This is a genomic window from Microcoleus sp. B13-B6 (genome assembly GCF_036705405.1).
Lineage (GTDB): Bacteria > Cyanobacteriota > Cyanobacteriia > Cyanobacteriales > Microcoleaceae > Microcoleus.
This window is the reverse complement of record NZ_JAUBUJ010000031.1, coordinates 1-54594: the sequence shown is the minus strand read 5'-3', so window position 1 is coordinate 54594 and position 54594 is coordinate 1. Positions and strand designations below refer to the sequence as shown.

The window sequence follows — 54594 nt, the reverse complement described above, 5'->3', positions numbered from 1 at the left end:
TGACATTAATTAGCAACAAGGCTATAGTAATTTTTAGTGTTCTCCTCTCAAAGGATCGGCAGACGGGGGCAGTCGGCAATGGTAGACTGTTCCCGCATTTTTTTGGGAAGCAGGGGCATTGGGCGTTGGGCATCGGGCAAACAGGGCATCGGGCATTGGGCATCGGGCATTGGGCATTGGGCATCGGGCATTGGGCATCGGGCATTGGGCATCGGGCATTGGAAATAGTTTATTTTTCTTCCTTCTTCCTTCTTCCTTCTTCCTTCTGGAGCGATCGACTGTAAAATCATAGAAATATTAAGATTTTTAACCCAATGTCAGCTCCTACCCAATCCCAGTTATTTTCTCCCAACTCCCGCCCTACAGAGCAAGAGTTTGATGTAATTGTCATCGGTTCCGGCATTGGTGGACTCGTGACAGCCACCCAGCTAGCGGCTAAGAAAGCCAAAGTTTTAGTGCTCGAAAGCTATACAATTCCGGGGGGTAGTGCTGGATATTTCGATCGAGAAGGCTACAGATTCGATGTCGGCGCCTCCATGATATTTGGTTTCGGACAGCGTGGCACCACCAACCTCCTCACCCGCGCCCTGAAAGCAGTCAACGTCACCTTAGAAACCATTCCCGACCCCGTACAGCTTCACTATCACTTACCCAGCGGCTTGGAACTTGAAGTTCCCCAGGCTTATGAGAAATACTTGCAAGAATTAACAGACAGATTCCCTCACGAACGCGAAGGAATCCACAAATTTTACGGCGAATGCTGGAACGTCTTTAACTGCCTCAACGGCATGGAATTGCTATCCCTAGAAGAACCCGGATATCTCGTCCGAGTCTTTTTTCAGAATCCTTTAGCCTGTTTGGGATTAGTAAAATATCTGCCTCAAAATACTGGCGACATTGCGCGGCGCTACATAAAAGACCCTACTTTGCTGAAATTTATCGACATGGAATGCTACTACTGGTCTGTAGTACCCGCAGACTTGACGCCGATGATTAATGCCGGAATGGTATTTTCCGACAGACATTACGGTGGCATCAATTATCCCAAAGGCGGAGTCGGTCAAATCGCCCAAAAATTAGTAGAAGGATTAGAAAAATGCGGCGGAAAAATTCAATACAAAGCTAAGGCGAAAAAAATTATAACAGAAAACGGCCGCGCTGTCGGAGTCGAGCTAGCAACCGGCGAAGTTTACCGCGCCAAGCGCATAGTTTCTAACGCCACGCGGTGGGATACTTTTGAGAAATTGCTGCCCGCAGAAGAGATGCCCGCTAGCGAAAAGAAATGGCAGCAGCGCTATCAAAAAGCCCCCAGTTTCTTGAGTTTGCATTTGGGAGTGGAAGCAAGCGTAATCCCTGCCGGTAGTGCCTGCCACCACATTTTGTTAGAAGATTGGGACAAAATGGAAGCGCCAGAGGGAACTGTTTTGGTGTCCATTCCGACCGTGCTCGACCCGGATTTAGCTCCCGCAGGATATCACATCGTTCACGCTTTTACTTCGAGTTGGATGGAACAGTGGGAAGGACTTTCGCAGCAGGAATATGAGGATAAAAAGGAAGAGGCTGGAGGGAGAATTATTGAAAGATTAGAAAAGATTTTTCCCGGTTTAGATGCCGGTTTGGATTATATGGAAGTGGGGACAGCGCGTTCTCACCGCCGCTTTTTGGGGCGCGAAGATGGAACTTACGGGCCGATTCCGCGACAGAAGTTAATGGGTTTGCTGGGAATGCCGTTTAATCGAACTTCTATGCCTGGTTTGTATTGTGTGGGTGACAGTACGTTTCCCGGACAGGGTTTAAATGCGGTGGCGTTTTCTGGGTTTGCTTGCGCGCACCGAATTGCGGTTGATTTGGGTTTTTAGTGGTCGTGGTAGGGTAGGGTACGTCAGATTGTTCGCTTGAAATACGAGAGAAAATGTAAGACAAGGCTTCGAGGGTTCCTACAAAAAGACTAAAAACCCGGTTTCTGGATAGAAACCGGGTTTTTAAACTGAAAATTGGCGTTTTCCATTCTTTTAAGAAGTTTACTGGTCGTAGCTGCCGCCGACGCCGATTTGGGTATTGTAGATTTTGGCATTAGTGATGGTCATATCTTCCATTGATGCGCCGGATACGTCAGTGGTGTTAATGATGGCCGCGGTCAGATTTGCCCGATCGAGGTCTGCGTCATTTAAACTGGCATTAGTCAGAAAAACTTGGGTTAAGTTAGCACCCGTCAAGTTAGCACCCGTCAAGTCCGCGCCTTCGAGGTTGGCACTAGATAGGTTTGCGCCTCGTAAATTTGCTTCTCTCAAATCAGCACCAATTAAATGGGCTCCCATTAAATCTGCTCCTGACAAGTCGCACTTAAAACATTGCCCGGTTGACAATAACTGTTGGACGTGAGCGGGATTTTCAGCGCGAGCCGGGCCAGCCAACAGTAGGGGAGTAATTAAAAAAGTAGCGGCTAATAGATTGCGTTTCATAATCCCTTTTCCTCACAGACTCTGTATTCAAGTTCTTGTCTTGATATCTACAATCTTACCACGGTTGTTTTCGGAAGTTGCGATCTAATTCACACATTGGCTGTGATATCAATTGCACTCAACAACGCATACATGGTCTCGACCAGCTTGCAAAACATAATTTCGCAAAACTTAACACTGCCTAACTTAATTCAGTGCCTTTTTGTAGTAACATTTTCTAGGTTAACCCGGATAGCCAACCGATGCGTCTTTCTGAAGATGGAGATGATTCGCAATGCTATGGATGATTTTAGCTGCGATCTTATCGCAAAAAGTGGGAGCATCTCATATTTGTAAAAATACTTCTTCTGGCTCCTTCCTTCTTCTGGCTCCTTCCTTCTTCCTCTTTCCTTCTTCCTCTTTCCTTCTGCCTCCTGCCTTCTGCCTCCTGCCTCAAAACTCCAATTTCTAGCTTGGCTGCAAAGGTGAGATGCTCCCCAAAAAGTTGACAAAAAATACCTGGTTTTTAATAAAAGTGTCACGAGACAGAAAATTTAATTTAAAATAAAGATAAGCTTATAACTTTATAGGTAGAGGAAAAGCAGTCACAGCCCCGATCCCCGGCCCAAGCTCGGCTGCATTTTTAACAATAAATTTTAATTAGGTCTCAGCAGCGCCGTAAAAATCCACCTAGTGCTTGGAAATCAGCACTTTTTTGGAATGTCGCAGAGTCTACGCGATCGCAAAACTCAATTAAATATGCTCAAAAACGATTCCTCCAAGTATCTGCCAACCTTAGCTCAAGTAATAGACCGCTACCCCTTGACAGTTGCGCCCGATACCCCACTAGCAGAAGTAATTACCCTGATGGGCCAACGGCGCGGAATTTGCTCTCTAAACGCAGACATTCCACCAACCGATATCTATCAGCCACTAACAGAAATCGCAAATCCCCCCACCTCAAGCGCGTGCAGAGACGCGACAGGTATCTGCGTCTTTGTCGTGGAAAAATCACTCTTAAAATTATCCTCGCACTCGGCTCCACATTCTCACTTGCAAGGAATCTTTACAGAAAGGGATCTTGTCGATTTGATTGCCTCGGGCAAAAACTTAAAAGGTGTCACCATCGCAGAAGTAATGAGGCAGCCGGCAGCAACTCTGACAAAATCCGAGACTCAAGACATTTTCAGTGCCCTAATTCTCCTGGGGCAACGAAGAATTAAGCACTTGCCAATAGTGGATAGTGAAGGTCAACTCTTAGGAGTAATTACCCCGGAAAGCATTCGCCAAGCCATGCTGAAACCGGCAAATATCTTAAAAATGCGCCGCGTGAAAGAAGTAATGACCGCACAAGTCATTCAAGCACCTCGCTCCGCGTCAGTTATGAGTTTAGCCGAGTTGATGGCCGAGCACCGCGTTAGCTGCGTGGTAATTACCGAATCAACAGAATTATCGAGGGATTTACCGTTCCCGATTCCAGTAGGTATCGTCACAGAACGGGATATTGTGGAATTTCAAGCTTTAGATATAGATTTGTCGCAAACGATCGCCCAAACTGTGATGAGTACCCCCTTATTTAGCCTCAAGCAAGAAGACTCGCTGTGGGTAGCTCATCAGGAAATGCACCAGCGTTTAGTCCGCAGGTTGGTAGTAACGGGGGAACAGGGAGAACTTCTGGGAATAGTTACTCAAACCAACATACTGCGCGTACTTGACCCGATGGAAATGTCCGGGGCGATAGATGTTCTGCACGATTCAGTGGCAGAAAGGACTAGGGAATTGCAAAAAGCGATCGCATCCCTCAGCTTGACTAACGCCAGACTAGAAAGCGAAATTGCTACCCGCGTTAGGGCCGAGGCCAGACTCCACCTTTTAGAATCTGCTGTAGTGAACGCTAACGACGCGATCGTGATTATGGATGCCGGAGACAGCGATATCTCCGACCCCACCATCATCTATACCAACGAAGCTTTTACCCAAATGACGGGCTACCTACCCGAAGAAATCATCGGACAAACCCCCAGTTGCTTGCGCGGCCCAGAAAGCGACCCCACCCAAGTTGATAAAATTCGCCGTGCTTTCTCTCGCCGAGAACCCCTACGCCTAGAATTGATCAACTACCGCAAAGACGGTTCAACTTATTGGGTGGAACTCAACAGCGTACCTATTGCCGACACCTCCGGGAACGTTACCCACTGGGTGTCGGTGCAGCGGGATATTAGCGATCGCAAGCGCATGGAACAAGCATTTTTTGAAGAAAAAGAACTCGCTCATGTTACTCTACAATCGATCGGCGATGCCGTAATCGCGACAGACGCCGACGGCTGCATTTCCACCCTTAATCCAGTTGCCGAAACACTTACTGGTTGGTCTACATTGGAAGCTAAAGGTTTGCCCCTCGCCAGCGTGCTGAGAATAGTTGACGAAACTACCCGGCTGCCGATCGAAAATATCGCCGAAATCGCTTTGTGCGAAGGTCGGATTGTTGACCAAGGACACAACAGCTTGCTGATTGCCCGCAACCACACCGAATTTGCGATCGACCACTGCGTCGCCCCCATCCACGCCAGCAGCGGCAAAATTGTCGGGGCCGTCGTTGTGTTCCGAGATGTCACCCAAGTGCGAACTCAAGCGCGGCAACTCACCTGGCAGGCAACTCATGACCCTCTGACGCAATTAGTCAACCGCCGGGAATTTGAGTACCAGCTAGAGCACGCCCTACACGGCGCTCAAGGTTACGGGCAAGAACACGTGATGCTTTACCTGGATCTCGATCGCTTCAAAATAGTTAACGACACCTCCGGTCATGCTGCAGGGGACGAACTGCTGCGCCAAGTCAGCCAGCTATTTAAAAGCAATATCCACAAAACCGATATTTTGGCGCGTCTCGGCGGCGATGAATTTGCTGTACTCCTGTACAATCGTCCCGTCGAACGAGGATTGAACGTTGCTGAAACGCTGCTGCGAAGCATTCAGGGATTCCGCTTTGCGTGGCAGGACAAAACTTTTTCGATCGGCGTCAGTATCGGTTTGGTCGCAATCAATCCCAAAACAGCATCGACATCTGCGATTTTGAGCGCGGCCGATATGGCCTGCTACGCTGCTAAAAATAAAGGTCGCAACCGGGTACAGGTTTATCAAGCAGGCGATCGAGAATTAATCAAACAGCACGGCGAAACCGAGTGGGTGGTGCAAATTAATCAAGCATTAGAAGAGAATCGCTTTTGCTTGTACTCTCAGCCGATCGTACCTTTGCTCAATTCTCCAACCACCGGAACCCACTGCGAAATCCTCCTGCGCCTCCGGTTGGAAACTGGTGAGTTGGTGTCGCCGATGGCGTTTATTCCGGCGGCAGAACGCTACAACTTGATGCACGCGATCGACCGCTGGGTAATTCGTACTTTATTTAGCAATTTATCTAAAATTTTCACGGCCAATTTATTAGTCCAAGACCCTGGAGTAGGCAGCGATAAAATAGTTACCTTCCCTGCTTGCTCTCTTTTGTCTAATCCGCAATCCTTATTTGGCAAATATCCCAGCATTTATTCAATCAACCTTTCTGGGGACAGCCTCAACGAAGAAAAGTTTATCGAGTTTATTCAGGAACAGTTTTCCATCCATCAAATACCGCCGCAAATAATTTGTTTTGAAATTACCGAAACCGTGGCGATCGGTAATCTCAGCAAGGCAGCAAGCTTGATTTGGCAACTCAAGGAACTAGGCTGCCAGTTTGCCTTGGACGACTTCGGCAGCGGGATGTCTTCCTTTGCTTACCTGAAAAGCTTGCCGGTTGATTATCTCAAAATAGACGGCAATTTTATTAAGAATATTGTCGAGAATCCTATTGATGTTGCAATGGTGGAAGCTATTACCAAAATCGCTCACGTCATGGGAATTAAAACTATTGCGGAGTATGTTGAGAATCAAAAAATTATGGATAAACTCAATGAACTTGGGGTAGATTACGCTCAAGGTTATCATTTGGGCAAGCCTCAACCTTGTAACTTCACATCTCCGATTTTAGAGGAAGTTTTGGGGGAGTTTCCTGTTAATTCTTTGGCTTTTGAGGCGAAGCTGGCTTGTTGAAGAAGGAAGTTCGGCAACGAGCAAGCAATGGGATTTAACGGATTTAAGGGAGGGATGTTGAGGGAACAAGGAAAAGGAGATGTTAAGTTGTGATCTCAATTCCCCATTCCCCATTTTCCATTAGCCATTACCTTCTACAGTAGTTTCCGCCGCTTCAATGTACTGACTGTCTAACAGAAAAGCACCTTTTTCAAAGCGAATGCCCCAATAATTGCCGGGACGCCGATCGATCACAACGCCTTCAGCGCCGATCGCAATTAAATTCGCAGGCCGCAGCATCGGCATCGGTTCGGCAGTTTTGACGTAAGGTGGCATAGCCACAACTCGGACTTTTTGACCGATTGTAAATTCTTTTTCCATGAATTTTATTCCCTAAAAAACACGCTCATCAATGAATTTTAACAATAAATGTTTCTGTTTGATGGATTGATGAGGGATGATAATAAAATGGAGAAGTATGAAGCGTAATTAAGGGAATAATCGGCCAAATTATTGATATTTTAGGCTGCCATCTTCGTTATATTCAAGTTCATAATATTTTCCCCCTAACTCTAAGTCATAAACACATCGTTGGTAGTTTTTGGCTCCCATATCGAAAGGGTTAGTCCTGTTCAATCTTGCCCATTCAGCTATCTTTAGCTGGTTAGTTACCCCTGAAGCATCGGCTACTGTTTTGACAATCCAATCAAACATTTTTTTCCTCTAAGCTGTATCTCACTCTACCTCTCTATATTAGCTATATATTCACCTATAGGCAATCAAACATTTTTTTCCTCTAAGCTGTATCTCACCCCTAACTTGGACGATCGCCCGTAACACCCCTGACCGATCGCGCTACAATTGTCTATTGGGATGAAAACGGCCGATCTAAAAGTAGGGGATAGTTGTTATGGCTACAAGTCGTCGCATTGAGCGCGTAGCTTCAATGATTAAGCGGGAAGTCAGCCTGATGTTGCTCAACGGCATTAAGGACGATCGGGTAGGTGCCGGTATGGTTAGCGTTACCGATGTAATTGTTTCGGGAGACCTTCAGCATACAAAAATCTTTGTCAGCATTTACGGTACTGATGAGGCAAAGGCCGAGACTATGGAAGGTTTGAAATCGGCAACTAGCTATGTCCGCAACCAGTTAGGCCAACGGGTGCAACTGCGCCGGACACCGGAAGTAGTATTTCTCGAAGACCGTTCCCTGGAACGCGGCGATAAAATGTTGATACTGCTGAATCAGCTTTCTGCCGATCGCAAACCGGATATTTTAGATCCCGATGAAGAATTCGCTGAGGATGAAAGTCCCGATTGAGGCGAGAAGGAAGAAGGAAGAGGGGAAGAGAAGGAGATAGGGAAAATTCCCAATTCCCTGTTTTGCCGATTCCCGATTCCCTGTTTGCCCGATGCCCGATGCCCGATGCCCGATGCCCAAATCTAAAATCTAAAATCTAAAATCTAAAATCGAATGATTGACAATCTTTCCTTACCAGAACTGGTGGCCCAGATGTTCGTGGTGCGCGCTTCTGGCTGCTTGTTCGACCACCAAATTCGCTATCGGGAATGGGAACCAACTGCTAGCAAACTCCGCTATTATCTGGAAAATTTGGGCGTCGGTGGGGTGATTTTGGTCGGGGGAAGTGCTGCAGAGTTGGCACTTCGATCGCACCAATTGCAGTCTTGGGCTAAGTTTCCGCTGTTGCTGGCGGCTGATATTGAGGAAGGTGTCGGCCAGCGGTTCGCAGGGGCAACTTGGTTCGGGCCGCCGATGGCGATTGCCGAAGTGGCGCGGCACGATGCAGGTAAAGCCGATCGATATGCTGAACAAATGGGCGCTGTCACTGCGATCGAAGCTAGGGCGATCGGTCTAAATTGGATTCTCGCACCGGTGGTTGATGTTAACAACAATCCCGACAATCCTGTGATTAACGTCCGCGCTTTTGGCGAGACACCGGAAATTGTGGGGAAATTAGCCGCTGCTTTTATTCGCGGCGCAGGTGAGCACCCGGTTTTGACTACAGCTAAGCATTTTCCCGGCCACGGAGACACGGCGGTTGATTCTCACTTGGAATTGCCGGTTTTGCCGCATTCGCCAGCGAGATTGGCTGAGGTTGAGTTGCCTCCTTTTGTTGAGGCGATCGCCGCTGGGGCCGATGCTGTGATGAGTGCTCACTTGCTGATTCCGGCTTGGGATGCCGAGTTTCCTGCTACTCTTTCTCGCAAAATTTTGATCGGGAAGCTGCGAGAAGAGTTGGGATTTGAAGGTTTGATCGTGACGGATGCTTTGGTGATGGGTGCGATCGCCAATAAGTACGGCGCTAATGAAGCTGCTGTTTTGGCGGCCCAGGCTGGTGCTGATGTTTTGCTGATGCCGCTTGACCCGGAAGGGGCGATTCTGGCTGTCTGCGAAGCTGTCACTCAAGGGCGAATTCCAATATCACAAATCAAGGAATCTGTCAAGCGAATTTGGAAAGCGAAAATAAAGGTGGGTTTGCCGATTTCTGACCCCCCCCAACCCCCAGGGCTGTTTCATTCTCACCAAAAACATGAATTTTGTAGGGGTAGTGCCCCCGTGCCTACCCCCGACCTAGAGGATTCGATCGGCAGATCAGACCAAGAGGACCGGCACGGGGGCACGGCCCCTACCGAGAATGAAAAAGCCCTGCCCCAACCCCCCCTTACTAAAGGGGGGAGCAAGAATTTAGAATCCATTGAGTCGATCGACTTAAGTTTGCTGGCAAATCCTGATGCCAGGGCAACTGCTGCCGATATTTTGCGAGATTCTTTGAAATTTGGCGGCAATCTACCTTTGCAGGTTGCAAAACCAGCAGAAAACCAGCTTTTGCGGAATTTGATTGTTGTAGATGATGTTTTGGGGTGCGAGTTTTTGGGAAACCACACTCCGGCGATTGCCCTTCCCGAACAGTTTGGTTACGAATTGCAACTGATTGACGATCGCACAGGGGCGATCGCTGATAATACAGGTGCAGAGCATTTTTCTCCGACACTGCTGCAAATTTTCATTCGCGGCAATTGCTTCCGAGGCAGTGCTGGTTTGACCGAAGCAGCTCAAGATTGGTTTAAGAAATTATTAAAAACGGGAGAACTGCAAGCTGTGTTAATTTACGGCAGTCCCTACGTTTTAGAGCAATTTTTGCCACACTTGCCTCCGAGTATTCCTTATGTATTTTGTTTTGGGCAGATGCCGGCAGCGCAATCTCTCGTTCTAGAAGTGCTATTCGGCATTGACGCAAAGGGCAATGCTTGAGTTGCCGGACTTCTGAATCTTTCCTTTGTTGCTTGCTGCGTTAGGAGTTAAATTCATCAACCCGGTTTCTCGCGACAAATTCTGCCTTTGGTGGCGAAGTATCCAGAAACCGGGAATTGGACGCGGGTTCCTAAGTTCTCAATAGAACTTTCCAGCATATCCGCCTGCTAGTGGAGAAAATGTGCTGCTTCTCCACATCCTAAGACAGAGCCCATCACTTACCGATCGTTCCTATAATTTTTTTAAATTGACGGCAGTGAATTGTATAGCTGTATACGGACAAAATTTAACTTCCATATTCGTAAGTTTGGACTATATTATTACCAGGGCCATAAATTTTTTTAGTAAAACATTGAGGGCGCATTATGATTCAGTCCACTATTCCCCAAATCCAATACTCTTTAGATGTGATCCAAGATGAAGCGCGTCACCTCGTCCACGAGGGCGTGCTGAGCCGCCAACAGCCTATCTACACGCTGTGCCAATTCATTCCCCCCCGGGAATGGGCTTGTGTAGAGTGCGAATTAGAAAAATGCGACTTCTTGCTGCGCGATCGCATCGCCGACCTGATCGGTTCTGAAAAATGGGAAAATGACTAAAGTTTGGTTCTCTTAAATTAAGTTGGCAAGTAAACTCCGGCTGTGTTAAAGACTCTTGATTCTTTAATACTAGGAATTTTCGGCGCGCAAATTTTCCAACTCGGCTCTGAGCGCTGCCATGTGTGCTGTTAATTCTTGAATCTCTAGCTTTACGTTAGGCTGTACAACCGACTCGGGAGGAGCATCAGTCGCTGCATCTGATTGCTTGGACGAGACAGATTCGCTGTCTGCATTCTCCCGATCGCCCGGTTGAGAGAAAATAGTATCTACAAAATTCCGGGCTTCTCGCTCAGTCATTTCTCCTTTTTCCAGCAGATCATCGGCTAGCTGGCCAAAATCTGACTTCAGTTTGTCAAGATTTTCTTCTCGCTTCAGGGGATCTTGCAATGTCTCAATTAAAAAGGAAGTTGCACCTAAAGTTAGGTGAAATCCTGTTTGCAGCATTTGAGGCAGGTTGTCGGGATTCATCTAAAAATGCCGCTAGAACGTTTTTCTGAGTTTTGGGTTCGCCAGTTGCTCCCAAGTGAGGGCGTAAAGCCGCTTCTTAGCGCGAAGATGCTGGCGTTGTGGGTCGCGATCGCCCCGATTCAGGAAATATCAGCTTTTGGGGGGACGTTTTGTCGTTGTGCCAATACTAATCGTATCATTACTTGGTAAATTAATAAATGTCAAGTGTAAATTTTTGTAACTACGAATCGAGACTTTCCCACTGGAAGGCTCAGTCTATTTTAGATTTTAGATTTTAGATTTTAGATTGAAGAGGACTTAGGCACGGCGACTAAAAAAACCCCGGTGGCTGATTCAATACGGTTCAGATAAGACTGATCCCCCCTAGCCAAGAGGGCGGGCACTCTTGGCACCGCCCCTACGAAGGGGGGGACAAGAAGTTGTTCAAAGTCAACCCCTACTCCCCTTCTTAAGGGGGATTTAGGGGGATCTCGCCCGGAATTAACAGTGTTAACCCAAGCGTATTGCGGTGGCTGATTACCCGTGCGTAAGTCCTGTTCAAGCCCGTTAAGGATACAGCGCTTCACCGGTGGAAGGGTCAAATATAAATAGTCGATCGAAGTCAAGCTGTACCGTCAGCCGATCGCCCGATCGCAAGCGAACACTCGCAGGTACTTGCACCTGTACAGTAGTTTCAGCGCTCCCCGAAGGCAAACTCGCCCGAATTAAAGTTTCTCGCCCCAGAGGTTCCACTACTTTTACCTCTACATCGAGGGGAACTTTTTCTAAAGCCCAAACATCGGTTTTCAAATCATCATCATCTTCTACTGTTTGTGGCGTAAAGATTTCTATATTTTCTGGACGGATACCCAAATCAAATCCTTGTCCTTCTCTCGCCTGCAATTTTTTCTGAATCGAGGGCGGACAGGCTAAAGCTTGCTCTCCTATTTGAAAGGATTCGTTAGTATAAATGGCCGGCAAAATGTTCATGGCGGGATTGCCTAAAAATGTTGCAACCATGCGGTTAGCTGGTTTCGCATAAATGCTTTGCGGGTCTCCAATTTGTTGAATTTTTCCCCCATTTAAGACTACAATCTTATCCGCTAAAGTCATCGCTTCCACTTGGTCGTGGGTGACGTAAATTGTGGTAATTCCCAGCCGTTGATGCAGTTGTTTAAGCTCGGCTCTAGTGTCATCTCGCAGTTGAGCATCGAGGTTAGAAAGCGGTTCATCTAAAAGGAATACTTTCGGTTCGCGGGCGATCGCCCTTCCCAGTGCTACCCGCTGCTGCTGTCCGCCTGATAGCTGTTTGGGCTTACGTTTGAGGAGATGGTCGATCGAGAGCGATCGGGCTACTGTTTCGACTCGTTCTTGAATTTTAGTCGGGTCAACATTCCGCATCCGCAATCCAAATGCCAAGTTTTCTGCGACAGTCATGTGCGGATAAAGCGCGTAATTTTGAAACACCATTGCTACATCCCGCTGTCTCGCCGGAATGTTGTTAACTAAATTATCTCCGATGTAAAGATTGCCGGAAGTGGCGGTTTCTAAACCTGCAATTGTCCGCATAATTGTGGATTTCCCGCAGCCGGAGGGCCCGACTAATACCCAAAATTCCCCGTCCGGGATTTTGAAGCTGATGTTTTCGATCGCGGTGACGTTTTGGTAGCGTCGGGTAATATTTTCTAAGCGAACATTTGCCATTTTTTAATTGTAATTGGTAATTGATAATTAGTGCTTTTTACCTTCAGCCTTCAGCCTTCAGAAAACTGTTCCAATTCTAAAACTGTGCGGTCTAATTCTTCAACTATAGGCGTTAACTCAGCTTTGCGGAATGCTTCTACTAAAGAACGATAATACCAGAGAGAACCCTCTTTGCCGCCTTTGAAGCGTTCCCAAACAGTATCTCCTAATTGACGGGAATCTTTCAGGATCGATCGAGCATTATAAAGTTTATCAGCAGCCGAGACTAATCTGACCGAGGCAGAAGCCGTAGAAATGCGATCGATATAAGCTTGTTTTCGCTGACGCCAAGGGGGTTTCGGCGTCGCGTCACTGTCGGTACAGCCGTCTACAATCGCTGTAACCGAAAGCATCCAGGATACCCGCCACGTGATTCATCCGTCCAGAAATAAAAAACCTGTATCTGATGAAACTTGCCCCCCGAATTTATCGGTGGGGTCAATTCTTCAATCTAAAATCTAAAATCTAAAATCTAAAATCGATTGACGGTATCGCCAAAGCGGCGGCGGATGGCTTCGCGGGTGGTGGCGCCGCCTTGATCTTCGATCGCATCGTGAAGCAAAGCTGCGATCGCCTCATCTTCATTGGCCCCATATTCTAAAGCTATACTAGCAGTGCCCAACAAATGGGCAATGTAGGGAACGCCGGAACCTTTGCGAACTTGGGTAGCGTGCAATTCGGCGGCATAGGTGAGGGCTTCTGAAAAACGGTTTGAGAGAATCATGAAAGTCACCTTTCTGAATTGCTATGATATATAAATTGTCCGGCTAAGTTGAAAAGACAAAATCTACCAAGTTCAATCATGTCATCGAATGCGATCGAGAGCGATCGCTTGTAAATTTATAATCGTTAAACCGAGGTTGCGAGCATGACAGCTACTATAATTATACCAAAAAATCCCGACCAAAACTCCGAGCCAGAATTACCGCAAAAATTAGAAAACATACCAGAAATTCCGCCAGAATCTGAGCCTAAAAAAGTCATATCTCTGGCAGATTTTTTAGTCAGACCTGCTGATAGAATGGAATGGGTTGACGGCAACTTAGTGGAGAAAACAGGAATGACATTCAAGCACAGTCTAGCTCAATCTAAATTAGCCCGTTACTGGGGAAATTACAAAGACTCCAGCGGACAGGGAGGAGAAGTTCTCACCGAAATACTTTGCCGCACTAACAAACAGGGTCGCCGTCCCGATGTTGCTTACATTACTCCTGAACTGCTGCCAGAATCAGGCAATTTTACAGCATTTTCCCAAAGTTTTCCTTTGATAGCGGAAGTTGCTTCTCCGGAAGATAGCGGCGAAGAGTTATTTGCGAAAGCTCAGGAATATTTGGAATCGGGATGTTTAGAAGTTTGGTTGTTGTTTCCTGAAGCTAGATTAATATTTGTCAATGCAGGGCAACGCTGGCGGTTGTTTAATACGGATGAAGTTGTTAACACTCAAAGTGTGCTTGCAGGTTTTAGCGTAGCTGTGAGTGAATTGTTGGCTTGAGGTATTTGTTAAACTAATTTATTAAAATCCTAAAAAGAGAAACTCACGGTGAGAAACTTTAGCTTAAGACTGGGTTTAATGAGAATGTGGGAACGATCAAATCGAGTTTAAGATCGACCTACAGGTAACTTTGAAGTATTGATACAGTTAACATCTAATTAGGGGACTGCGGCATAGACTGAAAAGGACTGACCCTAAAGGGTAAGCAGATTCATCCCACGACTAAAAGCCCAGGGCTTTCTTTGGGATTTTCTGTAAACGGTAGTCTTCCATTGGAATGAGGTTGAGAGATTGTTGGTGGAGTGCGATCGCCTTTAAATTTGAGCCAGAACGATCGCCCGATTTACTAAAAAAACACTCGGCTAACAGATCGCCCGCTGATCGCAGTCTCCCAGCCACTCCAGCAACCAACGGCACATCAACCAACGAGGGCGATTGTTGCAGTTGCGTGAGAAAGAGAAAACCACTTGCAGCTTGCTAATGCGACTGCTGGTTGGAGGTACGACATTAATTGTTAGCGTCGGTGTCTAGGCAGGAATTTAAGCGCCTTGAAAGCTTTACCAAGGTGGATTGAATATCAAGCTAGCAATTCCTCAAAGTCTATTTTATAGAGAAGCTACTACCATGTCTCTGCCAAACTCATCCCTGAATCTATTTAAACTTAAGCGCAAACTTTCCCTGCGATCGCTCTTGATTGTCCCGTTTGTTGTACAAATCTTTGCAGCAGTTGGATTAACGGGATATATTTCTCTGAGAAATGGACAGAAGGCAGTCAATGAAGTTGCCAGTCAGTTACGACAAGAGATGAGCTATCGCCTCAACCTGCAAGTTCTAAACTATGTGGAAAAACCTTATATTGCCGGACAAGTGATCGTAGCTGCCGCCCAAGAGAGTCAGCTTGATTTAACAGATTTCACCAAACTGGAACGAACTTTGTGGCGGTTAGTCAGCCAAAATACCCTCGAAGACGTGCAAATTGGTTTAGAGGATGGAATGAATATTGCCCTAGAGACAACAATCAATGACGGCATCGTTTCTCGCCTCAGTGACAAAGCGCGTCTACCTCAACGCCAATTCTACAAACTTGACGATCGAGGTCAACGAGTCGCACTGCTCAAAACTCAGGCAGAGTTTGACCCTCGGACTCGACCCTGGTATCAAGTTGTACAGAAAGCTGGAAAATCAGCCTGGACATCTGTGCCCTACGTCAGCAGTTCGTATCAATCGGCTACGCTGGCTCTATCCCAGCCGATTTACAATCGCGATGGAACGTTACTAGGGGTGCAAAAAAGCACCTTTCGGCTGGACAAGATTCATCGTTTTCTGAGCGAGTTGAAGGTGGGTCAAACGGGACAAACGTTTATCGTAGATCGATCGGGCAATCTGATTGCCAGTTCCATGATCAAACAGCCTTACATTCTGGATCTTAAAAATGAGGAGTTGCAACAAATTCCTGCCGTCAAGTCTGAAAATCTTGTAATTCGTACCACCGCGCAAGCCATCCTCGATCGATTTGGCAACTTCAACGCTATTGCACAGAATCAACAGCTTGATTTTATGCTGGCCAACCAACGGCAGTTCGTGCAGGTTTCCGCCATTCGAGACGAACGAGGTATCGATTGGTTCAGCGTTGTTGTAGTGCCTGAATCAGATTTCATGGCACAAATCAATGCCAATACCCGCACCACAATTTTGCTGTGTCTAGGGGCTTTGGTGGTGACGACTATACTGGGTCTTTTTACTTCGCGTTGGATTACCAAACCGATTTTGCAGCTACAAAAAGCCAGTCAGGCAATTAGTTCGGGACAGTTGGATCAAACACTTCAGGTGCAAGGCATTAGTGAATTAGAATCGCTGGCAGATTCCTTTAATCAGATGGCGAGTCAACTCAAAGCCTCCTTTATCGAACTGGAAAGCCGTGTTGAGGAACGCACCGCAGAACTGAAAGAAGCAAAACTGGTAGCCGATGGCGCAAACCAAGCAAAAAGCGAATTTCTTGCCAACATGAGCCACGAACTCCGCACTCCCCTCAACGGTATTTTGGGCTATGCTCAAATCCTCAACCGCAGCAGCGCATTGCCAGCGAAAGAACGTCATGGGGTAGAAATCATTCACCAGTGTGGTTCTCATTTGCTGACGCTGATTAACGATGTGTTGGACTTGTCCAAAATTGAAGCCGGTAAATTAGAACTCGCACTTCAAGCGATTCACTTTCCCTCATTCCTCCAAGGTGTCGCTGAAATCTGCCGCATTCGTGCCGACCAAAAAAACATTGGCTTCGTTTACGAGCCCGATCCACATTTGCCTGAAGGGATTTTTGCCGATGAAAAACGGCTGCGTCAGGTGTTACTCAACTTGGTGGGAAATGCGATTAAATTCACCGACAAAGGTTCTGTCACGCTCAAGGTTGCCGTAGTTGAGAATCCTCCCAATCCATCCACTCCTGCTTTCAAATTTCAAGTTGAGGATACGGGTGTAGGAATTGCGCCCAATCATTTGGAGAAAATTTTTCAGGCTTTTGAACAAGTGGGCGATCGCCAGCGCCAAGCCGAGGGCACGGGTTTAGGATTGGCGATCAGCCAAAGAATTGTCCAACTTATGAACGGACAAATCCAAGTTAAGAGCCAACTGGGAGTCGGCAGTGAATTCTTTTTTGAGGTGGAACTGGCGATCGCCACCGATTGGGTACAGCAAAACTCCTTCACAACAGGAAAACAAATTATTGGTTACGAAGGACAACGACGCAGCATACTTGTAGTAGACGATCGTTGGGAAAACCGAGCCGTTCTGGTCAACTTGTTAGAGCCACTAGGATTCCAAGTTAGTGAGGCAGAAAATGGACAAGCAGGATTGGAAAAAATACGACAGTCTCAACCTGACTTAGTGATTACAGACTTGGCAATGCCAGTCATGGACGGCTTTGAGCTGCTCAAACAAATTCGGAGTGCAAAGGATTTGCAACACCAGAAGATCGTAGTCTCTTCTGCATCAGTATCACAAGCCTATCGACAGATGAGTTTAGATGCAGGGGGAAATGATTTCCTGGCAAAGCCAGTGGAAGTCAGTGAATTATTTAACCTCTTAGCCACTCATTTGGAATTAAAATGGAAATATGAAATGACAGGCTCCAACGAGTCTGAACCATCCACTCCAACCACTGCATTAGAGAACCCAGAAGGGATGATTATTCCTTCTGCGGTAGACTTAAAAAAGTTACTAGAATTGGCACAACAAGGCAACTTAAAACGGCTACGATCGCACACAGAGCATATTGCTCAATCTAACCCTCGCTACGCTAATTTTGCCTCAAAAATTCTTCAGTTGGCCAAGCAATTTAAAGCCGAAGAGATTGAAGAGTTGCTACAACAACATCTCACAGAGAAGAAAGCCGATGTCTAGTCCTGAATTAATTCTGGTGGTGGATGATACCCCTGCAAACTTAGAAGTAGTTTGTGAAACTTTAAGTGATGCGGGGTACGAAGTAGCAACCGCAATCAATGGCGATCGCGCTCTTAAGCGAGTCCAAGCTTATCCTCCGGATCTGATCTTACTCGATGTTCAAATGCCAGGAATTGACGGCTTTGAAACCTGCAAGCGTCTGAAGGCAGATCCGAAAACCGCAAGTATTCCCATCATTTTTATGACCGCTCTCTCCGATGCCGATAGTAAGGTGAAAGGATTTGTCCTGGGTGCTGTGGACTACATCACCAAACCCTTTCAAGAACAGGAGGTGCTAGCACGGGTAAAAACTCATTTGCAGCTACGGCAGTTAACTAAAAATCTCGAACAGCGTGTAGCTGAGAAAACCGCTGATTTAGAAGCAGCACTCACACAACTGCAACAGTCTCAGCTTCAGTTAGTCCACACCGAAAAAATGTCTGCTTTGGGCAATTTAGTGGCGGGTGTCGCGCACGAAATTAATAACCCGCTTGGCTTTATTGCTGGTAATCTGAAACCCGCTCAGGATTGTATAAAAGACCTCTTTCAAGTTATCGCTCTCTACCAAAAAGAACTCCCTTATCCAAGTGCCACGCTACAGGAGTTCCTGGAGGAAATAGACTTGGAATACTTACAAGAGGATTTACCCAAGTTAATTGATTCGATGCAAGAAGGAGTCGATCGCATTCACACAATCAGCACCAGTTTAAGAACCTTCTCGCGTTCGGATTGCGATCGCCCCATTCCTTACAATATCCACGACGGGCTTGACAGCACAATCTTGATTCTCAAGCATCGCCTCAAAGCCAACGAATGTCGCCCGGAAATTGCAGTCATCACAGACTATGGCGATCTGCCATCGGTAGAATGCTTTGCGGGACAGTTGAATCAGGTATTTATGAATGTGCTGGCAAATGCGATCGATGCCCTTGAGGAATCAAATAAAGGACGCAGTTTTGCTCATATCAAAGCCAACCCCAACCAGATTACTGTCAAAACCCACTTGTCGGAATCTCAGGCAGTGATCCGAATTCAGGATAATGGGATTGGCATGACGGATGCGGTGAAGCCAAAAATCTTTGAGCATCTGTTTACCACCAAAGGCGTGGGGCAAGGAACAGGGCTGGGATTGGCGATCGCTCGTCAAATCGTAGTCGAGAAACACTCTGGAACTCTAGAAGTTAACTCAACTTTAGGTGAAGGTACAGAGTTTGTGATTTCAATTCCGCTGAAGGCGATCGCTGTAAAAGACATTCAGGCAAGGATCTGCGTTGACGCAGTATAACAAATCGTTGCAGGGGCAGCAGAAACATGATTAATCGCCTCTTCAAACCCTCCAAACTATTGATATAGTAGTACGCGGTGCAAAAAACGGTAAACCATGACAGCCACAAATCTCGTCAATGAATTTGAGTACAAACCCCTATACAAACCAAATCAATTAATTTGCGTGCGATTCGTTTAACCTAAAATAAGCTAAAAAGCTTATGGGAAGGTTAGCCCAGTTGATGAGACTGGTGATAACTGGTTACATTTGTAGGTGAGACTCTGTGAGTCAAGTCCTATCCCGCAAGTGCAGCGGTGAAAGCATATCCCCTAGTTTATTGGGTAGCAACCATTAGACTAAAGCGGGGATAAAAGGCAGAACTACTAGGAGCCGAACCCGGTAACTGTCGAGCAAGAGTCCATGCGTAGCGAAAGCAAAGATGCGTTTGAACCATCGTTAATTGAAATGGTGTAATGGCTAAATCATGGATAAAACCGTTGAAAAACGCGGTAAAGACTGATTAACACCAAGCCAAAAGGCAAGGATAGGGCATAAGTAGCTGCAAATCTGACTTATAAGCACTGCCCGTAATCCCGGTGGACAGTATCACGCTAAAGACTCAATCAATGTGTAATCGGAACGAAGTAACCCCTAATTATCTCTGGGAAAGGTCGATAACCAGTAAGTAGCTAACGAATGATAGTTGGGGGCGGGATTGTATCAGAAGCGAATGCCTTGCTGTAATGGTAAGGATATGCTGACGGATACACGGTAATTCCAAAGGAATAAAACAATTAGCAATGAATAAATCTAATACGCTGAACAATCAGACGGTGGAGTGGAAAGACCTGAATTGGCGCAAGCTAGAAAGGGTAACTTTTAAGTTGCAAAAGAGAATATTCCAAGCGAGTGAACGTGGTGATGTTAAAGCAGTTCGCAAACTTCAGAAGACCCTGATTAGGTCTTGGTCTGCAAAATGTATCGCAGTTCGTAGGGTAACACAAGACAACCAGGGCAAAAATACGGCTGGCGTGGATGGCGTTAAATCGTTGACCCCAAAGCAACGTAGTAACCTGGCAGGAAAGTTGAAGCTAACAGGTAAGGCAAAACCCACTCGTAGGGTAAACATTCCCAAGCTTGGAACGACTGAAACTAGACCATTAGGAATACCCACAATCAACGACCGCGCTTTGCAAGCGCTAGTTAAGCTAGCGTTAGAACCTGAATGGGAGGCAAAATTTGAGCCTAACAGTTATGGTTTTAGACCAGGGCGTTCCTGTCACGATGCGATTGGAGCAATATACAACTGTATCAACCAAAAAGCCAAATATGTGCTAGATGCTGATATAGCTAAATGCTTTGACCGTATAAACCATGAAGCATTGATCTCAAAAATAAATACATACCCTACCTTAAACCGACAACTGAAAGCTTGGCTCAAGGCAGGGTACTGTGACCAGGGTTCTTTATTCCCTACCAATGATGGTACACCACAAGGCGGGGTGATCTCACCTTTACTTGCAAATATTGCCTTACATGGTATGGAAGAAAGAGTGAAACAGTACGCAGAGACATGGAAAGGGGATAAAACGAGAAATCGCTTCGCCCTTAGCCTAATCCGTTACGCTGATGATTTTGTGATAATCCATGAGGATTTAAACGTAATCAAGAAATGTCAAGAGATCATAGCAGAGTGGTTGAATGATATGGGATTGGAATTAAAACCAACCAAAACAAAATTAACCCACACCCTTATTGAAATTAACGGTAATGTTGGGTTTGAGTTTCTAGGATTCCATGTACAGCAGCACAAAGTAGGAAACTACCGTAGCGCCAATAGTTCAAACGGAATCCCGTTAGGTTTTAAAACACTAATCACCCCTTCAAAAGCCAAGGTAAAGCTACATCTAACCAAGATTGCCGAAGTAATAGACACCCATAAAACTGCCCCCCAAGCAGCCCTGATTAGCAAGCTGAATCCAATCGTCGGGGGATGGTCAAACTATTACTCCACAGTCGTTAGTAAGGATACCTTCTCAAAAGTTGACCATCTAACATGGGAAAAATTAAGAGCTTGGGCAAAAACCAGGGGAAAAGGGAACATCAATATCGAGAAATATTGGCGAAAGTCAGGCGACCGTAATTGGTGTTTCAGTACCGAGAATGGATTGGAATTACTCACCCATGCAAATACGCCAATCGTCAGGCATACAAAAGTCAAGGGTGTTGCTAGTCCGTTTGATGGAGACTGGATTTACTGGAGTAAGCGACGTGGCGAAAGCCCAGATACACCTAAAAGAGTTGCATCTTTAATCAAGAAACAAAAGGGTATCTGTTCACACTGTGGTTCGTACTTTACCAGTACGGATATTGTAGAAGTTGATCATGTTAATCCGATTTCGAGTGGTGGAAAAAACACCTATGATAATCTTCAACTTTTACATAGACATTGCCACGACACAAAGACGGCGAACGATAGTTGCCTCCAAAAGAACTATGACAGTAACCCGTTTTGAATCGTATCCATAACAAGGATGGAATTATCAAGGAGCCGGATGAGGTGAAAGTCTCACGTCCGGCTCTGAAGGAGAGGTAGGAGTGGTAACGCTCCTATCGACTCTAACGGAACGGGGCAAACAGCCATTGTCAGTGGCTGGACAGTAAAAAGTGCGATCCTTTCCAAGGGCTGCGCTAACGGCAAAAAATTACAACCCAACGAGTTTGCTGTCATCGGACAACTATACTCTCCTACTCGCGGCATCAACTTCTTAATTAGAAACTTGCTGTGCAATCCCCACGTCCGCTTTTTAGTAATTCTCAACGCTACCAAAGAAGACAGCAACTCCGGTGCTGCCGCGTGCTTACTCGACTTTTTTCGCAACGGCTTTGAAGCGGGAAAAAGCGATACTGGTAGAGATTGCTGGCTAATTAAATCTTCAATATTTGGCTACATTGATATTGAAATAGCAGCAGAAGCCTTAGAACTATTGCGTCATTCAATAGAATGGAAAGAAGCCAAAAATATAGCAGAAACAGTGACCTTTGTCAAGTCTTTTGCCCAAAAAGAATCTGTGGAACCTTGGGGAGAACCCGTAACCTTTCCGCTAGTCGAAATCGTCCCGACTGTACTCCCCGGTCAGAAATACGGACACAGAATTGAAGGCAAAACTATCGCCGAAACTTGGGTAAAAATCATCCACCGAATTAAGACCACCGGCACCTTGCGGCCGACTGGTTACGACGGACAGTGGCAAGAATTAATCGACTTAATGGCAGTGATTACAGATGAACCTGCGGAGTTCTATTTTCCTGAACCGAATTACTTACCAATAGACCGTGATTTCCTCGAACAGTACAAACCGCAAATGCTCGAAGATGCCCCATATAACGAAGGCATTAAATATACCTACGCACAGCGGATGCGGTCGTGGTTTGGACGCGATCAAATAGAAGAAGTTATTGCCAAACTAATTAAGGAAATTGATGCAGCAAGTGCTGTAATTAGTTTGTGGGATGCGGGCGGAAATATTAACAGAAGACCTGACGGTTCCTCCGACCACCAGCACAGCGGCAGTCCTTGTTTAAATCATATTTGGGTGCGAGTTGTAGACGGTGAAATATCGCTAACTGCAACTCTCCGCAGTAACGATATGTTTGCGGCGTGGCCGGCCAATGCAATGGGTTTGCGGGCTTTGCAGCAGCACATTCGAGATGAAATTGCGAGGCGTTCCGATTATAATTTGACGATGGGCCCGTTGGTAACGCTGAGTCAATCGGCTCACTTGTATGACGATACCTTTGAAAATGCCGATCGACTAATTCAAACCCAATATGCTAAAATCTGCGAAGATCGAGACTTTTTCGATGCAGCAGGCAATTTTTTAGTTGAAGTAGCCGACAATCAAATAGTTGTCACGCAAACCACTCCCGGCAGCGGCGAAGTTGTCACCTGTTATTCTGGAACAAACCCTCTCAAGTTAGTGCGAGAAATTTGTGCGGCTTCCCCTGCCATCAAAGGCGAGCATATTGGTTATTTGGGAATAGAATTGCAAAAGGCTGCCGAGTGTCTGAAAACGAGCAAGCAATACATCCAGGATAGACGATGAATTTAGAAGAAGAAAGACCGACTTGGGACGAATACTTCTTAATGTTGGCAAAATTGGCCGCTACTCGATCGACTTGTCTGGCTTTTCCTGTAGGCGCGGTGATAACTAAAAACAGGCAAGTTTTAGCAACCGGTTACAACGGTTCGCCGTCAGGTTCGGCACACTGTACAACTCAAGGCTTCTGCTATCCTGGTTTGAGTAGTTGCGACGCCAGCAAAACTTTGCCCTCAAGGGCGGTTCATGCGGAAGCAAATGCGATCGCCAAAGCTGCTAAACACGGTATATCTACTGCTGGGGCTAGTATTTACGTCACCTTAGAACCCTGCATCTATTGTTTGAAATTAGTCATTGCGGCTGGAATTCGAGAAGTGTTTTACGAAACGAGTTTTAACAGCGGAGAAAAAGCTGCTTTGAGAGATACTTTTATCAGTGAAGGTATTGTTGAGTTAAAACAAATTCTGCTATCTGAAGATACAGCCAAAAAAGCCGCTTTGTTTTTGTTGCATCCTACATCTGTGGCCAAAAATTTAGTATAGGATCAATCCTCCACGTGGTTGTCGCAGCCACAGGAAATAAATGTGCTGTGTTCCTATAAATGATATTTATTTGCTGACAATTTGGAGGGATACGGCAGTGCCGTATCCTAAATCCCGCGTGATACACAGGATATTATGTCCGGTCCCTAATACGGTAGGGGCGGGTTCACCAAAAATATCTGCCAATAATTGACAATCTCAAAAACCCGCCCTTTTAATCGCTCGATCAGACATGATATGATATTTATTTTACCCTTTGCAAAGACACAGCACTGCCGTGTCCTTACAAAAAATAGAGATGGCAATTAACCAAAAAACGGCATTAGAAATTGTGAATACCGTGTAGTTGAATCAATCAAACTCATTCACAGCTTGCAAATAGTCGATCGCCGCATCTATCCTCGAAGAATACTTAAAAGCAAACTGATCGAACCAATATCCCTCATCGGAATTCTTATCCAACTTTTTCAGCCAAACCTGAGCTTGCCTAACTTTCTGTCTGTGCGTTTGTACCTCCAACTGCCCCGCGACTTTTTCTGCTGGCTGCGGTTGCTGTGAAGCGACTGCCTGAGCTTGATTTTGCGCTTCGTGCTCAGCCTTAAGCGGTTGCTGTGAAGCCACTTCCTGAGCTTGATTTTGCGCTTCGTACTCAGCCTTAATTTGAGCTAAATCCTTATCCAAAGAACCAGCATACAAATTTATATCTGATGTTTTAAATGTTTGATTTGACGGCACTGCAGCTTGTGGCACAGGCGCTTGTGCTGGCACCGGCGCCTGAGTTTTCAACTCAGCATTTTTTTGAGATGCTTGATACTCTGCCTTAAGTTCACCTAACAGGCGATCGATAGATTCCATAACTTAAACCCCTTAAAAAATGCTGCTGGGCTAATTGGCACAAATATAATCGCGTGACGCGCGCCTCCTCAATCAGTTATTGCATTCAGCAATACCTCTGTCAGGGTCATTCCTTCAATATCATCCATCGTCACAGTATCAACGATATCGAATTTAGCCCCGGCGCTTTGCAGTTCGTCATCCAATATTTTGAGAAACTTAGTAGCTTCCGGCGCATTCCCTACTTGAATGAAAGAAATCGCCAGCTCTTCATCTCGATCGAGCTTCCGCGAAGCCTCTATAATGGTTTTCATCACTTCTTTGCGATCGTCCGGTTCCCCGTCCGTCACCACTAATATTGTTTCCCCATTTTGCTTGGTCTTACCGGATGCTTTGCGCTGAAAATAACTGTTCAGGGCGTCTTGCAGAACAGCAGCTAAATTCGTAGTTCCCGAAGGTTCGTTTTCTTGGAAAATTTGCACGACTTTAGCTGCTGTTACGTTGTCATATCGCTTGAAGCGACCGGAAAACACATAAACTGTTATGCCATCAGGATCGAGTTCTTCGCATTTATTCGCCAATGCGATCGTCGATTCTTGCATGAGCGCCCACCGACTTTTACCGCCTATCTGGTCTTTTGTGTACATACTGCCGCTTTTGTCAATAATTATGGTATAATCGCGGTTCTGAAGCATAAGATTTTTCCTGTTAATTAAGTTCCAAAAATATCAAAACCAGCGAGCAGAAGCTGTTGAGCTTTAGTTGCTCGCTGCGTTTTTTAGTTGATTTGCGATCGCAAATACCGGAATTTAAGCTGCAACTAAAGCATCTTTAAGTGGCTTCCAGCTAAAAGCTCGATCGCCCCCCATCTCAACTGCTATTTTAACTCGCGGTTCTAACGTCGGCAAAACAGTCAAATACTCAATCTCCTGACTTGACAAAATCTGCCCTTCAATAATCCACAGCACCAGTCCTTTGGCTTTGGGTGGCAAATTGTCTAATTGAGTTTGCAAAATCGGCGGCACGTAGTACGTATAACCCACAGCCCCTTCATTGCCAGTAGTTTTCTTGCCCAAATGCGGCGGTCGCACCCCGTGAACCCCCGTCAAATACATCGCCAAATCACCCAAACCCCGCGCCGAAATCGTGTACCCACCGTAGCCCGCAGCCCTCAGCCTGCGGAGGTAGCGCCCCTCAAATCCTCCTTCTAAAGGAACGTACAGGGCCAGCGACCCCGACTTTTCCAAATCCCGAATCAGATCAGATCCCGTCGTAATCAGTCCCATAAATTTGTGTTTCCTGCTGTATCAAAATTGGGTCGATCGCTGCTTGCGAGCTGGAAATATTATAAATCCTAAAGTTGAGCCGAAAAATTCTCATCCCGGCCTTGACAAACGCCAAACACTTCATGTACTATTGTGAATTGTCGCCGTAAAGGATACTGAGTAGTTTGCTGCTCAAGTCCTGGCGCAAACAAGCAAGACCGAGACAAAACTCGGAGATCTAGCAGGTAAAAAGCCGCGAATCTCAACCCTTGCAAGACTTCCACAAGCTCGCTCCCAAATTTAAAACTCCAATTTTAAACACCGAGGAAGGCTGTTGGTTGATAACAGTTAATTGCAGGAACACTGAAATAAATGTTTCTGCACAAGAGCAAGCGGATTGACGTAAATTTCGCAATCCGAAACCTCTTGCGTAAATAAAAGGAAGAAAATCCGTGTCTGTAGGCATTCTTGGCACTAAACTAGGCATGACTCAAGTGTTTGACGCCGAAGGGAGAGCCATCCCCGTCACCGTCATACAAGCAGGGCCTTGTACAGTAACTCAAATCAAAACAAAACAAACTGACGGCTACGGTGCCGTTCAAGTTGGATACAACGAAGTCAAACCAAAGGCTCTCAACAAGCCAGAACTAGGACACCTTGCCAAGTCGGGGGCGAATCCACTGCGCCACTTGCAGGAATACCGATTGGAAGACACCAGTTCATTTGAATTAGGTCAACAACTAAAAGCAGATACCTTTACACCGGGACAAATAGTAGATGTCATCGGTACAAGCATCGGTAAAGGTTTTGCAGGTTTTCAAAAGCGCCACAACTTTAAACGAGGCCCCATGTCTCACGGTTCCAAGAACCACCGCGAGCCTGGATCGATCGGGCCTGGAACTACTCCTGGTCGCGTTTATCCCGGTAAAAGAATGGCAGGACGGATGGGCAACGTTCAAGTCACCGTCCGCAAACTAACAATTGTCCGGGTGGATACAGAGCAGAATTTGCTGCTAATTAAGGGAGCAGTTCCCGGCAAAGCTGGCGCCTTAGTCAATGTTGTGCCTGAGAAAAAAGTAGGACGTTAGTCAGTAGTAAGTAGTCAGTAGTCAGCAGTCAGTAGATAGTGGTTGGCCGTTAGTAGCAAGCAATAACTAAGAACTAAAAGCTGAAAACTAAGAGCTGAAAACTAAGACCTGAGAACAGACAACAGACAACAGACAACAGACAACAGACAACTAACAACAGACAACTAACAACAGACAAAGGACAAAAGATATGGTTAATTGTGTAGTCCGAAATTGGCAAGGCGAAGAAGTTGGGGAAACAACTTTAGAACTGCGCGTAGCCAAAGAAGAAAATGCGTCTCACATCGTTCACAGAGCATTGACGCGGCAACTGAATAACGCTCGTCAAGGAAATGCTTGCACCAAAACTCGATCGGAAGTCAGAGGCGGTGGCCGCAAACCCTGGCGTCAAAAAGGCACCGGCCGAGCCAGAGCAGGTTCTATCCGTTCTCCGCTGTGGCGGGGCGGCGGTGTCATCTTCGGGCCAAAACCGAGAGACTTTGAAGTCAAAATGAACAAAAAGGAACGCCGTCTCGCTTTGCGGACAGCATTCCAAAGTCGCACCGAAGACATCATTGTGGTTGAAGAATTTGCAGAGCAATTTCCGAGACCGAAAAGCAAAGAATTGCTGAGTGCGATCGCCCGCTGGGGTATCGAACCCGATACAAAAGTTCTGTTAATCTTGCCAGAGCCGCAACCAAACGTCTACTTATCAGGACGCAACATCGAATTAGTAAACGTCATCTTGGCAACCTCCCTGAATGTTTACGACGTTCTCGCGGCTGACAAAATTATCGTCACATCTACAGCCATAGCTAAAATTCAGGAGATTTACGGTGAGTAAAATCGACCCCCGCGACTACGCAGATTTGATCCAGCGTCCGATTCTCACCGAGAAAGCTACCCGAATGATGGAATTAAATCAATTCACATTCGACGTAGCCCCCAAAGCGACCAAGCCTCAAATCAAAGCTGCAATCGAAGAACTATTTAAGGTCAAAGTCATCGGCGTCAACACCCAAAACCCGCCGCGCAAAAAGCGTCGAGTTGGCAAATTCGTCGGCTTTAAACCTTGTTACAAGCGAGCAACCGTAACTCTGACCGACGGAGACTCGATCCGCAAACTCCTATTCCCAGAAGTCTAGACGATTTTGGATTTTAGATTTTAGATTTTAGATTTTAAATTGCGGTTAACTGGTGGAAATTCTCGAACCAGAAAACTCGTAAGTTAACCAAAGATCGCCAATCTTCAACCTAAAATCTAAAATCGATAAACGTCAAATCCAAAATCCAAAATCCAAAATCTAAAATAGATCGATTATGGGCATCCGTTCTTACCGACCTTATACCTCCAGCACCCGAGAACAAACCGTCTCGGACTTTGCTGAAATTACCAAATCAGAACCAGAAAAGTCTCTTACCAGCAACAAGCACACCAAACAAGGCCGCAACAACCGAGGCGTCATCACCTGTCGCCACCGGGGAGGCGGTCACAAACGGCTTTATAGAGACATCGACTTCCGCCGCGACAAACACAGCATTCCCGCTACCGTCAAGGCGATCGAATATGACCCCAATCGCAACGCCCGCATCGCCCTCCTGTTCTACAAAGACGGCGAAAAACGGTACATCCTGCACCCGCTCAACTTAAACGTCGGTACAGTAATTGTCTCAGGCCCAGACGCGCCGATCGAAATCGGTAACGCCCTCCCCCTGAAGAACATTCCCCTCGGTACCAGCATCCACAACGTCGAGCTAGTACCCGGAAAAGGCGGACAAATCGTTCGCTCCGCCGGCTCCAGCGCTCAGCTAATGGCAAAAGAAGGTAGCTACGTCACCCTCAAACTGCCATCCGGCGAACAGCGCAAAGTCCGCGCCGACTGCTACGCCACCATCGGTCAAGTCGGCAACACCGACGCCAGAAACATCAGCCTGGGTAAAGCCGGCCGCACCCGCTGGAAAGGTCGCAGACCCACCGTTCGCGGTAGCGTCATGAACCCGGTAGACCACCCGCACGGCGGTGGCGAAGGCAGAGCTCCTATTGGGCGTCCGGGGCCTGTCACTCCTTGGGGTAAACCAGCATTGGGTGCAAAAACTCGACGCAAAAACAAGCGCAGCGACGCTTTAATAGTCCGGCGTCGCCGCAAAGCTTCCAAGCGCGGCAAGGGCGGCAGACAAAGCTAGTCATCAGTCAGCAGTCTTCAGTGCTTAGTTATTAACTGCTAACTAATGACTGAGGACTGATGACCAATGACTGCTTAATTCTGACTAATGACTCCTGAATTACTAAAAAAATCATGTCTCGATCGCTAAAAAAAGGGCCTTTTGTCGCAGATGCTCTGATGACAAAAATCGAAAAACTCAACGCCGCCGGCCAAAAACAAGTAATTAAAACTTGGTCGCGCTCTTCCACAATCCTGCCCCAAATGGTAGGTCACACGATCGCCGTTCACAACGGCAGACAGCACGTACCCGTCTACCTCACCGACCAAATGGTAGGTCACAAACTTGGAGAATTTTCCCCCACTCGCACCTTTAGAGGTCACGCGAAAAGTGGTGATAAAAAGGCGAAAAGATAGCCGAATTAGGTGACAGGTAATAGGTAGTCGGAAAAAAAAAATTACCAATTACCAATTACCTTTTGCCCAATTACCAATTACCAATTACCGAAATCGAAATGGCTATAGATACCACATCCGAAATTAAGGCGATCGCCCGTTACATCAGAACATCCCCCTTCAAAGTGCGCCGAGTCCTCGACCAAATTCGTGGCAAAAGCTATCAAGAAGCGCTGATTTTACTCGAATTCATGCCCTACCGCGCCTGCGAACCAATCGTCAAAGTTTTGCGATCGGCAGTAGCAAACGCCGAACACAACGCAGGATTGGATAAATCCAAGCTAGTAGTGTCTCAAGCTTACGCAGACCAAGGCCCAGTCCTCAAACGCTTTAGACCCCGCGCTCAAGGTCGCGCCTACCAAATCCGCAAGCCAACCTGTCACATTACCGTAGTAGTAGCTCCGCTCGTAGAAAACTAAACCAGGGAAAAACGTAAGAGGTAATAAACAGCTTAAAGTTGAAAAAAATGGGTAATCACCAATTACCAATTACCAATTACCAATTACCAATTACCAATTAACTCATCAACTATTATGGGCCAAAAAATACATCCAATTGGTTTTCGCCTCGGCATTACCCAAGAGCACCGCTCTCGCTGGTTTGCCGATCCCAAAAACTATCCAGAACTCTTGCAAGAAGACTATAAAATTCGCAAGTACGTTCGTAAAACCCTCAGCAATGCTGGGATTTCCTCGGTCAAAATTGAGCGGAAAGCCGATCAAATCGACCTAGAAGTCTTCACCGCCCGACCAGGCGTTGTCGTAGGCCGCGGCGGAGCAGGCATCGAAACCTTGCGCGTCGGTTTGCAGCAGCAACTCGGTAGCAACCGCCAAATCCGCATCAACGTCGTCGAAGTTCAGCGAGTAGACGCCGATGCCACACTGATCGCGGAATACATCGCTCAGCAACTAGAACGGCGCGTATCCTTCCGCCGAGTAGTCCGCCAAGCAATCACCCGCGCCCAAAAAGTCGGCATCCAAGGCATCAAAATTCAAGTCAGCGGACGCCTCAACGGCGCAGAAATCGCCCGTACCGAATGGACGCGCGAAGGAAGAGTCCCCTTGCACACGCTGCGGGCTGACATCGACTACTCCTACTGCACTGCTCAAACCATCTACGGTATTCTGGGCATTAAAGTTTGGGTTTTCAAAGGCGAAATTATTCCCGGACAGGAACAAGAGGCTGCACCAAATGCAGCAGTGCCCCGCACCAAACAAAAGCGCCGTCGCCAGAACTTTGAAGATCGATCGAACGAAGGCTAGCTAATTGTTAACTGTTAGTTGTCACTTGTTAATTGTCAGTTGTTCCAAACCAATTAGCAATTAGCAATCACCAATTACCAATTACCAATTACCAATTACCCAACTCCCTTTCGCCATGTTAAGCCCTAAAAGAACCAAATTCCGCAAACAACAGCGCGGGCGAATGAGCGGTGTTGCCACCCGCGGCAACACAGTTAGCTTTGGCGACTTCGCGCTCCAAGCAGTCGAACCCGCCTGGATTACTTCCCGCCAAATAGAAGCCGGACGGCGCGCCATGACCCGTTATATCCGCCGGGGCGGCAAAATCTGGATTCGCATTTTTCCCGACAAACCAGTCACCCAGCGCGCAGCAGAAACCCGGATGGGTTCTGGTAAAGGCTCACCAGAGTTTTGGGTTGCCGTGGTCAAACCGGGCCGGGTAATGTTTGAAATTGGCGGCGTAAGTGAAGAAACTGCCCGCGAAGCAATGCGTTTGGCATCTTTCAAATTACCAATTAAAACCAAGTTCATCACTCGCGAAGAAGACCAGTCATAGCGAAGAGCGAAGGTAGAATTAGGTCTGTATTAATCAGCATTTTAAACGGCTACAGCATTTTAAAATCTGGCTTTCATAACTTTTCTTTCCTTCGACCTTCAGCCAAGCGAGACAATTCTGTCTTCTGTCATACCGCTCGCTAACGAGAAAGCACACAATTATGTCTTTGACCAAGATTAAAGAAGCTAGAGAATTAAGCGATGCTGCAGTAGCAGAGCAAATTTTAGCCGTCAAGCGCCAACTAATGGAATTGCGGCTCCAGCAAGCTACCGGCCGCATGGAAAAGCCTCACCTGTTCAAGCACGCCAAACACCGCCTAGCTCAATTGATGACAGTTGAACGCGAGCGCCAAATCGTTGCTGAGAAAGAAGCAGCAGCAAAATCAGCCGCAGCTAAACAGGTAGCACAGCCTGCTGCAACCGCAGCAGTCAGCCAAGAGTCAGAAGCAGCCGAGCCGACGATCGCACAGTAGCTAAAAACAAGTCAATTGCACAACAAAAATAGGTAGCTATGGCAATTAAAGAACGAGTTGGCGTAGTAGTCAGCGACAAGATGGATAAAACCGTCGTGGTAGCAATCGAAAACCGCTCCTCCCACACCAAATACGGCAAAATCGTAGTCCGCACCAAGCGCTACAAAGCTCATGACGAAGAAAATCAGTGCAAATCGGGCGATCGCGTTCGCATCACTGAAACTAGACCACTGAGCAAAACCAAACGTTGGACGGTTGCTGAGATTTTCGGGACAAAAAACGGCTAACAGTTAATTGCGATCTCGCGATCGCCCGATCGGTACTTGATTAATCAATTAGCCGTCAACAGTCAACAGTTAACAGTCAACAATCACCATGATTCAACCCCAGACATACCTCAATGTCGCCGACAATAGCGGAGCCCGCAAACTGATGTGCATCCGCGTATTGGGAGGCGGCAACCGTCGCTACGGCGGAGTCGGCGATGTTATCATTGCCGTCGTCAAAGACGCCATCCCCAATATGGCCGTCAAAAAATCAGATGTCGTTCGGGCCGTCGTTGTCAGAACCCGCAAAGGTTTGCGCCGCGACAGTGGCATGAGCATTCGTTTTGACGATAACGCCGCCGTTATTATCAACGTAGACGGCAACCCCAAAGGCACGCGCGTCTTCGGCCCCGTCGCCCGCGAACTGCGCGACAAAAACTTTACTAAAATCGTTTCCTTAGCCCCGGAGGTACTTTAAAATGTACGGAAAAAAGGGTAAACCAACTAGCGAGCCGCAGCGCTACAGAATGCACGTCAAAGCAGGCGACACCGTGCAAATAATTACTGGCAAAGAGAAAGGAAAAGTCGGAGAAATCTTAAAGACATATCCTAAAGTCAGCAAAGTAATTGTTAAAGGTGTAAACATCAGAACCAAGCACGTCAAGCCCCAGCAAGAGGGAGAGTCCGGGAAAATACTCACGTTTGAGGCTCCCATTCACAGCTCCAATGTCATGCACTATTCCGAAAAAGAAAAAATAGCTAGCCGCGTTTGCTATACATTTAGCGAAGATGGCCGGAAACTGCGACAGCTCAAAAAAACTGGAGAAATCATCGATAATTAGTCATTAGTCATTAGTCATTAGTCATTAGTCATTAGTCATTAGACAAATGCTTTCCTGACAACAGTCAACGGACAACAGTCAACGGACAACTGACAACGGACAACTGACAACAGTCAACTGACAACTAATAATTCCCTGACCAAGCCCAGGGACAGTTAACGAAACACAAAAACTATGCCGGACAAACTCAAGGTTCTTTATCAAGGAAAAATCGTTCCCACACTGATGGATCAGTTTAAATATACTAATATCCATCAGGTCCCCAAACTCGTCAAAGTCACAGTGAACCGCGGTTTGGGAGAAGCATCTCAAAACGCTAAGGCACTGGATTCGTCGATCAACGAAATTGGCATCATCACCGGTCAAAAACCAGTGGTGACGCGGGCGAAAAAAGCGATCGCAGGCTTCAAAATCCGCAAAGGAGTACCCGTCGGCGTTATGGTGACGCTGCGCGGCGATCGGATGTACGATTTTCTCGATCGGCTGATCAACCTCGCACTCCCCCGAATCCGTGACTTCCGCGGCATCAGCCCCAAAAGCTTCGACGGGCGCGGCAACTACAGCTTGGGTCTGAGAGAACAGCTAATTTTTCCAGAAATAGAATATGACCGCATCGATCAAATTCGAGGCATGGACATTTCAATTATCACCACAGCAAACACCGACGAAGAAGGACGCGCCTTGCTTAAAGAAATGGGAATGCCGTTCCGGGACAACTAAGCACTAGAGTAAGAAGCAAAAGATGGCAGCTAACGATACCATAGCAGATATGTTGACGCGCATTCGCAATTCTTGCATGGCGCGCCACCAAACAACGCAAATTCCAGCTACAAAAATGACCCGCAGCATCGCCCAAGTCCTCAAAAGTGAAGGCTTCATCGGCGAATTTGAAGAAGCAGAAGCAGAAGGGGTCAAGCGACATTTAGTGCTTTCTCTAAAGTACAAAGGTAAAACTCGCAAGCCCATTATCACGGCACTTAAGCGAGTCAGCAAACCAGGACTGCGCGTTTACTCGAACCGTAAAGAATTGCCCAGAGTGTTAGGCGGAATTGGCATAGCCATTATTTCTACCTCCAGCGGCATTATGACCGATCGAGAAGCTCGACGCCAAGGTTTGGGCGGTGAAGTGCTTTGTTATGTTTGGTAGTCATTAGTCATTAGTCATTAGTCACTGGTCGTTGGCAACAGACTCAAAAATCAATCACTAAGGACTAATAACTAAGCACTAATAATCAAGGACTAATAACTAAAAACAAAGGACAAAAAACTATGTCGCGAATTGGCAAGCGTCCGATTAGCATCCCCACGAAAGTCACCGTCACCCTAGACGGTCAAAAAGTAGCCGTCAAAGGCCCTAAAGGTGAACTTTCCCGAGTTATCCCAGCCGAAATCCTCATGGGAATTGAAGGCGAGACTTTACTCGTTACCCGCAGAGACGAATCTCGCGTCGCCAGACAACTGCACGGCTTGTGCCGCACCCTAGTCGCCAACATGGTCGAAGGTGTATCTCAAGGTTTTCAGCGGCGTCTCGAAATTATCGGCACAGGTTATCGGGCACAGGTTCAAGGACGGAACCTGATTTTAAACGTCGGTTACAGCAAACCCGTTGAAATGCCCCCTCCAGAAGGCATCACAATGGCAGTTGAAGGCAACACCAACGTCATTGTCTCCGGCATTGACAAAGAACTCGTAGGCAATACAGCAGCCCGCATCCGTGCGGTGCGTCCGCCCGAAGTCTACAAGGGAAAAGGCATTCGCTACAGTGGCGAAGTTGTCCGTCGCAAAGCTGGTAAAACAGGCAAAACAGGTAAGAAGTAACCGTCAGTAACCCAGGTCTAAAGACACGCTCGCTTGTAGGGGCAATTCCCGCAAGCCATACTGACCAGCCTAAGACTTTCGATGTCTACGTTTTTGGAGTCACGACACCGGGAGAATGCGTAGCTAGTTCCCTGCTCTGTCATTTGCAACTAAACAGTCTTAAGGTCACTGAGATAGTGTTGCAAGTCTAAAAAGCTCTTAAAACATTGGCGAAGCTAACATCACCCCGCAAGGGAGGCTCCGAGGAGCAAATCCGAAGTGTCATTTCTCTCTCAGGTCTAAAGACTCGCTCGTTTCCCATTTACCGAGTATTTATATGAAGCTTACTCGCAAAGAATCAGTCCAGCGCAGACACCGCCGGGTGCGGCGCAAGGTGTTCGGCACCTCCGAACGTCCCAGACTAGCGGTATTTCGCTCAGATCAGCACATCTACGCTCAAGTAATCGACGACACGGCACAGCACACTTTGGCTGCTGCGTCAACCCTCGATCCCGAATTGAAGTCAGCTCTCAGTTCTGGCGGCAACTGCTCCGCGAGCGTGCAAGTCGGTCAGTTGATTGCCAAACGCTGTTCCAGCGCTGGCATAGTCAAAGTCGTATTCGATCGGGGGGGCAACCTCTATCACGGTCGTGTCAAAGCCCTCGCAGAAGCAGCTCGCGAAGCCGGGTTAGACTTTTAGAGGGGGTAATGGGTAGCGGGTAATGAGTAATTAAAAAGTAAAAAGTCAAAAGTTGAAAGTTAAAAGGCAAAATCCAGATTTCTTCTATTTTTACTTTTTACTCAAACAATTACCACTTGCCGATCGCCTTTCACCAATTACTAATTCCCACAGGACAAAACTATGGCAGAACAAAAAGAACAGCGCAACAAGAAAAAAAGCAGCAGCAACAACAAAGGGCGCGAAAAAGAATCCGAATGGCAAGAACGGGTTGTTCAGATTCGGCGCGTTACCAAAGTAGTCAAAGGTGGTAAAAAACTCAGCTTCCGCGCCATAGTCATTATCGGCAACGAACGCGGTCAAGTTGGAGTAGGAGTCGGCAAAGCTAGCGACGTAATCGGTGCCGTTAAAAAAGGCGTCGCTGACGGCAAAAAGCACCTAATTGAAGTCCCCCTCACCAAATCTAACTCCATCCCTCACCCCATCAACGGTGACGGTGGCGGAGCTAAAGTGATGATGCGACCGGCCGCTCCGGGAACCGGGGTAATTGCAGGGGGAGCAGTGCGAACTGTTCTCGAACTCGCAGGAGTCCGCAATATCTTAGCCAAACAGCTAGGTTCTGGAAATCCCTTAAACAACGCCCGAGCCGCAGTCAATGCCCTCTCCACCCTCCGCACCTTGTCCGAAGTTGCTCAAGAGCGCGGAATTCCAGTAGAAAATCTCTACGGTTAGGGCACGCGAGAACGGGAAACTGTAAGTTTTGAGTGTTAAGTGCTTGCGGTGAAAATAAAAAAATCCGCAACTCAAAACTCACGCACTCAAAACTACTGCGTACCCCCTCTCTAAATACCAATTACCAATTACCAATTACTAAAACTATGAGATTGCAAGACGCCCGACCCAAAGCAGGCTCCCAAAAGCGCCCCCGACGCTTGGGCAGAGGTATTTCTGCCGGTCAAGGCGCGAGCTCCGGCAAAGGGATGCGCGGTCAAAAATCTAGAGCCGGTAGCGGCACTAGACCCGGTTTTGAAGGAGGTCAAAATCCTCTCTACCGCCGTCTCCCCAAGTTGAAAAGCTTCCCTCTAGTGAACCGGAAAGAGTACACTACCATTAATGTAAGTAAATTAGCATCGCTGCCAGCAAACACCGAAGTTACTCTCACCTCTTTGATCCAAGCCAAAATTGTCACCACAGACGATGGGCCGCTGAAAATCTTAGGAGATGGTGAACTGAATGTACCTTTGCAAGTGCGCGCCTCGGCTTTTACCGCAGGTGCTCGCACAAAAATTGAAGCTGCAGGCGGAAGTTGCGAATTAGTTGCGTGAAGATTTGAGGTTTGAGAGTATGTCCAAATCTCAAATCCTCTCTTCTTGCTATCAGAAAATGATTTAGTCGAAAATCCCAAATCTAAAATCCCAAATCGTAACTATGGACGTTAGTAGAGAGAAAGCGCCAACTGCACAAGAGACGTTCATGCAGATGGCTCAAGCTGCTGGTTTACGAGGCCGCATCCTCGTAACCATTGGCTTACTGATTTTAGTACGCCTGGGTGTCCACTTGCCAGTCCCCGGCATCGATCGAGTCGCCTTTGCCCAAAACGTCGAAAATAGCCCTTTAATTGGCTTTTTGGATTTGTTCTCAGGAGGTGGCTTGTCAGCTTTGGGGATTTTCGCGCTGGGGATTTTGCCCTACATTAATGCTTCAATTATTGTGCAACTTCTAACGGCGGCTCTGCCAAGCTTAGAAGAGTTGCAGAAAAATGAAGGAGAAGCAGGGCGGCGCAAGATTTCTCAAATTACTCGCTACGTTTCTTTGGGCTGGGCAATTTTGCAAAGTATTGGCATTGCGATTTGGGTCAGCCCTTTTGCTCAATCTCCATCGCCTTTATTCATAGCACAAACTGCTTTGGCTCTGACAGCCGGCTCCATGTTTGTGATGTGGATATCGGAAGTGGTGACGGAGCGAGGTATCGGGAACGGAGCCTCGCTGCTGATTTTTATCAATATTGTCTCGGTATTGCCGCGCTCTTTGGGACAAACTTTTGAATTGGCTCAAAGTGGGGACACGCAAGTTGTCGGCCGTGTAGTCGTTCTGCTGCTGGTCTTTTTGGTGACGATTGTCGGGATTGTTTTTGTTCAGGAAGGTACTCGCCGCATTCCGATTATTTCGGCCCGCCGCCAAGTCGGCCGCAAAGTTTATCGGGAGAGCCGGAGTTATCTGCCCCTGCGCTTGAATCAAGGCGGAGTGATGCCGATTATTTTTGCATCTTCGGTGTTGATTGTGCCTTCTTTCCTCGCTCAGTCTCTCAATAACCCGTTTTTGGTTCAAGTTGCTAATGTTTTGAGTCCGAACGGGCCGACGCCTTGGGCTTACGCGCTGTTTTATCTGACTTTGATTCTGTTCTTCAGCTATTTCTACGCTTCGTTGATTGTCAACCCCGTAGATATGTCTCAGAACTTGAAAAAAATGGGCGCCAGCATTCCTGGAATTCGTCCGGGTCAGAAAACGAGTGATTATGTGGAGAAGGTTTTGAACCGTTTGACTTTCTTGGGAGCGATTTTTCTCGGTCTGGTGGCCATTGTACCAACTGCTGTAGAAAGCGCGATCGGCGTGCAAACTTTTAGAGGTTTTGGCGCAACTTCCCTACTGATTCTAGTAGGTGTGGCGATCGAAACTGCTAAGCAAATTCAAACTTACGTCATCTCCCAACGATATGAAGGAATGGTGAAGTAATCGCAATGCAATTTATTTTCATGGGGCCTCCAGGGGCGGGAAAGGGAACTCAGGCTCAGATATTAGGCGCTCTCTGGAAAATACCCCACATTTCTACGGGCGAAATCCTGCGCGCCTGCGTGGTGGCGAAAACTGCCTTGGGTCTAAAGGCGCAAGCTTACATGGACAGGGGTGAGTTGGTTCCCGACCAATTGCTGATGGATATCGTGCAGGAACGCTTGAATGAACCGGACGCTAATGCGGGCTGGATTCTTGACGGCTTTCCCCGCACAGTCGCCCAGGCAACTTTTTTAGACAAACTGCTGCTGGAGCTTAGCGGTGCCGAGGGGAGTACACCCAACCCAAAATCGGGTCTCAAAGCTGTTAATCTTGACGTGCCTGACGACATTTTGGTGTCTCGCCTGCTGTCGCGGGGCCGGCAGGATGACAATGAGGAGACGATCCGCCGCAGGTTGCAAGTTTATCGCGAACAAACTGAGCCTTTGATTGATTTTTACAGCGGCCGCCAACAGTTAGTTGCGGTTGATGGCGATCGAGCAATGGAATTAGTCACCGCAGAACTGCAACAATCTCTCTCGATCGACTCTTGAACCCTCTCAATACAGCTTGTTACTCACAAGCTTTTGCTAAGATATGTTAACTAGGAGCTTTTTGTGCTATCAGGTTTTGTGAGGGTTGCTAGAGACCGGATTGAACTCGATACTAATTGCCACAACTTTACTCAAGTAAAGCTAAAGCGATCCGTTGGTTGAGTCAAGAAGTCGAACGAGGCGCCCTAATTATTGCCCCCCGTTCCCGTTGGACTCCTACCAGTAAATAGGTTTTGAGGCTCACGCCGGGACACTCCTAGTTAATCAAATGTAGAGTTGAGGTAAATACCAAATTGTCTAAGCAAGATTTAATTGAAATGGAAGGGACAGTGACGGAATCCCTGCCCAATGCGATGTTTCGCGTTGACCTAGATAATGGGTTTAACGTGCTAGCTCACATTTCCGGCAAGATCCGCCGCAACTACATCAAAATTCTGCCTGGCGATCGCGTCAAAGTCGAATTGACTCCCTACGACTTGACCAAAGGCAGGATTACTTATCGCCTTCGGAAAAAATAGGCTTAGATAAAACTTTCTAAAAACTAATTCTAAGTTTAATTAGAGAGAATTTGGTAAAAAGCTTCAAATTTATGCTATAATGCTACGTTTGTAGTGTTGCCGAGAAGGGCGTCAACAACCCACCGGTGTACCGGGTTAAGTCATTGCTACGCCGTAAAAGTATCGCTCGCCAACATTTTTGTTTTGTGCAGGCGAACTTTACCCCAGCAATGGGAGTGGGTGCAAGCGGGCTCCTTCATGAAACAACCCGCACTTTATACAATTTAATCGAGGAGAGGTCTACACCTTGCCCAGCCTCTCCTCCCACCGCTCTACGGGCAGTCCCAGCGTGCCTGTTCTCCGGTAGAGCGGGGTTCTCCAGGCAGGAAGAAAGATGAAAGTTCGAGCATCTGTCAAAAAAATTTGTGAGAAATGTCGCGTCATCCGCCGTCGCGGTCGAGTGATGGTGATATGCACTAACCCGAAACACAAACAACGCCAAGGTTAGAAAAAAAGAAGATTGGGCACTGCACCCAGGTGCATCCTAATTGAACATTGTAGCCAAACAGGAAAACTAGGGAGACAAAAAGTGTGGCACGGATTGCCGGGGTAGACCTTCCACGCGATAAGCGCGTCGAAATAGGTCTGACATACATTTACGGAATAGGCTTGTCGCGGGCCCAAAAAATTATCGCTGCAACAGGCGTAAATCCTGACACTCGCGTCAAGGATTTAACAGAGGCCGACGTGACAGCTCTGCGGGCTCATGTAGAAACAACATACCAAATCGAAGGAGACCTCCGGCGCTGGGAGTCAATGAACATCAAGCGCCTGATGGACATCGGAACTTATCGCGGTCGGCGTCACCGTTTGGGTCTGCCGGTGCGGGGACAACGAACCCGTACCAACGCCAGAACCCGTCGTGGCGTCCGCCGAACAGTTGCGGGCAAGAAAAAGGCTCCTTCCAAGAAGTAACATCTTTTTGGGAAAAATACGCTGGGGGCTGCTGGCTCCTAGCGCTTCGGGACATTAGTTGAGAGAAACGTTAAAGAGACTAATATGGCGCGACCACAAACAGGCAAGAAATCTGGTGCAAAAAAGCAGAAACGGAATGTACCCAATGGGGTAGGCTACATCCAGTCTACCTTTAACAACACGATTGTAACTATTACCGACCTCAACGGCGAAGTAATATCCTGGGCATCCGCAGGTTCCAGCGGTTTTAAAGGAGCTAAAAAGGGCACTCCCTTTGCAGCTCAAACAGCAGCAGAAAGTGCTGCCCGCAGAGCCAATGACCAAGGAATGCGCCAAATAGAAGTAATGGTGAGCGGACCCGGAGCAGGTCGAGAAACTGCTATTCGGGCGCTGCAAGGGGCGGGACTGGAAATTACCCTGATTAGAGATGTTACCCCAATTCCTCACAACGGCTGTCGCCCTCCCAAGCGGCGTAGAGTCTAAAACGATTTGAGATTTTAGATTTTAGATTTTGGATAATGGCTAACTGCTTAAAGTCAAAAACTAATGCTTCTAACTGTTGCCCCGTCCATCCAAAATCCGAAATCCATTCAGGGGTATGCTCTGCAATCTAAAATCAAAAATCAAAAATCCACAGTGGAAAAGGGAGGTCACTCCGTGGCGCAGTTTCAAATTGAATGTATAGAGTCTAACACTGACAAAGACCGGAGTCAGTACGGAAAATTCGTCCTGGAACCGCTCGATCGCGGTCAGGGAACAACTGTTGGGAATGCGCTTCGGCGAGTTCTGCTGTCAAATTTGGAAGGAACAGCAGTAACTTCAGTCCGAATCGCGGGCGTCAATCACGAGTTTGCCACGATCGAAGGGGTACGTGAGGATGTTCTAGAAATTCTCCTGAACATGAAAGAGGTCGTCCTCAAAACTCATTCTCAGCAGCCGCAAATCGGCAGGTTGCGGATTGAGGGGCCTGTAACAGTAACGGCCGATCGATTCGATTTGCCCTCAGAGGTGGAATTGATCGATCGCTCCCAATACATTGCAACTCTCTCCCCCGGCTCAGTTCTGGAAATGGAATTCAGAATTGAAAAAGGCATCGGATACCGAGCAGTAGACCGCAGTCGCGATGATGGGTCGGCTTTGGATTTTCTCCAAATTGACGCCATCTTTATGCCGATTCGCAGAGTCAACTACAGCGTTGAAGATGCTAGGGTAGGGGGCACGGTCGAGAAAGACCGGCTGATTATGGAAATCTGGACTGATGGCAGCGTGACTCCTCAAGAAGCTTTGAGTCAATCTGCCCACATCCTGGTAGATTTATTTGCACCTCTCAAAGACATCACCCAAGATTCTCTCAAACCAGAGTATCCAGGTGAAGCCGATCCTACTAGCCAAATTCCGATCGAAGAATTGCAGTTGTCCGTCCGGGCTTACAACTGTCTCAAGCGGGCTCAGATCAACTCAGTCGCAGACTTATTGGATTATACCCAAGAAGACTTGCTCGAGATCAAGAACTTCGGGCAGAAGTCCGCAGAAGAAGTGATTGAAGCTTTACAAAAACGCTTGGGCATTACCTTGCCACAGGAAAAATCAGCTAAAAGTTAATCAACGGGTAACGGGTAAAAAAGTTCTGAATTTTAAGTAGGTGAGTTTTTAAGTTAAAGAATTCACCCCCCTAGATCGCGGACTATCCCGGCGCCCAATTACCAATTACCAATTACCAACTGCCATGCGTCACCGCTGTCGCGTCCCCCAACTCAACAAACCGGCTGACCAGCGCCGCGCCCTACTGCGCTCGCTGACCACCGAATTAATCCGCCACGGTAAAATCACTACCACTCTCGCCCGCGCCAAAGCGCTGCGGCCAGAGGCGGACAGAATGATTACCCTCGCAAAAGATGGCTCATTGGCCGCTCGCCGGCAAGCTATGGGCTTTATCTACGACAAACAGTTAGTACACGCCTTGTTTGAAGCAGCCCAAGAACGGTACGGCTCGCGCAACGGGGGCTACACCCGCGTAGTACGAACTGTCCCCCGCCAAGGAGACAATTCCGAAATGGCGATCGTTGAACTGGTTTAATTCAATTTTGGGTTGGAGATTTGTGATTTATGACTGACAATCCAAAATCCCCAATCGAAAATCCCCAATCGATACAGCGCGTTGCTCTAGTAATCCAATACCTCGGCACTAACTTTCACGGTTGGCAGCGACAGCCGAACCAGCGTACAGTACAAGAAGAAATTGAAACAGCAATATCGACTGTTCTGGAACGCCCGGTAACGCTGCACGCTGCTGGGAGAACGGATGCGGGAGTTCACGCTGCTGCTCAAGTAGCCCATTTTGATGCCCACGGCCCAATTCCGGCTCACCGTTGGGCAAGCGTTCTCAACTCTCGACTGGCAAAAGATATTTTAATTCGAGCTTCGGCAAAGGTGGAACCTACCTGGCACGCTCGGTTCTCAGCCAGTTGGCGGCGCTATCGCTACACCCTTTATACAGACCCGACGCCTAATTTGTTTGTGCGTCCTTTTGCTTGGCACTGCTATCACGCTCCTGTGGATGAATCTTTGATTCAGACAGCTTTGACACCGCTCATCGGGCGGCATCACCTGGCTGCTTTCCACCGCGCGGGGTCTGCCCGCCCCCATTCCTGGGTGGACGTACAAGCTGCCGAGTGTCAGCGTTCTGGGCCTCTTATCTATATTGAGGTTCAGGCAAGCGGGTTTCTGTACGGGATGATGCGGCTGCTGGTGGGGTTGCTGGTGCAGGTGGGTCGCGGGGAAAGGCCGATCGACAATTTCACAGATATCTGGGTCAACGAACGCCGAGAAATGGTAAAATATGCCGCTCCCGCTCAAGGTTTGTGCCTGCTGCGGGTTGGCTATTCAGAATTTCCCTTTCCCCCAGATGTCTGGTACGACACTCAGCCAAAATTAGTCATTAGTCATTAGTCATTAGTCATTAGTCATTAGTCATTAGGTAACTACTAATAAAAAACTAAGGACAACTAACAATTAAAAACTGACAACTGACAACTGACAACTGACAACTAACAACAGTTAACAGTTAATAGACAACTAACAACAAACAATGAACAAAACTTACGTCCCTACTCAAGACTCCCTAGAGCACAAGTGGTACGTGGTCGATGCCGCCGACCAGCGACTGGGCCGTCTGGCAACTGAAGTTGCCATGTACCTCCGGGGGAAACACAAACCGACTTACACTCCTTCTATGGATACCGGCGACTTCGTAATTGTCATCAATGCGGACAAAATCGCTGTTACTGGCAAAAAACGCACCCAGAAAATCTACCGCCGCCATTCTGGAAGACCGGGCGGCATGAAAACAGAAACTTTTGCCAAATTGCAAGCACGTTTGCCCGAAAGAATTGTCGAAGAAGCTATACGAGGAATGCTGCCTCACACTTCTCTGGGCAGACAACTGTTTACTAAACTCAAGGTGTACGCTGGCCCCAACCACCCGCACCAAGCTCAAAAACCAGAAGAATTAATTGTTCACACGATTCCGGGAGGAAATGAGTAATGCAAGCAACAGATACATCCGGTCGCGCTGTGTACTGGGGTACCGGCCGTCGCAAGTGTTCCGTAGCGCGGGTGCGTTTGGTTCCCGGCACTGGCATACTGACAGTCAATGGTAAAGAGGGGGATTTGTACCTGCAATTCAACCCTACTTATTTGGCTCTGGCTAAGGCCCCTCTGGAAACTTTGGGTCTGGAAAATGAGTACGACATTTTGGTAAAAGTCGAAGGCGGTGGCTTGACAGGTCAGGCTGACTCGATTCGCTTGGGTGTCGCTAGAGCACTTTGTCAATTAGACCCGGACAACCGCAAGCCTCTGAAGACTGAGGGCTATTTGACTCGCGACCCGCGGGCCAAAGAACGGAAAAAGTACGGTTTGCGGAAAGCTCGCAAAGCTCCTCAATACTCCAAGCGGTAATCGAGGTTCGGCAGCGGATTGTGTAACGGATGTAACGGATGTAACGGATAGAAGGAAGAAGGAAGAAGGCAAAATTATCCAGATTCTATCTTCCTTTTTTTTCAAGTCTATTTCCGATTCCTGCTTCCTGGTTCCAACAGATATAAGGCAAAATTGGTGCTGTTGTTGGTGTACAAGTCCTGCGGCAGCTAAAATGGTTGTAAAGTCAAAAATTAGAGAGTAAAAAACAATGGCAAAAGAAGGCATTCACCCTGAGTGGTATCCCGAATCTCAGGTTTATTGCAACGGCGAACTTGTGATGACTGTGGGTTCAACAAGACCAAAGCTTCAAGTTGATGTCTGGTCGGGAAATCATCCTTTCTATACTGGCACTCAGAAGATTATTGATACTGAAGGTCGTGTGGAGCGCTTTATGCGGAAATACGGCATGACTGAGGTAGAAATGCCGAAGGCAGATGCTTCCTCTGGGCCGCTGAAAATGGAAGAGCCGAAAGCAGATGCTTCTAAGGCTGCTGGTAAAGGCAAAAAGAAGAAGTAGCCGGATTGTCATTTGTCCGCAGTTTGTTGAGAGTAGTTCTTTCTACTGGCAACTTACCGCCCTCGGATTTTAGATTTTAGATTGAAGACTTCGCTATGCAGGCAGTTGAGTTCTATCGCGTAGAGTTCGATCGACATTCTATCCTAACTGCTCTTGAGTTCTAAAATCTAAAATCTAAAATCTAAAATCTAAAATCGATCCGCCCTCGGATTGGAGAGTTTAGATTGAAGACTTGCTAAGCAGGCAGTAGAGTTCGATGGAGATTCTATTCCAACTGTTCTTCAAATCTAAAATCTAAAATCTAAAATCTAAAATCTAAAATCGATTGACAAAGGACAACTGACAATGGCTGAATCTTATTTGCTGGATAAATTGAAGTCGGTAGAGCAAACTTTTAATGAGTTGACTCGCCGCATGGCTGACCCGGATGTCGCTAGGGACAATCAAGAGTTTCAACGGGTAGCAAAAGCTCGATCGTCCTTGGAGGAAGTGGTCGATACTTTTGCTCTGTGGAAAACGACTCAGGAAGATTTGGTGGGCGCGCGACAGGTTCTCAAGGAAGCTGCGGGCGATCGAGATATGCAAGAAATGGCTGGGCTGGAAGTTCAGGAACTTGAGTCGAAGCTGGAGAATTTGGAAAGTCGTTTGAAGGTTTTGCTGCTCCCCCGCGACCCGAACGATGACAAGAATATTATGCTGGAAATTCGGGCGGGTACTGGCGGAGATGAGGCTAGTATTTGGGCGGGAGATTTGCTGCGGCTGTATTCGCGCTACGCTCAAACTCAAGGCTGGCAGGTGAAGTTGGTGAGCGAGTCGCTGGCGGAAATGGGCGGCTTTAAAGAGGTGATTCTGGAAGTTACGGGCGACAGCGTTTACAGCAAGCTGAAGTTTGAGGCTGGAGTACACCGGGTGCAGCGAGTGCCTGTGACTGAGGCTGGCGGCCGGGTGCATACTTCGACGGCGACGGTGGCTGTGATGCCGGAGGTTGATGATGTGGAGATTCACATTGATCCGAAGGATATTGAGATGAGTACGGCTCGATCGGGCGGCGCTGGCGGTCAAAACGTGAACAAGGTGGAAACTGCTGCGGATTTGTTTCACAAGCCGACGGGAATTCGGATTTTCTGTACTGAGGAGCGCAGTCAGTTGCAGAATAAGGAGCGGGCGATGCAGATTTTGCGGGCTAAGCTCTATGAGATGAAGTTGCGGGAGCAGCAGGATGAGGTGAAGTCGCGGCGTTTGGCTCAGGTTGGTACTGGTTCGCGATCGGAGAAGATTCGCACTTACAACTATAAGGACAATCGGGCTACCGACCACCGTTTGGGGGAAAATTTCTCGCTCAATAGTGTTTTGGAAGGAGATATTGAGGGGATTATTCAAACTTGCATTTCTCAGGATCAGCAGGAACGTTTGGCTGAGTTGGCTGCTTCTACTAATTGATGGAGTGATGGGGGGCTAGGCGCATTGTTTGCTCAGCCTCAGTTCCCTTGTTACGCGGGAGATATGGTTGAGTAGGGCTTCCCAAATTGCATCGGCGATCGCTACTGGATATTTGAAATGTTCGAGGTCGTATTGTACAATGACTTCTAGGGGTGCTAGGATTTGCTGGTTTCGACAACTGGCAATTGCTGCGATCGCCTCTTGTTGCCATCTGGCAAATAGTCTGTAGCTGAAAAAGGAACTGCATTTTTGTCCTTTCTTGTTCAGGTAAACGACTATTACTTGATGTTGTTTGGGGTAAACTTTGACTATGCGGTTGACGGGCATTCTCAAGGCTTCGGCTGCTTCTATTTTGGAGATTTGCCAGCGCTGGGGTTTTAGCCAACCGGAGGCTGTAAGGCTTTGACGGGTGCGGCTGGGCTTGTGAGTTTTTAGATTGCGTCTCTTGGTCATTTTTACTTTCCCTGATGTCTGTCTTCGGTTTCAAAGTTCGATCGGGCTGTCCCCTTATGTTGGGTTCCTAGCTCAGAACCATTTGTTTAGCGACCCGTTCGGCGTATCAACACTTAGGTTGTAATTATTAGTTTACTTGCAATGCGCCCCTGTGTCAAGTGTAATTATGAATTGCAAGTGGAAAATTTGGGAGTTGGGAAGTAAACTGAATTATGTGGGATTAAGTAGTGACGGCAGTTGTGAACGCAGAAGCTAAAAAAAAATTGATCGAGATTGTCAAACTAGCTCGCGGTTCCATGAGTCAGCGGGGATTCGGCAAGCTTCTGGGTGTCTCTGCGACTGCGGTTCAGTTGTGGGAAAAAGGTCAGAGCATCCCAGATACAGAAAATTTGGCTCAGATTGCTGTGAGGGCAGGGTTTACACTTGAAGAGTTGCTGGCTCATCTGGAAGGCAAACCCATGCGTGAACCGGTAGATACTAACGATCTGCTGAAAAAAATTCAATGTATACCAATTAGTGAGTTAGCCGTGGTTGGTAGAGCCGTGATGGATAGACTCGCGGCGGCGGCTGAGTCGTCTGGGAAATATAGTTGATGTATCTGTTCGTAAGTAGACTCGTAGATACGATCGCATAGCTTTTAAGTTGTGAACATCCAAAATAGACAAAAACTTAGTGAAATCATCAAAACTGCTCGTGGAACAATGAGTCAGCGAGCGTTTGGTAAGCTTTTAGGCGTTTCTGCGACTGCTGTTCAGCTTTGGGAAAGGGGCGATACGGTTCCAGAGACGGAAAACTTGGGTAAGCTCGCAGCGAGAGCAGGCTATACTCTGGAAGAGTTTCTCAGCATTTTGGATGGCAATCCAGTCTCGCAACCTTCAGAAATTAACGATATTCTCAAAAAAATTCAGTTTTTGCCTCTGAGTCAGGTGGCGCTAATTGCTAAAGCTGTAGCGGATAGATTCGCTGCGTCGGCTGAGGCTGCTGGAGAATGAATATGAAGCAAATTTATCTGTAAACTAGGAGTTGTGGTTATCTCGTGGCTGATACCGTGGACGCAGAAGCTAAGAAAAAACTGAGTGAGGTTGTTAAATTAGCGCGGGGCTCGATGAGTCTGACCGCTTTTGGCAAGCTGTTGGGAGTTTCTGCTGCTTCTGTCTTGTATTGGGAAAAGGGGCAGGTACTTCCAGATACGAAAAATTTGACTCAGATTGCGACAAGAGCAGGCTTTACGATGGAAGAGCTTATGGCTCATCTCGAAGGCAAGCCGGTGCAGGAACCCGTAGATACTAACGATCTGCTTAAGAAAATTCAATGTATGCCACTGAGTGACTTAGCAGTGATTGTTCGAGCTGGTATGGAGCGACTGGCTGCTGCTGTAGCTTCTGGGAAGTATGGTTGATGTAGATAGACCAGTTTTCTTGTAGGTACGATCGAGTAGCTTTTAAGTCGTGAACATCCAAAAGTGTCAAACCGATGTTCAAGCTGCTAATTTTAATTTTTATGGCGCTGCCCGATCGCCGATCGATACAATGATAGATATCCTAAATCTGTGTTGACGATGAACGTTATTCTTGCCATACCAGAAGAGCTGCAAACCTATATTGAGGATCAAATTCAGGCAGGGGCTTATGCCAGTGCGGTAGAGTATTTTCTAGACTTGGTGCAGCAAGATCGCCAGCGAAAACAGGCACAAGCTAAACTAGAAGGTTTGCTGCAAGAGGGTTTAGACTCGGATGGGGAACCCGTTACGGCTGCGTACTGGCAGAATTTGCGGGAATCGGTTTTGGGTGGCGATTCACAACCAGTATGAGCAATCGATTAATCGATACAATAAAGCAATCGATGCAGCAGAATGCTATTAACCTACGGCAAATTCTGTAAATTGGCGCATATAGGGTGCATGGAACCCCAGAACAATATCATCTTTAGCAATACCTAATTCCATTAAATCCAGGGTGATATCGTCTGCCGTTGTGTTGAGTTGTAGCCAGATTTTTTCATCTTTAATATCGAGATGTAAAATCGGGCCGTAGACACGCTTACTTTTGTACCAGCCGACATACACTAATTGGTAATGGTCGCGCTGTGGATCGAACAGAATTTGGAGTTCTAACTCTGAATTGCTAGAAGTTCCAGAACGCATCTGAGCATAGTTGAGTAAGGCTTGCTGCACGGCATTTCGATAACGATCTAGTTTAGCCATTGTCTGATTTCCTCTCTGGTAGGATCGTAGACGATGAGACGGGTTTGACTCCTTTGAATGACGGATTGAATGAAGGGAACAACAAAAAAGTCGTCATAAATGCTGACAGGAACGGCGAGGTAAAGTTTTCGATCGGGATCGGTATCTTCGAGTGCGTAGCGATAGTTAAGACACTGACCCAAGGCAGTATGAAATTCCGAAAGTGTAGAGGCTCCAAGAAAGCTTTTGACCTCAACAGCGATTTTTTGACCCTTGCGCTCGGCATTGACACTCAAGCGGGCTAAAGCCACTGAGATTCTGCTGACAGAATAACTCTAGTTATTACTAAAGTCTAATTCTCGCTACGGTGGCCAAACACCGTCTACCCAGTCGGTCAAGTTTTACACCTAACTTACTGGCTACTTTTCTTAGAATATTGCCCGCGCCATTCAGATCCGCGTTAATTATAGTTCCATTAGCAGAGCGATACAATCCACGTTTAATTCGCTTTCCAGATGCTTTCCATCCAAGCGGTTTTTCACCATACCTGGGTAGGAAGTCTCCATCAAGAAAGCTAGCTTTAGAGCTGTATGCTTCTTCTGTTTCAGTGAACTTAATGCCGTGTAAATTACAAAGTTGCTTTAAGCGATCTTTCAGTTTTCCTAATGGCATCTGAACAAACTTTTGATTGTTCAGTTTGCCCATATCAACATTGGACTTAAACCCTTGGTTCCATCCAATCACTAGATTACCGATACCGTGTTTCAAACAATGGTCAATAATTAACTTTGCAGCTTTGCTGACACCATCGCGCATCTGGTGATTGCGCTTGCGGGTTACGCGGTCTAACCAACTGTCCCAATAACCCGTGGGCTTTCCTTCTTTTCTAGTCGCTACTTTCTTATTCCAAAGTTGATTCATCGCCTTCATGGCGCGAGCATCAACCAAGAAAGAATTTCCAAGCGTGTCAACACAAGCTGCTAAGTTGTCAGCCGTCCCCAAGTCAATTGATAGAGCTTGATTGTAATCCAAATCATGTTGTTTACATTCTACTTCGTAAGACATTTCTAAATAGAAAGCGCCATTCTTAGGGAGAATCGTGAACTCTTTAACCTTTGTGTAGTCAATATTTGACGGCATAGGTAGAAAGAATTCAGAAACCCCAAACCAGCGCCGTACTGTTAAGCCCAGGGAAAATCTCAACTGGTCGCCGACAAGCGCTGGCTTTAATCCACCAGAATTTGGGTAGGCGACTTTAAACAATTTAGAGCCTGTTAAATAGCTCGGAGGCTTGGGTCTAAAGTGCAATTGACCTTTGCTATACAAAGCTTTTAACTCTTTGAAGCTTTTGAACGCCTCCGTAACCGACATCAAAGTTTGTTGCATAGGCGTTGAAGGCAGCGACTTAGCAACCATCGACTTTGCGATTGACGGTTCAAAAGATAAATCAAATTTTCCAGTCAACAGTTTTCCTGTTTTGAAAAGTGTTTGACGAGCGAAGTAAACAGCACTATTGTACAGCTTGCCGGATTGCCGACAAAGATATTGTAATACGGCTTCAATTTCTTTGGTAGGAGACAACAATACTTGCTGCACTCCCATTGTTTTTTTGACTTTAGTCACCTCTTTTTCCCGAAATTTAGTTGATTTATTTAGTTTAGGTGAGTATAGTGGATAAGTCAATCCATAACAACAAAACTTTATGTTGCCAATTCCTGAGTACCAGACTCACAACCACGTCAAATTCCTACTTAATTACCATTTTGTGTTTATCCCAAACGCCGGAAAAAAGTTCTGGTTGGCAGTGTAGCAACTAAGCTGCGTGAAATATTTTTAGCACTTTCAATCGAGAAAGGTTGGGATATTTTAGCTCTGGAAGTAGCGCCAGATCACGTACACTTATTTGTAGCGGTTAAGCCGATGGATACTCCTGCGTTAGTTGTCAAGGCATTCAAGGGACGTTCTAGTCATAATTTAAGGGCTGAATTTCCAGAATTAAAAAAGCTGCCGTCCTTGTGGACGAGCAGCTATTTTGTTAGTACCGCAGGCAATATTAGTAGTGAAGTTGTTAGGAAATACATCGAAGATCCGCATCACTCTGCTAATTAAGAAAGACACTCTTGACTGAAGTCCCCCGAGTCGCTTCCCTCTCAGGGCTGAAGCCACTGAGTTTCCCGCATCCCGTATTAATTCTTATGAGTAACTTCTCTGCTCCAAAGTCAATGTAGAGGTTGCTGAGGCGCTCGATCGGGATTGTAAGTGGATCATCAGTAATTGTCCAGCCATCTTTTTGGAGGGCGACTTTTACGGCTTCATGAAATCGATCTTTGGCAGGCATAGCCACTGAGAACGCTTTACTATTCCTATTTTACCATTGAATCGTGCTGCCCGATCGCCGATCGATACAGGAATTACGTTTTAACTAAATGCGATCGCCCTCTCCCTGACTCAATATGTCTAAAAATTCTCGGACAATGCGATCGGGTTCTTCTGTGCATCTGTTAGCGTCGCAATAGTGGATGATGCTGATACCGTGAGATGCAAACAGGCGATCGCGCGTTTCATCTTTTTGTGTATCGGGATGCGATATTTCCAGAATACCCCATTTGCCTTGGTGGAAGATGAGGAAATCTGGTTCTTGGTTTTGTCGGCCTGCGGGTGTTGTGAGGCGGGCTTTGGAGTTGGGGAAAAAGAGGGTGTTTGTGCGATCGAGCGCTTCTGCTATTTTTACTTGTTCTTCACAGTGAAAGCGCAGATCGTTCCAGTGATAAATCCTTGATTTTATGCTAGATAAAATTCCCTGGTTGTGCGCGTCTTCGGCCTTGATAATTTCATCTGATACTGTATTATAATCAGCTAAAATTGCACCGTGTAAATCTGCTGACGAATCAGATTCACTTAAGTTTGCGAATGATAGTCGGGCTCCGCTTAAGTTAGCACCGCTGAGGTTAACTCCAATAACTTGAGTTCGATGTAAAGTCACTTGATTTCGCCGCAAGTATCGCTTAAAAACAGAGCGTAAATTATTTTTTTTTACCTTTTCATCAAAAGCTTCTGAGAGTTGTTTCCAGAGTTTAGCCGCCAGCGCTTTGATGTATTCATCATTATATTGAGAGAGTTGAGAAATTTCTTCATAGGAATGTCTGCCTTCCCAGCATTGTCTGAAGATGAGCTCTTGCACGTCGTTTAAGCCTTCGCCATCGAGGAGAGTTTCTGCGATCGCGATTGCTTCATCAACGGTCATGGCTTAAGTTTCCTTAAAGTATATATTTGGTGAAGTTTTGACAATAATACCATTTTTTTATGATGCTGTATAGAACCCGATCCCCCTAAAGAGGGCGGGCACGGGGGCACCGCCCCTACAAGGGGGGGGACAAGATTTTGATCAAAGTCCCCCTTCTTAAGGGGGATTTAGGGGGATCGAGATATGTGCAACGACCCATTAAATTAATATAAGAGGCTATATCTTAGGAATTAAGGCTGATGTTCATTCAACCAATTGGTTAAATCTGAGGCTTCTGAAAAATCCAGCAGCGCCTCTCCTAAATCCTCTAATTCTTCTACGGATAAAGTCTGAATTTGCTCGGTTGTTTCAGGTGCGATCGTACCGATACGTCGAATCAACAGACGACTGAGGAACGACAGCGCCTCATTTTTCCTTCCTTCAAGGAGGCCATCTTCGCGAATTTCTTGGTAAATCACAGAACCGCGCATAGTTTCCTTCCTAAATAGTTGTCTGATTAAGTCTTTTTCAAATCTCAAACCTGCGAGCACTTGGGTGCAAGCGAGTAAATCCGCTTGTTGAGTAGGTTCTTCTATTGTAGCAATCTGAGTAGCTATTTGCTCTAACAAAGTTCGCGGCGAGTTGGTTTGAGATAGTGTTGCGAGTGGGAGCAAGCCGGGGACTGACAGCAGTAAAGCGGGGTCTTGTTCCCAGAGGCGAATAACTCGATATCCGTGTCGGGTGTTCGCGTCTGTGTACTCCGATACAAAAACTTGTTCTGAGGCTGTTTGCTGCAAAAAGATTACTACTTGATTGATGGAACAGGAGTATTGCCGTTTGAGCCTGACGTAGTAGTCTAGCATCCTGAAGGCGATCGGCGGGTCGGAGTAGGGTCTGGTTTCAAATTCCAGATGCAGGATTTGGTTATCTGTTTGCAGGAAAACGAGAGAATCGGCTCGGATGGGCTCTTGAATTAGTTCGGTTTTGAGTACCTGAACGCTGGTGGGTTCGTCAATTGGTAGCAGCCAGCGGACGAAGGCTGCGGGGAATTTTTCGGCTAGATATTTGCAGGTGTTGTCGTAGGCCAAGAAAGTTGGGTTGTGAGAAAGGTTATTTACAAGAGTTTAACTCTAGGAGCATCTATCTGAGAGGAGATTTTTGGGGAATTTGGGGAAAGTCCTTACTTTTTATCACTTTTTATCACTTTTTATCACTGACAAAGATGCGATCGAGTTGATAAAGTATTTCACTAATAGCTCGCGAGCAGTGCTCCATAGGTAGCAATATAGAATAATGAATAAGCGATTAAAACTGATATTTCTAACATCTAGCATTATATGCACAGTGCTTTTTCCTTCGGCAAGCTGGGCGCGGACTGTGTTGCAAGAAATTCAGCAAACAGGAGTTTTAAAAGTTGGGATTAGAAAAGATGCTGTGTTTTTTGGCTATGAAGACGGACAAGGCTGGAAAGGCTATTGTACAACTTTTGCAGGTGCACTAGCAAACAGCCTCAGCCGACAACTAAACAGAAATGTTAATGTAGTGGCAGTCCGTTCTACTATTCAAAATCGCGAGGCGCTCGTGAGAAACGGAAATGTGCATATAGAGTGTGGGCCTAACACAATCAGCAGCGCTAAAGAACAAGTCGAAAATATTAAGTATTCTCAAGCATTTTTTATTACAGGTACACAGTTGCTTGTCAAAAATCAAAATAGAAACGTCAACTTGTCAAATACAAGTATTGGCGTCCTTCAAGGTTCTGCTAATTTAGCAGCAGTTGCCAGAGTATATCCTCGTGCTGAAATAGTACAGTTTACCGAAAGATATTTAGGCATAACAGCAGTATCGAACGGTAAAATTACTGCATTTGCGGGCGATACGGTTCTTTTGGTAGGAGAAGCAGTCAGACAAGGATTGCCTGTAGATACTTTTGCTTTATTGCCCAGCCAACCTCTTTCCTGTGACGTATATGGGATGATACTTCCCGCTAACGATTCTCAGTGGCAAAATTCTGTTAATTCTTTCATTAATAGCAGTGAAGGAAAACAGGCTTGGGGTACTTGGTTTGGAGAATTAGTGCCTTATCTCAAAGCAACTATTGATTATTGCAGTAGATAATCAAACCGTTGGTTGCTTCTATTATTCAATGCTTTGTTAAGTAATTTTTATGAACGAACAAGGAATAATCAAAACCCTAGTATGTGGAGTAATAGTAGCTATTGTAGGATCGTCAATCCATATTTTTCAGAGTGAAATTAAACAATGTATTGGTTGGCAAGCAGGTTTCTGCCCTCTGACTAATGAGATTACATACGAGACTGGTAGTAGATATAAAGGTGATATTTTAAATAGTAAGCCACATGGTAAAGGAGTATGGACTTCTGCCAAGGGTGCTCGCTATGAAGGGGAGTTCAAGGTAGGGAAATTCAATGGTAAAGGCGTGTTTACTTATACCAATGATAGTCATTACGATGGGGAATGGCTCAATGATAAAAAGAATGGTAAAGGGGTATTTACTTATACGAATGGCGATCGCTACGATGGGGAATGGCTCAATAATAAAAGAAATGGTAAAGGCTTGTTAATGTATGCGAATGGCGATCGCCTAGAAGGTGAGTGGAAAAATAATAGTTATATCAAGGGTGTGTATATTTATAAGAATGGCGATCGCTATGAGGGAGACTGGAGCAATGACGGAACAAAGCGCAATGGCAAAGGGACTTTGACCTATGCTGATGGTCGGCGTTATGTAGGTGAGTTTCGTGACAACGAAATCAATGGTAAAGGAAATATGACTTACCCTAAAAACAATGAGACACAAAGTTATGACGGTGAGTGGAAAAATGGCAACTATAACGGTGTAGGTACTATTATTTGGTCTAATCAGGGTAAGAGCATCTCAATCAGCCTTGACAAAAGGATTTGAGAAGAAGCATCATGTATTCATCATTCATTGCAGCC

67 protein-coding genes and 2 pseudogenes are annotated in these 54594 nt (G+C 46.7%); 49 read left to right on the top strand and 20 right to left on the bottom strand.

The window, feature by feature from the left end; genetic code table 11:
• Positions 1–47 precede the first annotated feature (47 nt).
• Positions 48–290, bottom strand: coding sequence for a hypothetical protein (locus tag QUB35_RS16220; protein ID WP_333142846.1), 243 nt, complete (start codon positions 288–290; stop codon positions 48–50).
• Positions 291–314: 24 nt separating this feature from the next.
• Here QUB35_RS16220 and crtH point away from each other — a divergent pair, with 24 nt between their 5' ends.
• On the top strand, positions 315–1859 hold the full coding sequence (gene crtH, locus QUB35_RS16215; RefSeq protein ID WP_333142845.1) for a carotenoid isomerase: 1545 nt from the start codon (positions 315–317) through the stop codon (positions 1857–1859).
• Positions 1860–2021: 162 nt separating this feature from the next.
• On the opposite strand, the gene QUB35_RS16210 is transcribed toward crtH, so the two are convergent.
• Together QUB35_RS16210 and QUB35_RS16205 are read right to left on the bottom strand one after the other, a co-directional pair.
• The gene (locus QUB35_RS16210) at positions 2022–2462 is read right to left on the bottom strand and encodes a pentapeptide repeat-containing protein (RefSeq protein ID WP_333142844.1); all 441 of its coding nucleotides are present in this window, start codon (positions 2460–2462) and stop codon (positions 2022–2024) included.
• 191 nt (positions 2463–2653) lie between these two features.
• Entirely contained in the window at positions 2654–2953 is a 300-nt protein-coding gene (locus tag QUB35_RS16205; protein ID WP_333142843.1) for a hypothetical protein, read from the bottom strand.
• A gap of 208 nt (positions 2954–3161) precedes the next feature.
• Here QUB35_RS16205 and QUB35_RS16200 point away from each other — a divergent pair, with 208 nt between their 5' ends.
• The gene (locus QUB35_RS16200; RefSeq protein ID WP_333142842.1) at positions 3162–6527 is read left to right on the top strand and encodes an EAL domain-containing protein; all 3366 of its coding nucleotides are present in this window, start codon (positions 3162–3164) and stop codon (positions 6525–6527) included.
• 120 nt (positions 6528–6647) lie between these two features.
• On the opposite strand, the gene sipA is transcribed toward QUB35_RS16200, so the two are convergent.
• Both sipA and QUB35_RS16190 read right to left on the bottom strand, forming a co-directional pair.
• Entirely contained in the window at positions 6648–6887 is a 240-nt protein-coding gene (gene sipA, locus QUB35_RS16195) for a regulatory protein SipA (RefSeq protein WP_333101820.1), read from the bottom strand.
• Between the two features lie 129 nt (positions 6888–7016).
• Complete coding sequence (locus QUB35_RS16190; RefSeq protein WP_333142841.1) at positions 7017–7220, bottom strand: hypothetical protein; 204 nt, start codon at positions 7218–7220, stop codon at positions 7017–7019.
• A gap of 196 nt (positions 7221–7416) precedes the next feature.
• Between QUB35_RS16190 and rbfA the strand changes: the two genes are divergently transcribed.
• The 3 genes from rbfA to QUB35_RS16175 all read left to right on the top strand — a co-directional run bounded on the left by rbfA (position 7417) and on the right by QUB35_RS16175 (position 10379).
• A complete protein-coding gene (gene rbfA / locus QUB35_RS16185) occupies positions 7417–7827 on the top strand; it encodes a 30S ribosome-binding factor RbfA (RefSeq protein WP_333142840.1) in 411 nt (136 codons plus the stop codon).
• A 153-nt stretch (positions 7828–7980) separates the two neighbouring features.
• A complete protein-coding gene (locus QUB35_RS16180) occupies positions 7981–9780 on the top strand; it encodes a glycoside hydrolase family 3 N-terminal domain-containing protein (RefSeq protein ID WP_333142839.1) in 1800 nt (599 codons plus the stop codon).
• A gap of 365 nt (positions 9781–10145) precedes the next feature.
• Positions 10146–10379 (top strand): DUF4327 family protein, encoded by a 234-nt coding sequence (locus QUB35_RS16175; RefSeq protein ID WP_333142838.1) that lies wholly within the window; start codon positions 10146–10148, stop codon positions 10377–10379.
• Positions 10380–10448: 69 nt separating this feature from the next.
• Here QUB35_RS16175 and QUB35_RS16170 read toward each other — a convergent pair whose 3' ends face one another.
• From QUB35_RS16170 to QUB35_RS16155, 4 genes and pseudogenes are all read right to left on the bottom strand, one after another.
• Positions 10449–10847: a hypothetical protein gene (locus QUB35_RS16170; RefSeq protein WP_333142837.1), complete on the bottom strand. Its 399-nt coding sequence runs from the start codon at positions 10845–10847 to the stop codon at positions 10449–10451.
• A 546-nt stretch (positions 10848–11393) separates the two neighbouring features.
• Entirely contained in the window at positions 11394–12530 is a 1137-nt protein-coding gene (locus QUB35_RS16165) for an ABC transporter ATP-binding protein (protein ID WP_333142836.1), read from the bottom strand.
• A 50-nt stretch (positions 12531–12580) separates the two neighbouring features.
• Positions 12581–12922, bottom strand: coding sequence for a hypothetical protein (locus tag QUB35_RS16160; protein WP_445252008.1), 342 nt, complete (start codon positions 12920–12922; stop codon positions 12581–12583).
• Positions 12923–13056: 134 nt separating this feature from the next.
• Positions 13057–13293 (bottom strand): annotated as a pseudogene (locus QUB35_RS16155) (HD domain-containing protein); the annotation flags it as partial.
• A gap of 144 nt (positions 13294–13437) precedes the next feature.
• Between QUB35_RS16155 and QUB35_RS16150 the strand changes: the two are divergent.
• A complete protein-coding gene (locus QUB35_RS16150; protein ID WP_333142835.1) occupies positions 13438–14061 on the top strand; it encodes a Uma2 family endonuclease in 624 nt (207 codons plus the stop codon).
• 222 nt (positions 14062–14283) lie between these two features.
• On the opposite strand, the gene QUB35_RS16145 is transcribed toward QUB35_RS16150, so the two are convergent.
• Positions 14284–14487 (bottom strand): hypothetical protein, encoded by a 204-nt coding sequence (locus QUB35_RS16145; protein ID WP_333142834.1) that lies wholly within the window; start codon positions 14485–14487, stop codon positions 14284–14286.
• A gap of 198 nt (positions 14488–14685) precedes the next feature.
• Between QUB35_RS16145 and QUB35_RS16140 the strand changes: the two genes are divergently transcribed.
• The 5 genes from QUB35_RS16140 (at position 14686) to QUB35_RS16120 (ending at position 23408) form a co-directional block, all read left to right on the top strand.
• Positions 14686–17460 carry an ATP-binding protein gene (locus QUB35_RS16140; RefSeq protein ID WP_333142833.1) on the top strand — a complete coding sequence of 925 codons (2775 nt, stop codon included), beginning with the start codon at positions 14686–14688 and terminating at the stop codon, positions 17458–17460.
• Positions 17453–18784: a response regulator gene (locus QUB35_RS16135; RefSeq protein WP_333142832.1), complete on the top strand. Its 1332-nt coding sequence runs from the start codon at positions 17453–17455 to the stop codon at positions 18782–18784. The genes QUB35_RS16140 and QUB35_RS16135 overlap by 8 nt, the downstream gene beginning before the upstream one ends.
• A gap of 782 nt (positions 18785–19566) precedes the next feature.
• A complete protein-coding gene (gene ltrA, locus QUB35_RS16130; RefSeq protein WP_445252009.1) occupies positions 19567–21282 on the top strand; it encodes a group II intron reverse transcriptase/maturase in 1716 nt (571 codons plus the stop codon).
• Positions 21283–21546: 264 nt separating this feature from the next.
• Positions 21547–22872, top strand: a complete 1326-nt coding sequence (locus tag QUB35_RS16125) for a thymidylate synthase (RefSeq protein ID WP_333142831.1) — start codon at positions 21547–21549, stop codon at positions 22870–22872.
• Entirely contained in the window at positions 22869–23408 is a 540-nt protein-coding gene (locus QUB35_RS16120; RefSeq protein ID WP_333101809.1) for a dCMP deaminase family protein, read from the top strand. The genes QUB35_RS16125 and QUB35_RS16120 overlap by 4 nt, the downstream gene beginning before the upstream one ends.
• Positions 23409–23759: 351 nt before the next feature.
• Here QUB35_RS16120 and QUB35_RS16115 read toward each other — a convergent pair whose 3' ends face one another.
• From QUB35_RS16115 to QUB35_RS16105, 3 genes are all read right to left on the bottom strand, one after another.
• Positions 23760–24263: a salt stress protein, Slr1339 family gene (locus tag QUB35_RS16115; protein ID WP_333101808.1), complete on the bottom strand. Its 504-nt coding sequence runs from the start codon at positions 24261–24263 to the stop codon at positions 23760–23762.
• Positions 24264–24331: 68 nt separating this feature from the next.
• The gene (locus tag QUB35_RS16110; RefSeq protein ID WP_333142830.1) at positions 24332–24937 is read right to left on the bottom strand and encodes a VWA domain-containing protein; all 606 of its coding nucleotides are present in this window, start codon (positions 24935–24937) and stop codon (positions 24332–24334) included.
• A gap of 114 nt (positions 24938–25051) precedes the next feature.
• Positions 25052–25528 (bottom strand): NAD(P)H-quinone oxidoreductase subunit N, encoded by a 477-nt coding sequence (locus QUB35_RS16105; protein ID WP_333142829.1) that lies wholly within the window; start codon positions 25526–25528, stop codon positions 25052–25054.
• A gap of 431 nt (positions 25529–25959) precedes the next feature.
• Here QUB35_RS16105 and rplC point away from each other — a divergent pair, with 431 nt between their 5' ends.
• From rplC to prfA, 31 genes are all read left to right on the top strand, one after another.
• Complete coding sequence (rplC, locus tag QUB35_RS16100) at positions 25960–26595, top strand: 50S ribosomal protein L3 (RefSeq protein WP_333039608.1); 636 nt, start codon at positions 25960–25962, stop codon at positions 26593–26595.
• A 190-nt stretch (positions 26596–26785) separates the two neighbouring features.
• Entirely contained in the window at positions 26786–27418 is a 633-nt protein-coding gene (rplD, locus tag QUB35_RS16095; protein ID WP_190657994.1) for a 50S ribosomal protein L4, read from the top strand.
• A complete protein-coding gene (locus QUB35_RS16090; protein WP_006634999.1) occupies positions 27411–27719 on the top strand; it encodes a 50S ribosomal protein L23 in 309 nt (102 codons plus the stop codon). The genes rplD and QUB35_RS16090 overlap by 8 nt, the downstream gene beginning before the upstream one ends.
• Before the next feature lie 175 nt (positions 27720–27894).
• Positions 27895–28758, top strand: a complete 864-nt coding sequence (gene rplB, locus QUB35_RS16085; protein ID WP_015178705.1) for a 50S ribosomal protein L2 — start codon at positions 27895–27897, stop codon at positions 28756–28758.
• Positions 28759–28871: 113 nt separating this feature from the next.
• The gene (gene rpsS, locus QUB35_RS16080) at positions 28872–29153 is read left to right on the top strand and encodes a 30S ribosomal protein S19 (protein WP_006634997.1); all 282 of its coding nucleotides are present in this window, start codon (positions 28872–28874) and stop codon (positions 29151–29153) included.
• Between the two features lie 98 nt (positions 29154–29251).
• Positions 29252–29611 (top strand): 50S ribosomal protein L22, encoded by a 360-nt coding sequence (gene rplV / locus QUB35_RS16075; protein ID WP_190657986.1) that lies wholly within the window; start codon positions 29252–29254, stop codon positions 29609–29611.
• Between the two features lie 114 nt (positions 29612–29725).
• Entirely contained in the window at positions 29726–30454 is a 729-nt protein-coding gene (rpsC, locus tag QUB35_RS16070) for a 30S ribosomal protein S3 (RefSeq protein ID WP_006634995.1), read from the top strand.
• Between the two features lie 115 nt (positions 30455–30569).
• Positions 30570–30989: a 50S ribosomal protein L16 gene (gene rplP, locus QUB35_RS16065; protein ID WP_333057788.1), complete on the top strand. Its 420-nt coding sequence runs from the start codon at positions 30570–30572 to the stop codon at positions 30987–30989.
• Between the two features lie 160 nt (positions 30990–31149).
• A complete protein-coding gene (gene rpmC / locus QUB35_RS16060) occupies positions 31150–31461 on the top strand; it encodes a 50S ribosomal protein L29 (RefSeq protein WP_333101806.1) in 312 nt (103 codons plus the stop codon).
• Between the two features lie 38 nt (positions 31462–31499).
• Complete coding sequence (rpsQ, locus tag QUB35_RS16055) at positions 31500–31748, top strand: 30S ribosomal protein S17 (RefSeq protein ID WP_006634992.1); 249 nt, start codon at positions 31500–31502, stop codon at positions 31746–31748.
• A gap of 88 nt (positions 31749–31836) precedes the next feature.
• Complete coding sequence (rplN, locus tag QUB35_RS16050; RefSeq protein ID WP_333101805.1) at positions 31837–32205, top strand: 50S ribosomal protein L14; 369 nt, start codon at positions 31837–31839, stop codon at positions 32203–32205.
• Between the two features lies 1 nt (position 32206).
• The gene (gene rplX, locus QUB35_RS16045) at positions 32207–32569 is read left to right on the top strand and encodes a 50S ribosomal protein L24 (RefSeq protein ID WP_333057790.1); all 363 of its coding nucleotides are present in this window, start codon (positions 32207–32209) and stop codon (positions 32567–32569) included.
• A 174-nt stretch (positions 32570–32743) separates the two neighbouring features.
• Positions 32744–33289, top strand: coding sequence for a 50S ribosomal protein L5 (gene rplE / locus QUB35_RS16040; RefSeq protein WP_006634989.1), 546 nt, complete (start codon positions 32744–32746; stop codon positions 33287–33289).
• A gap of 22 nt (positions 33290–33311) precedes the next feature.
• Positions 33312–33716, top strand: a complete 405-nt coding sequence (rpsH, locus tag QUB35_RS16035) for a 30S ribosomal protein S8 (RefSeq protein WP_190657976.1) — start codon at positions 33312–33314, stop codon at positions 33714–33716.
• Between the two features lie 122 nt (positions 33717–33838).
• The gene (rplF, locus tag QUB35_RS16030) at positions 33839–34387 is read left to right on the top strand and encodes a 50S ribosomal protein L6 (protein WP_333039622.1); all 549 of its coding nucleotides are present in this window, start codon (positions 33839–33841) and stop codon (positions 34385–34387) included.
• A 316-nt stretch (positions 34388–34703) separates the two neighbouring features.
• Positions 34704–35066 carry a 50S ribosomal protein L18 gene (gene rplR / locus QUB35_RS16025; protein WP_333142828.1) on the top strand — a complete coding sequence of 121 codons (363 nt, stop codon included), beginning with the start codon at positions 34704–34706 and terminating at the stop codon, positions 35064–35066.
• Positions 35067–35228: 162 nt separating this feature from the next.
• On the top strand, positions 35229–35777 hold the full coding sequence (gene rpsE / locus QUB35_RS16020; RefSeq protein ID WP_190745441.1) for a 30S ribosomal protein S5: 549 nt from the start codon (positions 35229–35231) through the stop codon (positions 35775–35777).
• 146 nt (positions 35778–35923) lie between these two features.
• Positions 35924–36370 (top strand): 50S ribosomal protein L15, encoded by a 447-nt coding sequence (gene rplO / locus QUB35_RS16015; protein ID WP_006634984.1) that lies wholly within the window; start codon positions 35924–35926, stop codon positions 36368–36370.
• Positions 36371–36473: 103 nt separating this feature from the next.
• A complete protein-coding gene (gene secY, locus QUB35_RS16010) occupies positions 36474–37778 on the top strand; it encodes a preprotein translocase subunit SecY (protein ID WP_333142827.1) in 1305 nt (434 codons plus the stop codon).
• Between the two features lie 5 nt (positions 37779–37783).
• On the top strand, positions 37784–38368 hold the full coding sequence (locus QUB35_RS16005) for an adenylate kinase (RefSeq protein ID WP_333142826.1): 585 nt from the start codon (positions 37784–37786) through the stop codon (positions 38366–38368).
• A 293-nt stretch (positions 38369–38661) separates the two neighbouring features.
• Positions 38662–38886, top strand: coding sequence for a translation initiation factor IF-1 (infA, locus tag QUB35_RS16000; protein ID WP_006276978.1), 225 nt, complete (start codon positions 38662–38664; stop codon positions 38884–38886).
• Positions 38887–39259: 373 nt separating this feature from the next.
• Positions 39260–39373, top strand: a complete 114-nt coding sequence (rpmJ, locus tag QUB35_RS15995) for a 50S ribosomal protein L36 (protein WP_015178722.1) — start codon at positions 39260–39262, stop codon at positions 39371–39373.
• An 83-nt stretch (positions 39374–39456) separates the two neighbouring features.
• A complete protein-coding gene (gene rpsM / locus QUB35_RS15990) occupies positions 39457–39840 on the top strand; it encodes a 30S ribosomal protein S13 (protein WP_006634981.1) in 384 nt (127 codons plus the stop codon).
• A gap of 84 nt (positions 39841–39924) precedes the next feature.
• Positions 39925–40323, top strand: a complete 399-nt coding sequence (gene rpsK, locus QUB35_RS15985; RefSeq protein WP_332978136.1) for a 30S ribosomal protein S11 — start codon at positions 39925–39927, stop codon at positions 40321–40323.
• Positions 40324–40497: 174 nt separating this feature from the next.
• Complete coding sequence (locus tag QUB35_RS15980; protein ID WP_332958426.1) at positions 40498–41442, top strand: DNA-directed RNA polymerase subunit alpha; 945 nt, start codon at positions 40498–40500, stop codon at positions 41440–41442.
• A 124-nt stretch (positions 41443–41566) separates the two neighbouring features.
• Positions 41567–41917 carry a 50S ribosomal protein L17 gene (rplQ, locus tag QUB35_RS15975; RefSeq protein WP_190657966.1) on the top strand — a complete coding sequence of 117 codons (351 nt, stop codon included), beginning with the start codon at positions 41567–41569 and terminating at the stop codon, positions 41915–41917.
• A 29-nt stretch (positions 41918–41946) separates the two neighbouring features.
• The gene (truA, locus tag QUB35_RS15970; RefSeq protein WP_190745434.1) at positions 41947–42789 is read left to right on the top strand and encodes a tRNA pseudouridine(38-40) synthase TruA; all 843 of its coding nucleotides are present in this window, start codon (positions 41947–41949) and stop codon (positions 42787–42789) included.
• Between the two features lie 139 nt (positions 42790–42928).
• Positions 42929–43384, top strand: a complete 456-nt coding sequence (gene rplM, locus QUB35_RS15965; protein ID WP_015178725.1) for a 50S ribosomal protein L13 — start codon at positions 42929–42931, stop codon at positions 43382–43384.
• Positions 43384–43797, top strand: coding sequence for a 30S ribosomal protein S9 (gene rpsI, locus QUB35_RS15960; RefSeq protein ID WP_194067224.1), 414 nt, complete (start codon positions 43384–43386; stop codon positions 43795–43797). Before rplM ends, rpsI begins: the two co-directional genes overlap by 1 nt.
• 229 nt (positions 43798–44026) lie before the next feature.
• On the top strand, positions 44027–44335 hold the full coding sequence (gene rpmE, locus QUB35_RS15955) for a 50S ribosomal protein L31 (RefSeq protein WP_333142825.1): 309 nt from the start codon (positions 44027–44029) through the stop codon (positions 44333–44335).
• Positions 44336–44680: 345 nt separating this feature from the next.
• Positions 44681–45775, top strand: coding sequence for a peptide chain release factor 1 (gene prfA, locus QUB35_RS15950; RefSeq protein ID WP_333142824.1), 1095 nt, complete (start codon positions 44681–44683; stop codon positions 45773–45775).
• Between the two features lie 15 nt (positions 45776–45790).
• Here prfA and QUB35_RS15945 read toward each other — a convergent pair whose 3' ends face one another.
• Positions 45791–46228 carry a hypothetical protein gene (locus QUB35_RS15945; RefSeq protein WP_333142823.1) on the bottom strand — a complete coding sequence of 146 codons (438 nt, stop codon included), beginning with the start codon at positions 46226–46228 and terminating at the stop codon, positions 45791–45793.
• A gap of 227 nt (positions 46229–46455) precedes the next feature.
• Between QUB35_RS15945 and QUB35_RS15940 the strand changes: the two genes are divergently transcribed.
• From QUB35_RS15940 to QUB35_RS15925, 4 genes are all read left to right on the top strand, one after another.
• The gene (locus QUB35_RS15940; RefSeq protein ID WP_333032907.1) at positions 46456–46821 is read left to right on the top strand and encodes a helix-turn-helix transcriptional regulator; all 366 of its coding nucleotides are present in this window, start codon (positions 46456–46458) and stop codon (positions 46819–46821) included.
• A 108-nt stretch (positions 46822–46929) separates the two neighbouring features.
• On the top strand, positions 46930–47220 hold the full coding sequence (locus QUB35_RS15935; protein WP_236504535.1) for a helix-turn-helix domain-containing protein: 291 nt from the start codon (positions 46930–46932) through the stop codon (positions 47218–47220).
• 44 nt (positions 47221–47264) lie between these two features.
• Positions 47265–47627, top strand: a complete 363-nt coding sequence (locus QUB35_RS15930; RefSeq protein ID WP_333142822.1) for a helix-turn-helix domain-containing protein — start codon at positions 47265–47267, stop codon at positions 47625–47627.
• 159 nt (positions 47628–47786) lie between these two features.
• Positions 47787–48038 (top strand): hypothetical protein, encoded by a 252-nt coding sequence (locus QUB35_RS15925; protein WP_333142821.1) that lies wholly within the window; start codon positions 47787–47789, stop codon positions 48036–48038.
• A gap of 48 nt (positions 48039–48086) precedes the next feature.
• Here the strand turns inward: QUB35_RS15925 and QUB35_RS15920 are convergent, their stop codons facing one another.
• The 3 genes from QUB35_RS15920 to QUB35_RS15910 are packed head-to-tail and all read right to left on the bottom strand — an operon-like array spanning position 48087 to position 50012.
• Positions 48087–48431, bottom strand: a complete 345-nt coding sequence (locus tag QUB35_RS15920) for a XisI protein (protein ID WP_333101792.1) — start codon at positions 48429–48431, stop codon at positions 48087–48089.
• Positions 48419–48721, bottom strand: coding sequence for an element excision factor XisH family protein (locus tag QUB35_RS15915; protein ID WP_333142820.1), 303 nt, complete (start codon positions 48719–48721; stop codon positions 48419–48421). Before QUB35_RS15915 ends, QUB35_RS15920 begins: the two co-directional genes overlap by 13 nt.
• 34 nt (positions 48722–48755) lie before the next feature.
• A complete protein-coding gene (locus QUB35_RS15910) occupies positions 48756–50012 on the bottom strand; it encodes a transposase (protein ID WP_333142819.1) in 1257 nt (418 codons plus the stop codon).
• 100 nt (positions 50013–50112) lie between these two features.
• Between QUB35_RS15910 and tnpA the strand changes: the two are divergent.
• Positions 50113–50519, top strand: a pseudogene (tnpA, locus tag QUB35_RS15905) (IS200/IS605 family transposase).
• Here the strand turns inward: tnpA and QUB35_RS15900 are convergent.
• The 3 genes from QUB35_RS15900 to QUB35_RS15890 form a co-directional block, all read right to left on the bottom strand.
• Positions 50512–50748, bottom strand: a complete 237-nt coding sequence (locus tag QUB35_RS15900) for an element excision factor XisH family protein (protein ID WP_333142818.1) — start codon at positions 50746–50748, stop codon at positions 50512–50514. The pseudogene tnpA and the gene QUB35_RS15900 overlap by 8 nt on opposite strands.
• A gap of 84 nt (positions 50749–50832) precedes the next feature.
• Positions 50833–51654, bottom strand: a complete 822-nt coding sequence (locus tag QUB35_RS15895; protein WP_333142817.1) for a pentapeptide repeat-containing protein — start codon at positions 51652–51654, stop codon at positions 50833–50835.
• Positions 51655–51884: 230 nt separating this feature from the next.
• A complete protein-coding gene (locus QUB35_RS15890; protein ID WP_333142816.1) occupies positions 51885–52721 on the bottom strand; it encodes an Rpn family recombination-promoting nuclease/putative transposase in 837 nt (278 codons plus the stop codon).
• A gap of 256 nt (positions 52722–52977) precedes the next feature.
• Here QUB35_RS15890 and QUB35_RS15885 point away from each other — a divergent pair, with 256 nt between their 5' ends.
• Together QUB35_RS15885 and QUB35_RS15880 are read left to right on the top strand one after the other, a co-directional pair.
• Complete coding sequence (locus QUB35_RS15885; RefSeq protein ID WP_333142815.1) at positions 52978–53751, top strand: amino acid ABC transporter substrate-binding protein; 774 nt, start codon at positions 52978–52980, stop codon at positions 53749–53751.
• Between the two features lie 49 nt (positions 53752–53800).
• Complete coding sequence (locus QUB35_RS15880) at positions 53801–54559, top strand: hypothetical protein (protein WP_333142814.1); 759 nt, start codon at positions 53801–53803, stop codon at positions 54557–54559.
• Positions 54560–54594 lie beyond the last annotated feature (35 nt).

What these genes read in the sequence shown, in the direction of transcription:
- QUB35_RS16220 (WP_333142846.1), bottom strand. Translation starts at nt 290, where the DNA reads ATGATTTTACAGTCGATCGCTCCAGAAGGAAGAAGGAAGAAGGAAGAA.
- crtH (WP_333142845.1), top strand. Translation starts at nt 315, where the DNA reads ATGTCAGCTCCTACCCAATCCCAGTTATTTTCTCCCAACTCCCGCCCT.
- QUB35_RS16210 (WP_333142844.1), bottom strand. Translation starts at nt 2,462, where the DNA reads ATGAAACGCAATCTATTAGCCGCTACTTTTTTAATTACTCCCCTACTG.
- QUB35_RS16200 (WP_333142842.1), top strand. Translation starts at nt 3,162, where the DNA reads ATGTCGCAGAGTCTACGCGATCGCAAAACTCAATTAAATATGCTCAAA.
- sipA (WP_333101820.1), bottom strand. Translation starts at nt 6,887, where the DNA reads ATGGAAAAAGAATTTACAATCGGTCAAAAAGTCCGAGTTGTGGCTATG.
- QUB35_RS16190 (WP_333142841.1), bottom strand. Translation starts at nt 7,220, where the DNA reads ATGTTTGATTGGATTGTCAAAACAGTAGCCGATGCTTCAGGGGTAACT.
- rbfA (WP_333142840.1), top strand. Translation starts at nt 7,417, where the DNA reads ATGGCTACAAGTCGTCGCATTGAGCGCGTAGCTTCAATGATTAAGCGG.
- QUB35_RS16180 (WP_333142839.1), top strand. Translation starts at nt 7,981, where the DNA reads ATGATTGACAATCTTTCCTTACCAGAACTGGTGGCCCAGATGTTCGTG.
- QUB35_RS16175 (WP_333142838.1), top strand. Translation starts at nt 10,146, where the DNA reads ATGATTCAGTCCACTATTCCCCAAATCCAATACTCTTTAGATGTGATC.
- QUB35_RS16170 (WP_333142837.1), bottom strand. Translation starts at nt 10,847, where the DNA reads ATGAATCCCGACAACCTGCCTCAAATGCTGCAAACAGGATTTCACCTA.
- QUB35_RS16165 (WP_333142836.1), bottom strand. Translation starts at nt 12,530, where the DNA reads ATGGCAAATGTTCGCTTAGAAAATATTACCCGACGCTACCAAAACGTC.
- QUB35_RS16160 (WP_445252008.1), bottom strand. Translation starts at nt 12,922, where the DNA reads ATGCTTTCGGTTACAGCGATTGTAGACGGCTGTACCGACAGTGACGCG.
- QUB35_RS16150 (WP_333142835.1), top strand. Translation starts at nt 13,438, where the DNA reads ATGACAGCTACTATAATTATACCAAAAAATCCCGACCAAAACTCCGAG.
- QUB35_RS16140 (WP_333142833.1), top strand. Translation starts at nt 14,686, where the DNA reads ATGTCTCTGCCAAACTCATCCCTGAATCTATTTAAACTTAAGCGCAAA.
- QUB35_RS16135 (WP_333142832.1), top strand. Translation starts at nt 17,453, where the DNA reads ATGTCTAGTCCTGAATTAATTCTGGTGGTGGATGATACCCCTGCAAAC.
- ltrA (WP_445252009.1), top strand. Translation starts at nt 19,567, where the DNA reads ATGAATAAATCTAATACGCTGAACAATCAGACGGTGGAGTGGAAAGAC.
- QUB35_RS16120 (WP_333101809.1), top strand. Translation starts at nt 22,869, where the DNA reads ATGAATTTAGAAGAAGAAAGACCGACTTGGGACGAATACTTCTTAATG.
- QUB35_RS16115 (WP_333101808.1), bottom strand. Translation starts at nt 24,263, where the DNA reads ATGGAATCTATCGATCGCCTGTTAGGTGAACTTAAGGCAGAGTATCAA.
- QUB35_RS16110 (WP_333142830.1), bottom strand. Translation starts at nt 24,937, where the DNA reads ATGCTTCAGAACCGCGATTATACCATAATTATTGACAAAAGCGGCAGT.
- QUB35_RS16105 (WP_333142829.1), bottom strand. Translation starts at nt 25,528, where the DNA reads ATGGGACTGATTACGACGGGATCTGATCTGATTCGGGATTTGGAAAAG.
- rplD (WP_190657994.1), top strand. Translation starts at nt 26,786, where the DNA reads ATGGTTAATTGTGTAGTCCGAAATTGGCAAGGCGAAGAAGTTGGGGAA.
- rplB (WP_015178705.1), top strand. Translation starts at nt 27,895, where the DNA reads ATGGGCATCCGTTCTTACCGACCTTATACCTCCAGCACCCGAGAACAA.
- rpsS (WP_006634997.1), top strand. Translation starts at nt 28,872, where the DNA reads ATGTCTCGATCGCTAAAAAAAGGGCCTTTTGTCGCAGATGCTCTGATG.
- rplV (WP_190657986.1), top strand. Translation starts at nt 29,252, where the DNA reads ATGGCTATAGATACCACATCCGAAATTAAGGCGATCGCCCGTTACATC.
- rpsC (WP_006634995.1), top strand. Translation starts at nt 29,726, where the DNA reads ATGGGCCAAAAAATACATCCAATTGGTTTTCGCCTCGGCATTACCCAA.
- rplP (WP_333057788.1), top strand. Translation starts at nt 30,570, where the DNA reads ATGTTAAGCCCTAAAAGAACCAAATTCCGCAAACAACAGCGCGGGCGA.
- rpmC (WP_333101806.1), top strand. Translation starts at nt 31,150, where the DNA reads ATGTCTTTGACCAAGATTAAAGAAGCTAGAGAATTAAGCGATGCTGCA.
- rpsQ (WP_006634992.1), top strand. Translation starts at nt 31,500, where the DNA reads ATGGCAATTAAAGAACGAGTTGGCGTAGTAGTCAGCGACAAGATGGAT.
- rplN (WP_333101805.1), top strand. Translation starts at nt 31,837, where the DNA reads ATGATTCAACCCCAGACATACCTCAATGTCGCCGACAATAGCGGAGCC.
- rplX (WP_333057790.1), top strand. Translation starts at nt 32,207, where the DNA reads ATGTACGGAAAAAAGGGTAAACCAACTAGCGAGCCGCAGCGCTACAGA.
- rplE (WP_006634989.1), top strand. Translation starts at nt 32,744, where the DNA reads ATGCCGGACAAACTCAAGGTTCTTTATCAAGGAAAAATCGTTCCCACA.
- rpsH (WP_190657976.1), top strand. Translation starts at nt 33,312, where the DNA reads ATGGCAGCTAACGATACCATAGCAGATATGTTGACGCGCATTCGCAAT.
- rplF (WP_333039622.1), top strand. Translation starts at nt 33,839, where the DNA reads ATGTCGCGAATTGGCAAGCGTCCGATTAGCATCCCCACGAAAGTCACC.
- rplR (WP_333142828.1), top strand. Translation starts at nt 34,704, where the DNA reads ATGAAGCTTACTCGCAAAGAATCAGTCCAGCGCAGACACCGCCGGGTG.
- rpsE (WP_190745441.1), top strand. Translation starts at nt 35,229, where the DNA reads ATGGCAGAACAAAAAGAACAGCGCAACAAGAAAAAAAGCAGCAGCAAC.
- rplO (WP_006634984.1), top strand. Translation starts at nt 35,924, where the DNA reads ATGAGATTGCAAGACGCCCGACCCAAAGCAGGCTCCCAAAAGCGCCCC.
- secY (WP_333142827.1), top strand. Translation starts at nt 36,474, where the DNA reads ATGGACGTTAGTAGAGAGAAAGCGCCAACTGCACAAGAGACGTTCATG.
- QUB35_RS16005 (WP_333142826.1), top strand. Translation starts at nt 37,784, where the DNA reads ATGCAATTTATTTTCATGGGGCCTCCAGGGGCGGGAAAGGGAACTCAG.
- rpmJ (WP_015178722.1), top strand. Translation starts at nt 39,260, where the DNA reads ATGAAAGTTCGAGCATCTGTCAAAAAAATTTGTGAGAAATGTCGCGTC.
- rpsK (WP_332978136.1), top strand. Translation starts at nt 39,925, where the DNA reads ATGGCGCGACCACAAACAGGCAAGAAATCTGGTGCAAAAAAGCAGAAA.
- rplQ (WP_190657966.1), top strand. Translation starts at nt 41,567, where the DNA reads ATGCGTCACCGCTGTCGCGTCCCCCAACTCAACAAACCGGCTGACCAG.
- truA (WP_190745434.1), top strand. Translation starts at nt 41,947, where the DNA reads ATGACTGACAATCCAAAATCCCCAATCGAAAATCCCCAATCGATACAG.
- rplM (WP_015178725.1), top strand. Translation starts at nt 42,929, where the DNA reads ATGAACAAAACTTACGTCCCTACTCAAGACTCCCTAGAGCACAAGTGG.
- rpsI (WP_194067224.1), top strand. Translation starts at nt 43,384, where the DNA reads ATGCAAGCAACAGATACATCCGGTCGCGCTGTGTACTGGGGTACCGGC.
- rpmE (WP_333142825.1), top strand. Translation starts at nt 44,027, where the DNA reads ATGGCAAAAGAAGGCATTCACCCTGAGTGGTATCCCGAATCTCAGGTT.
- prfA (WP_333142824.1), top strand. Translation starts at nt 44,681, where the DNA reads ATGGCTGAATCTTATTTGCTGGATAAATTGAAGTCGGTAGAGCAAACT.
- QUB35_RS15945 (WP_333142823.1), bottom strand. Translation starts at nt 46,228, where the DNA reads ATGACCAAGAGACGCAATCTAAAAACTCACAAGCCCAGCCGCACCCGT.
- QUB35_RS15935 (WP_236504535.1), top strand. Translation starts at nt 46,930, where the DNA reads ATGAGTCAGCGAGCGTTTGGTAAGCTTTTAGGCGTTTCTGCGACTGCT.
- QUB35_RS15925 (WP_333142821.1), top strand. Translation starts at nt 47,787, where the DNA reads ATGAACGTTATTCTTGCCATACCAGAAGAGCTGCAAACCTATATTGAG.
- QUB35_RS15920 (WP_333101792.1), bottom strand. Translation starts at nt 48,431, where the DNA reads ATGGCTAAACTAGATCGTTATCGAAATGCCGTGCAGCAAGCCTTACTC.
- QUB35_RS15910 (WP_333142819.1), bottom strand. Translation starts at nt 50,012, where the DNA reads ATGGGAGTGCAGCAAGTATTGTTGTCTCCTACCAAAGAAATTGAAGCC.
- QUB35_RS15900 (WP_333142818.1), bottom strand. Translation starts at nt 50,748, where the DNA reads ATGCCTGCCAAAGATCGATTTCATGAAGCCGTAAAAGTCGCCCTCCAA.
- QUB35_RS15895 (WP_333142817.1), bottom strand. Translation starts at nt 51,654, where the DNA reads ATGACCGTTGATGAAGCAATCGCGATCGCAGAAACTCTCCTCGATGGC.
- QUB35_RS15880 (WP_333142814.1), top strand. Translation starts at nt 53,801, where the DNA reads ATGAACGAACAAGGAATAATCAAAACCCTAGTATGTGGAGTAATAGTA.